50 protein-coding genes and 3 tRNA genes (2 of these 53 running past the window's edge) are annotated in these 57,671 nt (G+C 55.8%); 43 read left to right on the plus strand and 10 right to left on the minus strand.

Annotated features, from left to right (window positions below):
• The 7 genes from relA to SPL01S_RS08095 form a co-directional block, all read left to right on the plus strand.
• Positions 1-1,861, plus strand: partial view of a GTP diphosphokinase gene (gene relA, locus SPL01S_RS08065; protein WP_063198744.1) — the 3' portion only. Its footprint begins 359 nt before the window's first position; only the last 1,861 of its 2,220 coding nucleotides appear in the window; its start codon lies off the left edge, out of view; the stop codon is at positions 1,859-1,861.
• Between the two features lie 126 nt (positions 1,862-1,987).
• Complete coding sequence (gene mazG / locus SPL01S_RS08070; protein ID WP_004950214.1) at positions 1,988-2,782, plus strand: nucleoside triphosphate pyrophosphohydrolase; 795 nt, start codon at positions 1,988-1,990, stop codon at positions 2,780-2,782.
• Positions 2,783-3,160: 378 nt separating this feature from the next.
• Positions 3,161-4,798: a glutamine hydrolyzing CTP synthase gene (gene pyrG / locus SPL01S_RS08075; RefSeq protein ID WP_004950216.1), complete on the plus strand. Its 1,638-nt coding sequence runs from the start codon at positions 3,161-3,163 to the stop codon at positions 4,796-4,798.
• An 81-nt stretch (positions 4,799-4,879) separates the two neighbouring features.
• Complete coding sequence (eno, locus tag SPL01S_RS08080; protein ID WP_004950218.1) at positions 4,880-6,175, plus strand: phosphopyruvate hydratase; 1,296 nt, start codon at positions 4,880-4,882, stop codon at positions 6,173-6,175.
• Between the two features lie 306 nt (positions 6,176-6,481).
• Positions 6,482-7,672 (plus strand): NAD(P)/FAD-dependent oxidoreductase, encoded by a 1,191-nt coding sequence (locus SPL01S_RS08085; RefSeq protein WP_063198746.1) that lies wholly within the window; start codon positions 6,482-6,484, stop codon positions 7,670-7,672.
• A 12-nt stretch (positions 7,673-7,684) separates the two neighbouring features.
• Entirely contained in the window at positions 7,685-8,065 is a 381-nt protein-coding gene (locus SPL01S_RS08090) for a Rossmann-fold NAD(P)-binding domain-containing protein (RefSeq protein WP_063198748.1), read from the plus strand.
• A 36-nt stretch (positions 8,066-8,101) separates the two neighbouring features.
• The gene (locus SPL01S_RS08095) at positions 8,102-9,292 is read left to right on the plus strand and encodes a methionine gamma-lyase (protein ID WP_063198751.1); all 1,191 of its coding nucleotides are present in this window, start codon (positions 8,102-8,104) and stop codon (positions 9,290-9,292) included.
• A gap of 30 nt (positions 9,293-9,322) precedes the next feature.
• On the opposite strand, the gene hutT is transcribed toward SPL01S_RS08095, so the two are convergent.
• The 4 genes from hutT to SPL01S_RS08115 form a co-directional block, all read right to left on the minus strand.
• Positions 9,323-10,714 carry an L-histidine transporter HutT gene (hutT, locus tag SPL01S_RS08100; protein WP_004950226.1) on the minus strand — a complete coding sequence of 464 codons (1,392 nt, stop codon included), beginning with the start codon at positions 10,712-10,714 and terminating at the stop codon, positions 9,323-9,325.
• 161 nt (positions 10,715-10,875) lie between these two features.
• Entirely contained in the window at positions 10,876-12,411 is a 1,536-nt protein-coding gene (gene hutH / locus SPL01S_RS08105; RefSeq protein ID WP_062869655.1) for a histidine ammonia-lyase, read from the minus strand.
• Positions 12,408-14,099, minus strand: a complete 1,692-nt coding sequence (gene hutU, locus SPL01S_RS08110; RefSeq protein WP_004950232.1) for a urocanate hydratase — start codon at positions 14,097-14,099, stop codon at positions 12,408-12,410. The genes hutH and hutU overlap by 4 nt, the downstream gene beginning before the upstream one ends.
• 444 nt (positions 14,100-14,543) lie before the next feature.
• The gene (locus tag SPL01S_RS08115) at positions 14,544-15,881 is read right to left on the minus strand and encodes an MFS transporter (protein WP_063198753.1); all 1,338 of its coding nucleotides are present in this window, start codon (positions 15,879-15,881) and stop codon (positions 14,544-14,546) included.
• A gap of 323 nt (positions 15,882-16,204) precedes the next feature.
• Here SPL01S_RS08115 and queE point away from each other — a divergent pair, with 323 nt between their 5' ends.
• From queE to SPL01S_RS08130, 3 genes are all read left to right on the plus strand, one after another.
• Positions 16,205-16,876, plus strand: a complete 672-nt coding sequence (gene queE, locus SPL01S_RS08120; RefSeq protein ID WP_063198756.1) for a 7-carboxy-7-deazaguanine synthase QueE — start codon at positions 16,205-16,207, stop codon at positions 16,874-16,876.
• A 21-nt stretch (positions 16,877-16,897) separates the two neighbouring features.
• On the plus strand, positions 16,898-17,305 hold the full coding sequence (locus SPL01S_RS08125; RefSeq protein ID WP_063198759.1) for a hypothetical protein: 408 nt from the start codon (positions 16,898-16,900) through the stop codon (positions 17,303-17,305).
• A gap of 95 nt (positions 17,306-17,400) precedes the next feature.
• Entirely contained in the window at positions 17,401-17,592 is a 192-nt protein-coding gene (locus SPL01S_RS08130; RefSeq protein ID WP_147424925.1) for a hypothetical protein, read from the plus strand.
• Between the two features lie 42 nt (positions 17,593-17,634).
• Here the strand turns inward: SPL01S_RS08130 and queD are convergent, their stop codons facing one another.
• Positions 17,635-17,994 carry a 6-carboxytetrahydropterin synthase QueD gene (gene queD / locus SPL01S_RS08135; RefSeq protein WP_004950240.1) on the minus strand — a complete coding sequence of 120 codons (360 nt, stop codon included), beginning with the start codon at positions 17,992-17,994 and terminating at the stop codon, positions 17,635-17,637.
• A 559-nt stretch (positions 17,995-18,553) separates the two neighbouring features.
• Here queD and cysJ point away from each other — a divergent pair.
• The 3 genes from cysJ (at position 18,554) to SPL01S_RS08150 (ending at position 22,872) form a co-directional block, all read left to right on the plus strand.
• On the plus strand, positions 18,554-20,353 hold the full coding sequence (gene cysJ / locus SPL01S_RS08140; RefSeq protein WP_063198764.1) for an NADPH-dependent assimilatory sulfite reductase flavoprotein subunit: 1,800 nt from the start codon (positions 18,554-18,556) through the stop codon (positions 20,351-20,353).
• Positions 20,353-22,068 (plus strand): assimilatory sulfite reductase (NADPH) hemoprotein subunit, encoded by a 1,716-nt coding sequence (gene cysI, locus SPL01S_RS08145; protein WP_013811531.1) that lies wholly within the window; start codon positions 20,353-20,355, stop codon positions 22,066-22,068. The genes cysJ and cysI overlap by 1 nt, the downstream gene beginning before the upstream one ends.
• 69 nt (positions 22,069-22,137) lie before the next feature.
• Entirely contained in the window at positions 22,138-22,872 is a 735-nt protein-coding gene (locus SPL01S_RS08150) for a phosphoadenylyl-sulfate reductase (protein ID WP_063198767.1), read from the plus strand.
• Between the two features lie 62 nt (positions 22,873-22,934).
• Here the strand turns inward: SPL01S_RS08150 and SPL01S_RS08155 are convergent, their stop codons facing one another.
• Positions 22,935-24,005: an aminopeptidase gene (locus SPL01S_RS08155; protein WP_063198820.1), complete on the minus strand. Its 1,071-nt coding sequence runs from the start codon at positions 24,003-24,005 to the stop codon at positions 22,935-22,937.
• A 260-nt stretch (positions 24,006-24,265) separates the two neighbouring features.
• Between SPL01S_RS08155 and cysG the strand changes: the two genes are divergently transcribed.
• The 13 genes from cysG to rpoS all read left to right on the plus strand — a co-directional run bounded on the left by cysG (position 24,266) and on the right by rpoS (position 36,121).
• Positions 24,266-25,696 carry a siroheme synthase CysG gene (cysG, locus tag SPL01S_RS08160; protein WP_063198769.1) on the plus strand — a complete coding sequence of 477 codons (1,431 nt, stop codon included), beginning with the start codon at positions 24,266-24,268 and terminating at the stop codon, positions 25,694-25,696.
• Positions 25,697-25,705: 9 nt separating this feature from the next.
• Entirely contained in the window at positions 25,706-26,614 is a 909-nt protein-coding gene (gene cysD, locus SPL01S_RS08165) for a sulfate adenylyltransferase subunit CysD (RefSeq protein ID WP_004950261.1), read from the plus strand.
• An 11-nt stretch (positions 26,615-26,625) separates the two neighbouring features.
• Positions 26,626-28,071 carry a sulfate adenylyltransferase subunit CysN gene (gene cysN, locus SPL01S_RS08170; RefSeq protein ID WP_062869661.1) on the plus strand — a complete coding sequence of 482 codons (1,446 nt, stop codon included), beginning with the start codon at positions 26,626-26,628 and terminating at the stop codon, positions 28,069-28,071.
• 1 nt (position 28,072) lies between these two features.
• Entirely contained in the window at positions 28,073-28,702 is a 630-nt protein-coding gene (cysC, locus tag SPL01S_RS08175) for an adenylyl-sulfate kinase (RefSeq protein WP_041415890.1), read from the plus strand.
• A gap of 85 nt (positions 28,703-28,787) precedes the next feature.
• Positions 28,788-29,105 (plus strand): DUF3561 family protein, encoded by a 318-nt coding sequence (locus tag SPL01S_RS08180; RefSeq protein WP_063198772.1) that lies wholly within the window; start codon positions 28,788-28,790, stop codon positions 29,103-29,105.
• A gap of 453 nt (positions 29,106-29,558) precedes the next feature.
• Complete coding sequence (gene ftsB / locus SPL01S_RS08185) at positions 29,559-29,879, plus strand: cell division protein FtsB (protein WP_004950270.1); 321 nt, start codon at positions 29,559-29,561, stop codon at positions 29,877-29,879.
• 3 nt (positions 29,880-29,882) lie between these two features.
• The gene (gene ispD, locus SPL01S_RS08190; RefSeq protein WP_062869663.1) at positions 29,883-30,590 is read left to right on the plus strand and encodes a 2-C-methyl-D-erythritol 4-phosphate cytidylyltransferase; all 708 of its coding nucleotides are present in this window, start codon (positions 29,883-29,885) and stop codon (positions 30,588-30,590) included.
• Positions 30,591-30,600: 10 nt separating this feature from the next.
• The gene (gene ispF / locus SPL01S_RS08195) at positions 30,601-31,074 is read left to right on the plus strand and encodes a 2-C-methyl-D-erythritol 2,4-cyclodiphosphate synthase (protein ID WP_004950274.1); all 474 of its coding nucleotides are present in this window, start codon (positions 30,601-30,603) and stop codon (positions 31,072-31,074) included.
• 3 nt (positions 31,075-31,077) lie between these two features.
• Positions 31,078-32,124 (plus strand): tRNA pseudouridine(13) synthase TruD, encoded by a 1,047-nt coding sequence (gene truD, locus SPL01S_RS08200; RefSeq protein ID WP_063198774.1) that lies wholly within the window; start codon positions 31,078-31,080, stop codon positions 32,122-32,124.
• Between the two features lie 250 nt (positions 32,125-32,374).
• Positions 32,375-33,136, plus strand: a complete 762-nt coding sequence (gene surE, locus SPL01S_RS08205; RefSeq protein ID WP_006323649.1) for a 5'/3'-nucleotidase SurE — start codon at positions 32,375-32,377, stop codon at positions 33,134-33,136.
• A complete protein-coding gene (locus SPL01S_RS08210) occupies positions 33,130-33,756 on the plus strand; it encodes a protein-L-isoaspartate(D-aspartate) O-methyltransferase (RefSeq protein WP_006323650.1) in 627 nt (208 codons plus the stop codon). The genes surE and SPL01S_RS08210 overlap by 7 nt, the downstream gene beginning before the upstream one ends.
• Before the next feature lie 325 nt (positions 33,757-34,081).
• Entirely contained in the window at positions 34,082-35,068 is a 987-nt protein-coding gene (gene nlpD, locus SPL01S_RS08215; RefSeq protein WP_062791335.1) for a murein hydrolase activator NlpD, read from the plus strand.
• 54 nt (positions 35,069-35,122) lie between these two features.
• Entirely contained in the window at positions 35,123-36,121 is a 999-nt protein-coding gene (rpoS, locus tag SPL01S_RS08220; protein ID WP_004950287.1) for an RNA polymerase sigma factor RpoS, read from the plus strand.
• Between the two features lie 80 nt (positions 36,122-36,201).
• On the opposite strand, the gene mutS is transcribed toward rpoS, so the two are convergent.
• Complete coding sequence (mutS, locus tag SPL01S_RS08225) at positions 36,202-38,757, minus strand: DNA mismatch repair protein MutS (RefSeq protein WP_063198777.1); 2,556 nt, start codon at positions 38,755-38,757, stop codon at positions 36,202-36,204.
• An 864-nt stretch (positions 38,758-39,621) separates the two neighbouring features.
• Here mutS and SPL01S_RS08230 point away from each other — a divergent pair.
• The 5 genes from SPL01S_RS08230 (at position 39,622) to chbG (ending at position 44,524) form a co-directional block, all read left to right on the plus strand.
• On the plus strand, positions 39,622-39,939 hold the full coding sequence (locus tag SPL01S_RS08230; RefSeq protein ID WP_006317708.1) for a PTS sugar transporter subunit IIB: 318 nt from the start codon (positions 39,622-39,624) through the stop codon (positions 39,937-39,939).
• Positions 39,940-39,950: 11 nt separating this feature from the next.
• On the plus strand, positions 39,951-41,312 hold the full coding sequence (gene chbC, locus SPL01S_RS08235) for a PTS N,N'-diacetylchitobiose transporter subunit IIC (protein WP_013811541.1): 1,362 nt from the start codon (positions 39,951-39,953) through the stop codon (positions 41,310-41,312).
• A gap of 48 nt (positions 41,313-41,360) precedes the next feature.
• Positions 41,361-42,746 carry a 6-phospho-beta-glucosidase GmuD gene (gene gmuD, locus SPL01S_RS08240; protein ID WP_063198779.1) on the plus strand — a complete coding sequence of 462 codons (1,386 nt, stop codon included), beginning with the start codon at positions 41,361-41,363 and terminating at the stop codon, positions 42,744-42,746.
• Entirely contained in the window at positions 42,746-43,609 is an 864-nt protein-coding gene (chbR, locus tag SPL01S_RS08245) for a transcriptional regulator ChbR (protein WP_062869668.1), read from the plus strand. The genes gmuD and chbR overlap by 1 nt, the downstream gene beginning before the upstream one ends.
• Positions 43,610-43,762: 153 nt before the next feature.
• Positions 43,763-44,524 carry a chitin disaccharide deacetylase gene (gene chbG, locus SPL01S_RS08250; protein ID WP_063198781.1) on the plus strand — a complete coding sequence of 254 codons (762 nt, stop codon included), beginning with the start codon at positions 43,763-43,765 and terminating at the stop codon, positions 44,522-44,524.
• 34 nt (positions 44,525-44,558) lie between these two features.
• On the opposite strand, the gene SPL01S_RS08255 is transcribed toward chbG, so the two are convergent.
• The gene (locus SPL01S_RS08255; protein WP_063198784.1) at positions 44,559-45,944 is read right to left on the minus strand and encodes an MFS transporter; all 1,386 of its coding nucleotides are present in this window, start codon (positions 45,942-45,944) and stop codon (positions 44,559-44,561) included.
• A 250-nt stretch (positions 45,945-46,194) separates the two neighbouring features.
• Here SPL01S_RS08255 and pncC point away from each other — a divergent pair, with 250 nt between their 5' ends.
• From pncC to luxS, 12 genes are all read left to right on the plus strand, one after another.
• On the plus strand, positions 46,195-46,683 hold the full coding sequence (pncC, locus tag SPL01S_RS08260; protein WP_063198786.1) for a nicotinamide-nucleotide amidase: 489 nt from the start codon (positions 46,195-46,197) through the stop codon (positions 46,681-46,683).
• 112 nt (positions 46,684-46,795) lie between these two features.
• Positions 46,796-47,860 (plus strand): recombinase RecA, encoded by a 1,065-nt coding sequence (gene recA, locus SPL01S_RS08265; protein ID WP_004950320.1) that lies wholly within the window; start codon positions 46,796-46,798, stop codon positions 47,858-47,860.
• 64 nt (positions 47,861-47,924) lie between these two features.
• Positions 47,925-48,431 (plus strand): recombination regulator RecX, encoded by a 507-nt coding sequence (gene recX, locus SPL01S_RS08270; RefSeq protein WP_004950322.1) that lies wholly within the window; start codon positions 47,925-47,927, stop codon positions 48,429-48,431.
• Between the two features lie 132 nt (positions 48,432-48,563).
• Positions 48,564-51,191, plus strand: a complete 2,628-nt coding sequence (gene alaS / locus SPL01S_RS08275) for an alanine--tRNA ligase (RefSeq protein ID WP_063198788.1) — start codon at positions 48,564-48,566, stop codon at positions 51,189-51,191.
• A gap of 252 nt (positions 51,192-51,443) precedes the next feature.
• Entirely contained in the window at positions 51,444-51,629 is a 186-nt protein-coding gene (csrA, locus tag SPL01S_RS08280) for a carbon storage regulator CsrA (RefSeq protein WP_004950328.1), read from the plus strand.
• 309 nt (positions 51,630-51,938) lie between these two features.
• A tRNA-Ser gene (locus SPL01S_RS08285) sits at positions 51,939-52,031 on the plus strand.
• A gap of 3 nt (positions 52,032-52,034) precedes the next feature.
• Positions 52,035-52,111 (plus strand) — tRNA-Arg (locus tag SPL01S_RS08290).
• Positions 52,112-52,171: 60 nt separating this feature from the next.
• Positions 52,172-52,248: transfer RNA gene (locus tag SPL01S_RS08295), tRNA-Arg, on the plus strand.
• Between the two features lie 176 nt (positions 52,249-52,424).
• Positions 52,425-52,991, plus strand: a complete 567-nt coding sequence (gene yqaB / locus SPL01S_RS08300; RefSeq protein ID WP_063198791.1) for a fructose-1-phosphate/6-phosphogluconate phosphatase — start codon at positions 52,425-52,427, stop codon at positions 52,989-52,991.
• Entirely contained in the window at positions 52,988-53,416 is a 429-nt protein-coding gene (locus SPL01S_RS08305; protein WP_041416753.1) for a YqaA family protein, read from the plus strand. The genes yqaB and SPL01S_RS08305 overlap by 4 nt, the downstream gene beginning before the upstream one ends.
• Before the next feature lie 82 nt (positions 53,417-53,498).
• A complete protein-coding gene (gshA, locus tag SPL01S_RS08310; RefSeq protein WP_013811549.1) occupies positions 53,499-55,061 on the plus strand; it encodes a glutamate--cysteine ligase in 1,563 nt (520 codons plus the stop codon).
• 166 nt (positions 55,062-55,227) lie between these two features.
• Positions 55,228-55,743: an S-ribosylhomocysteine lyase gene (gene luxS, locus SPL01S_RS08315; protein ID WP_004950350.1), complete on the plus strand. Its 516-nt coding sequence runs from the start codon at positions 55,228-55,230 to the stop codon at positions 55,741-55,743.
• 71 nt (positions 55,744-55,814) lie between these two features.
• On the opposite strand, the gene SPL01S_RS08320 is transcribed toward luxS, so the two are convergent.
• Both SPL01S_RS08320 and SPL01S_RS08325 read right to left on the minus strand, forming a co-directional pair.
• On the minus strand, positions 55,815-57,104 hold the full coding sequence (locus tag SPL01S_RS08320; RefSeq protein ID WP_004950356.1) for an HlyC/CorC family transporter: 1,290 nt from the start codon (positions 57,102-57,104) through the stop codon (positions 55,815-55,817).
• Between the two features lie 42 nt (positions 57,105-57,146).
• On the minus strand, positions 57,147-57,671 hold the 3' portion of the coding sequence (locus tag SPL01S_RS08325; RefSeq protein WP_006323686.1) for a cytochrome C assembly family protein. It continues 267 nt past the right edge of the window; the window shows 525 of its 792 coding nt (coding positions 268-792); its start codon lies off the right edge, out of view; it ends in the stop codon at positions 57,147-57,149.

Genomic DNA, 57,671 nt, shown 5'->3' on the forward strand with positions numbered 1-57,671 from the left:
AGCCACCCAGAACGATTCCATGGCCTCCGAACAGGTCGACAACGTGCGCCGCATGCTGTTGGCGATGGTGGAGGATTTCCGCTGCGTGGTGATCAAGCTGGCGGAGCGTATCGCCCACCTGCGTGAAGTGAAGGATGCGCCGGAAGACGAGCGCGTGCTGGCGGCAAAAGAGTGTTCGAATATCTATGCGCCGCTGGCCAACCGCCTCGGCATCGGGCAACTGAAATGGGAACTGGAGGATTTCTGCTTCCGTTACCTGCACCCGGATGAATACAAGCGCATCGCCAAGCTGCTGCACGAACGCCGCATCGATCGCGAACAGTTTATCGACGACTTCGTCGCCTCGCTGCGAAAAGCGATGGGTGACGAGGGCATCAAAGCGGATATCTACGGCCGCCCTAAACATATCTACAGCATCTGGCGCAAAATGCAGAAGAAGGCGCTGGCCTTCGACGAGCTGTTTGACGTGCGCGCGGTGCGCGTGGTGGTCGAGCGTTTGCAGGACTGCTATGCGGCGCTGGGGATTGTGCATACCCACTTCCGCCATCTGCCGGATGAGTTCGACGACTACGTCGCCAACCCGAAACCCAACGGCTATCAGTCTATCCACACCGTGGTGTTGGGCCCGCGCGGCAAAACGCTCGAAATCCAGATCCGTACCCGGCAGATGCATGAAGATGCCGAACTGGGCGTGGCCGCGCACTGGAAATACAAAGAAGGCGCGGTAGCGACGGTACGCTCCGGCTATGAAGAACGCATAGCCTGGCTGCGCAAGCTGATTGCCTGGCAGGAAGAGATGGCGGACTCCGGCGAGATGCTCGACGAGGTTCGCAGCCAGGTGTTCGACGATCGCGTCTACGTGTTTACCCCGAAAGGCGATGTGGTGGATCTGCCGGCCGGCTCCACGCCGCTCGACTTTGCTTATCATATTCACAGCGACGTCGGCCACCGTTGCATCGGCGCCAAGATTGGCGGGCGCATCGTGCCGTTTACCTACCAGTTGCGGATGGGCGATCAGATTGAAATCATCACCCAGAAGCAGCCGAACCCGAGCCGCGACTGGCTGAACCCGAACCTGGGCTATGTCACCACCAGCCGTGGGCGCTCCAAAATCCATAACTGGTTCCGCAAGCAGGATCGCGACAAGAACATCCTTGCCGGCCGCCAGATGCTGGACAGCGAGTTGGAGCACCTCGGCATCAGCCTGAAAGAGGCCGAGAAGCTGCTGATCCCGCGATACAACATGAATTCGCTGGATGAAATACTGGCGGCGATTGGCGGCGGCGATATCCGCCTGAATCAGATGGTGAACTTCCTGCAAGGCAAGTTCAACAAGCCGAGCGCCGAGGAGCAGGATCGCGAAGCGTTGCGCCAATTGGTGCAGCATAAAGCGCCGCCGGCGACCCGCAGCAAGGACAACGGCCGGGTAGTGGTGGAAGGGGTAGGCAACCTGATGCACCACATCGCCCGTTGCTGCCAGCCGATCCCGGGCGACGATATTGTCGGCTTTATCACCCAGGGGCGCGGTATCTCCATCCACCGTGCGGACTGCGATCAGTTGGTGGATTTGCAGTCGCACGCGCCGGAACGCATCGTTGACGCCGTGTGGGGCGAAAGCTATTCCAGCGGTTATTCACTGGTCGTGCGTGTGATGGCCAACGATCGCAGCGGCCTGCTGCGCGACATCACCACCATTCTGGCCAATGAAAAGGTCAACGTGCTGGGCGTGGCCAGCCGGAGCGACACCAAAAAGCAGCTGGCGACCATCGACATGGACATTGAAATCTACAACCAGCAGGTGCTGGCCAAGCTGAATCAGTTGCCGGACGTGATTGACGCCAAGCGCCTGCACGGCAGCTAAATCCCCTGCGTCTTTCGAGCCGTATCGTTGTTGGCTGCAAGCGAACACCGATACGGCTCGAAATCCATTGGCGACTAATCCGGCGGACGCACAAATGCGCTCCCATTCTTTCTCAGAGATCTTTTTATGACCCAATCCACCCCGCTGCAGCGCCTGCTGAACATCATGAAAACGCTGCGCGACCCGCAGAACGGTTGCCCATGGGACCGCAAGCAGACCTTCGCCACTATCGCGCCTTACACGTTGGAAGAAACCTACGAAGTGCTGGACGCCATTGAGCGCCAGGATTACGCCGATCTGCGCGATGAGTTGGGCGATCTGCTGTTCCAGGTGGTGTTTTACGCCCAGATGGGCCAGGAGCAGGGGTTGTTTGACTTCGATGAGGTGTGCAACGCCATCAGCGACAAACTGGAACGCCGCCATCCGCACATCTTCGGTGATGCCGATGCGGCGGATAGCGAAGCGGTAGCGGCCCGCTGGGAGCAGTTGAAGGCCGGCGAACGCGCCGAGAAGGCGCTGCATTCCGCGCTGGACGATATCCCGCAGGCGTTACCGGCGCTGATGAAGGCGCACAAAATCCAGAAGCGTTGCGCCTCGGTCGGTTTCGACTGGCATACCCTGGGGCCGGTATTGGACAAGGTGTACGAAGAGATCGACGAAGTGATGCATGAAGCCAAACAAGCGGTGGTTGATGAACAGAAGCTGGAAGAGGAAATCGGCGATCTGCTGTTCGCTACGGTGAATTTATCGCGCCATCTCGGGCACAAGGCGGAAAACGCGCTGCAGGCGGCCAATCGCAAGTTCGAACGCCGTTTCCGGCAGGTGGAAGAGATTGTCAAACAGCGCGGGCTGCAGATGGAGGAGGCTACGCTGGAGCAGATGGAAGAGGCGTGGCAACAGGTTAAACGTCAGGAAAACTAATCCCGTTCGGCGTTGTCCTAAAGTTGTTCGGCGAGGGTCGTAATGTTGATCGGCGACAAGGTTCGCTCAAGCTGAAACGGTTAAGCTCAGAGCCCTGGTTTGCTGAACGACGAGAGAACGGCAAGAAAATGCCAACAAACTGAAATTTAAGGTGTTTTAGTGCCATGAAACGGCGGTAAAAGAAAATTTTCCATGCTAACTCATTGTTTTAAAAAGACAGTAAGCAAGGTGCCCGCGGATTAAACCCTGATGAACTCCCGGTGGTGACAGAGATGATGGACAGTAAAACGATCGTTTGTAGGTCTGGAGAGGTTCGGGTATACTACTTTCCCGTCTTGGTACTTCCATCGTCTTTAAACCTAAACTCTCAGGTTCAGCATGACAACTAATTATATTTTTGTGACCGGCGGGGTCGTATCCTCTCTGGGTAAAGGCATTGCCGCAGCCTCTCTGGCGGCTATTCTCGAAGCCCGTGGCCTCAACGTTACCATCATGAAACTGGACCCGTACATCAACGTGGATCCGGGCACCATGAGCCCGATTCAGCATGGGGAAGTTTTCGTCACCGAAGACGGGGCAGAAACCGATCTGGATTTGGGTCACTACGAGCGCTTCATCCGCACCAAAATGTCGCGCCGCAACAACTTCACCACGGGTCGCATTTATTCCGACGTTCTGCGTAAAGAACGCCGTGGCGACTACCTGGGCGCCACCGTACAGGTTATCCCGCACATCACCAACGCGATCAAAGAACGCATTCTCGAAGGTGGCGAAGGCCACGACGTGGTGTTGGTTGAAGTGGGCGGTACCGTCGGCGATATCGAATCGCTGCCGTTCCTGGAAGCTATCCGCCAGATGGCGGTAGAAGTGGGCCGTGAGCACACTCTGTACATGCACCTGACGCTGGTGCCGTACCTGGCTGCCGCCGGTGAAGTCAAAACCAAACCTACTCAGCATTCCGTTAAAGAGCTGCTTTCCATCGGTATTCAGCCTGATGTGCTGATTTGCCGTTCCGATCGCACAGTTCCTGCTAACGAACGTGCGAAAATCGCACTTTTCTGCAACGTGCCGGAAAAAGCGGTTATCTCCCTGAAAGACGTTGATTCTATTTATAAAATCCCGGGCCTCTTGAAATCTCAGGGCTTGGATGATTATATTTGTAAACGATTCAGCCTCAACGCACCGGAAGCGAACCTGGCCGAATGGGAACAGGTGATCTCTGAAGAAGCCAATCCGGGCGGCGAAGTGACCATCGGTATGGTCGGCAAATATGTTGAACTGCCGGATGCATATAAGTCGGTGATTGAAGCCTTGAAACACGGCGGTCTGAAAAATCGTCTGACCGTGAACATCAAGCTGATCGACTCGCAGGATGTCGAAACCCGCGGTGTGGAAGTGCTGAAAGGTCTGGATGCGATTCTGATCCCAGGCGGCTTTGGCTACCGTGGCGTAGAAGGCAAGGTGATGACCGCGCGTTACGCGCGCGAAAACAACATCCCTTATCTGGGCATCTGCCTGGGTATGCAGGTGGCGCTGATGGAGTTCGCCCGCAACGTAGCGGGTATGGAGAACGCCAACTCAACCGAGTTTGTGCCAGACTGCAAGTACCCGGTGGTGGCGTTGATCACCGAATGGCGTGACGAAGACGGCAACGTCGAAGTGCGCACTGAAGAAAGCGATTTGGGTGGCACGATGCGTGTCGGTGGCCAGCAATGCCACCTGACAGACAATAGCCTGGTACGCAAGATGTACGGCGAACCGACCATTGTTGAACGTCATCGTCACCGTTATGAAGTCAACAACATGCTGTTGAAGCAGATCGAAGCCGCCGGGCTGCTCGTTGCCGGCCGTTCTGCAGACAACAAGCTGGTTGAGATTATTGAACTGCCGAATCACCCGTGGTTTGTCGCTTGTCAGTTCCACCCGGAATTTACTTCAACGCCGCGTGATGGTCATCCGTTGTTCGCCGGCTTTGTGAAGGCCGCTGGTGAGCACCAGAAGCGCCAGGTGAAATAAAATATTTGGTAAGCGGCGCGCGGTGAGAACCGCGCGTTGTTTGTCTGGAGTTTTAGTTTAACTTGTACTGAGGAAAACCTAATGTCCAAAATCGTTAAAGTCATCGGTCGTGAAATCATCGACTCCCGCGGTAACCCGACTGTTGAAGCCGAAGTGCATCTGGAAGGCGGTTTCGTAGGTCTGGCTGCTGCGCCGTCAGGTGCTTCTACCGGTTCCCGTGAAGCACTGGAACTGCGTGACGGTGACAAGTCTCGTTTCCTGGGTAAAGGCGTACTGAAAGCCGTTGCTGCAGTAAACGGCCCGATTGCTCAGGCAGTACTGGGTAAAGATGCCAAAGACCAGGCTAACATCGACAAGATCATGATCGACCTGGACGGCACTGAAAACAAATCCCAATTCGGTGCAAACGCCATTCTGGCGGTTTCCCTGGCTGCTGCCAAAGCGGCTGCTGCTTCCAAAGGCATGCCGCTGTATGAGCACATCGCTGAACTGAACGGCACCCCAGGCAAATTCTCTATGCCACTGCCTATGATGAACATCATCAACGGCGGCGAGCACGCTGACAACAACGTCGACATTCAGGAATTCATGATTCAGCCGGTTGGCGCGAAGACCCTGAAAGAAGCCGTTCGCATCGGTTCTGAAGTGTTCCATCACCTGGCTAAAGTGCTGAAGGCCAAAGGCCTGAACACCGCTGTAGGCGACGAAGGCGGCTACGCGCCAAACCTGGGTTCTAACGCCGAAGCGCTGGCTGTTATCGCTGAAGCGGTAAAAGCGGCAGGTTACGAGCTGGGCAAAGACGTGACCCTGGCGATGGACTGTGCAGCTTCCGAGTTCTACAAAGACGGTAAATACGTTCTGGCCGGCGAAGGCAACAAAGCCTTCACTTCCGAAGAGTTCACTCACTTCCTGGAAGACCTGACCAAACAGTACCCAATCGTGTCTATCGAAGATGGTCTGGACGAATCTGACTGGGCTGGTTTCGCATACCAGACTAAAGTGCTGGGCGACAAAATCCAGCTGGTGGGCGACGACCTGTTCGTTACCAACACCAAGATCCTGAAAGAAGGTATCGATAAAGGCATCGCTAACTCCATCCTGATCAAATTCAACCAGATCGGTTCTCTGACCGAAACTCTGGCTGCTATCAAGATGGCAAAAGACGCAGGCTACACCGCGGTGATCTCTCACCGTTCAGGTGAAACCGAAGACGCAACCATCGCCGACCTGGCGGTAGGTACTGCGGCTGGCCAGATCAAAACCGGTTCCATGAGCCGTTCTGACCGCGTTGCTAAATACAACCAACTGATCCGTATCGAAGAAGCGCTGGGCGACCGCGCACCGTTCAACGGCCTGAAAGAAGTTAAAGGTCAGTAATAACGGCTTGGTTCGTTGTTGAATAAAAACCCGCTGCGGCGGGTTTTTTTATCGCCATTTTTCAGTATTCATTATTTACGTGAGTAATAGTGTGTTATTTATTGATATTTAATTAATCTTCCAGCAGTGTTTTTAACGCTATAATTTAATTGTAATAACAAAATTCCCATTTATAAATTCCATTTTTAATTGCTTTATATTTTTTAGTTACTAGACTGCCTGTAAGGCAGAGCTATTACCCGCTGTCCTGCCTCTTTGAGTTTCCTAACAGAATCGCTGCTCTATGGGCGGCTGGGTGAGGGCTTGATGCGGAACAGGATTGTGATTGTCGGCGGTGGAACCGGTGGGACGATATTGGCCAATTTACTGGCCACTAAATTACATCGGGAGATAGTGAATAATAAGGTTGAGTTATTAATGATTTCGGATTCTCCGATTCATTATTATAAACCGGCATTTATGTATGTGGCATTTAACGCCTTTTTTAAACAGGAGTTAATGCGCCCACAACAAAGTTTGCTGAGCCCGGAAATTAAGTTTGTTGTGGATAAAGCGGAGCGGTTCGATTTATCTCGGCGGGTGATCCATACCCGTAGCGGCAAACAGTACGCGTACGATTTTCTGGTGTTTGCTACCGGTTGCGTGCCTTGGCCCGAGCGTATCGAGGGGTTGGCACAGGCGGGGGATCACTTCTATCAGTATCAGGCGGCCCGGCAGTTGGCACAAAAGCTGGCGACAATCGAAAAAGGCCGCATTTTTATTACCGTCTCCTTCCCTGAAACGCCCAACGTGCCACATCAATGTGGTATCGCACCGATTGAGACTACGCTGATGCTGGATGATTACCTGCGTCGGCGCGGTGTGCGTAAGGCGATTGAGATTGTTTATACCTATCCCAGCGTTTCACAGCTGCTGCGTAATTGCCTGTTTCTACAGCGCCCTACCGCCGAAGCTTTACCCGCGATTTTCGCGGCGCGAGATATTCGCCATCAACGTGGTTTTACCCTCAACCGGGTGGATACGCAGCGACAGGTGGCTTACTCCGCCGAGGGCGAGGAGCAACCTTTCGATATCCTGATGGCGACGCCGCCCATTCGCGCGGTGGAGGCGGTGCGCAATACCGGGCTGAGCGATATTAAAAATGGAGAAGGCTGGCTGCCGACCGATCACCAGACGCTGCAGGTCTACGGCCAGCAGGGGGTTTATGTGATTGGCGATACCGTGGATCTGCCCGTCAGCAAAGCCGGCGGCTCCTGCCACAATCAGGCGCCGGTGATCGCCGATAACATTGTGGCTGAACTGAGGCTGGGCCAGACCGTCAGCCATTACGACGGCAAGGTGCAGGCAATTGCTCAGATGGGGCTGCACGCCGGTATGCCGCTAGTTTATGACTACCGGCATGATGTGTTGCCGACGCCGCCGACCAAGGTGGGCGGTATGCTGCGCAACGTGTTTAACCGCGGCCTCTACTGGGCGACGGTTCGCGGGCTGATATAGCGAGGGGTACTGATGAACGCACCTGAAAATGAACCCCTGACGGCACTGCTGGAGAAGCTGGCACCGCTGCTGGCCGGTGGGCGGCTCGATAACGTAGTCGATCTGCTGTCGTTGCTGTCAGATGGGGTGGATATCGCAGATAACGCGCTGGTGGAAAAACTGGCCGGTAAATTTGAAGGCGTAGTAGCCGCAGGATGGGAAGGCGGCATGGCGCTGCGAATGGCACACACGGAACTGCAGCTGGATCCGCCGCCTGCCAATTTTCGTTCACTGTATGCCTTATTGCGCCAGCCGGATACCTTGTTGGGCCTGATGTTGGTGCTGCGTACCTTGCAAATCATCGGTGGGCGTATGCGCATGAGCACGCTGCCGCCTGACGCCGCTGATGAATAACGGGAATTGTTTTACTCGATCAGGTAAGGAGTTGTTATGTCTGACACTATCCGACACGCCTTTGCCACACGTGCGATCCACCACGGCTACAATCCTCAGCAATATCTGGGGGCGCTTTGTCCACCGGTCTTTATGAGTTCGACCTTTGCCTTTCCTACGGCAGAATACGGCGGCGCCTGCTTTGCCGGCAGCGAGCCGGGCTATTTTTATTCCCGCATCGCCAACCCGACACTAAATCTGCTGGAACAGCGGATAGCCAATCTGGAGGGCGGGGGGGCGGCGGTGGCGTTTTCTTCCGGCATGGGGGCGATAACCGCCTGTTGCTGGACGCTGCTGGCGCCGGGAGATGAGCTGATCGTCGATGAAACCATTTATGGCTGCACTTTCAGCTATTTTCATCAGGGTCTGGCGCGTTTTGGCGTCAAGGTTACGCACGTCGATCTGACGCAGCCGGAAAAACTGGCCGCAGCCATGGGGCCACGTACCCGCTTGGTGTACTGCGAAACGCCGGCCAACCCCAATATGCGGTTGATCGATATCGCCACAGTGGCGGAGATTACCCACCGGCAGCAGGCGTTGCTGCTGGTGGATAACACGTATTGCACGCCCTATCTGCAACAACCGTTGGCGCTTGGTGCGGACATCGTGGTGCATTCCGCCACCAAATATATCGGGGGCCACGGAGATTTGCTGGCCGGGTTGGTGGTGACCACTCAGGATCTGGCGCAAACTATCCGGCTGGTGGGTCTGAAGGATATGAACGGGGCGGTGCTGTCGGCGCAGGATGCGGCGTTGTTGTTGCGCGGCTTGAAGACCTTGCCGTTGCGCATGGAGCGCCACTGCGATAACGCTCAACGGCTGGCGGAAATGCTGTCTCAGCATCCTGCGGTAGAGCAGGTGTATTATCCGGGGCTGGAGACTTTCCCGCAGTATCCTTTGGCTCGGCGGCAGATGACGCGTCCTGGCGGCATGATCGCTTTTGAACTCAAGGGCGGTATGGCGGCGGGCATTCGTTTCCTCAATGCCTTGCAGTTAATCTTGCGTGCCGTCAGCCTGGGGGATTGCGAAACGCTGGCGCAGCATCCGGCGAGCATGACCCATTCCGCTTACAGCGCGGAAGAGCGTCAGCGGCATCATATCAGCGATGGATTGATTCGCTTGTCGGCGGGCCTGGAAGACATAGAGGATTTGTGCGGCGATATCGAACAGGCGCTGGCGCAGGTGTGATAAAAAACCCGCCTGTGGCGGGTTTAAGCGTTAATACTGAGGCGAGCTTGTGACGGGGGAACCCCCACCTTTTTTACGCACCCACAACCAGTATGCCAGGGTAAGGAAAGCCACCCACACCAACCCGACGTACAGGGCGATACGGCTATCCTCGAAGTAACCGAGCAGGCCGATGACGAACAGCATAAATACCGTCGCCAGCGCCGGTGCTATCGGCCACCACGGAACCGGGAAACTCAGTTTGCTGACCTCCTGCGGCGTCAGCGTACGGCGCATGGCTGCCTGCGACAGCAGGATCATCAGCCACACCCAGACGGTCGCGAAGGTGGCGATGGAGGCGATGATCATAAAGACCTGTTTGGGTATCAGGTAGTTAAGTACCACACCCAACAGCAGGGCGACAGACATTACCAGCACCGTCATCCAGGGCACGCCGTTGGCGGTCAGTTTGGAGAAGCTTTTCGGTGCCTGACCATCCTGCGCCATGCCGTACATCATGCGGCCTGCACCGAAGATGTCGCTGTTGATGGCGGAAATGGCGGCGGTGATCACCACCACGTTCAACACGTTGGCGGCGGAGCTGATGCCCAGATTGCTGAAGATCTCCACAAACGGGCTGCCGTTCTGGCCGATGCTGTTCCACGGATAGATGGCCATCAACACCAGCAGCGTCAGCACATAGAACAGCAGGATACGCACCGGCACCGCATTGATCGCTTTCGGCAGCACCTTCGCCGGGTCTTTCGCCTCGCTGGCGGTGATACCGATGATCTCGATGCCACCGAAGGCGAACATCACGACCGCCAGCGAGGCGATCACGCCGCCGATGCCGTTAGGCATAAAGCCGCCGTGCTGCCACAGATTGCTAAAGCCGGTGGCGTGCTGGGTCTGGCCGAAACCAAACAGCATCACCGCCGCGCCGCCGACGATCATCGCCACGATAGCCGCGACCTTGATCAGCGACAGCCAGAACTCCATTTCGCCGAACACTTTCACGCTGCACAGGTTGAGCGCGCCGATAAACATGATAATGCTGAGCACCCACACCCACTGGGCGACGTCCGGGAACCACAGCCCCATATAGATGCCGAAGGCGGTAACGTCCGCCAGGGCGACGATCACCATTTCGAAGGTATAGGTCCAGCCGGTGAGGAAACCGGCCAGCGGGCCAAGATAGTGGCTGGCGTAGTGGCCGAACGAACCGGATACCGGTTGATGCACCGCCATTTCACCCAGCGCGCGCATGACCATAAATACCGCCGCGCCACCGACCAGGTAAGCCAGCAGCACGGCTGGGCCGGCCAGTTGGATCGCCCCGGCGGAGCCGTAGAACAAGCCGGTACCTATGGCAGAACCGAGCGCCATAAAGCGGATATGCCGCGCGTTTAATCCGCGTCTGAGTTGTGTTGTTTCATTACGCATGTTGCTTCCCGTTGAGTTTTTATTGCCGAACAGGCACGCGCTATCCGCACCGAGTGGAAAGCACCCGGCGGGACAGAACAAACTGCGTGGTATAACCCTTATTTACTCGAAGTCGCCGCGTTGTTAGCGGCAACGCCAACTACTTTGGGTAGAGGTTTTATTTATGCCTGGCTAGGCAGCAGCGCTGCTGGCATCAGCGATGTCAGGTGACCGGCCGCCAACAGCAGGCTGGCGGCTTCAATGTCGGGGGCGAAGAAACGATCCTTGTCGTAGTAGCTGACGTGTTCACGCAGCGTGCGGCGCGCCTGCTCCAGGGCTTCCGACGTTTTCAGGCCCTTGCGCAGATCCAGCCCCTGACAGGCGGCCAGCCACTCGACGGCTAAAATGCCGCGCACGTTATCCGCCATTTCCCACAGGCGGCGGCCTGCGGCCGGTGCCATGGAGACATGGTCTTCCTGATTGGCGGAGGTCGGGATGCTATCGACGCTGGCCGGGTGGGCCAGTGCCTTGTTCTCGCTGGTCAGCGCCGCGGCGGTCACCTGGGCGATCATAAAGCCCGAGTTCACCCCACCGTTGTCCACCAGGAATGGCGGCAACTGCGACATGTGTTTATCCATCATCAGCGAGATGCGGCGTTCGGACAGCGAGCCGATTTCGGCAAACGCCAGCGCCAGGTTATCGGCGGCCATGGCGACCGGCTCGGCGTGGAAGTTGCCCCCGGACAGCACGTCACCCTCTTCGGCGAACACCAGCGGGTTGTCGGATACGGCGTTGGCTTCGATCTCCAGCACTTCGCTGGCCTGACGGATCTGCGTCAGGCAGGCGCCCATGACTTGCGGCTGGCAGCGCAGGGAGTAAGGATCCTGCACTTTCTCGCAGTTGCGATGCGAATCGGACACTTCGCTGCGTTCGCCGAGCAAGTGGCGGTAGGCGGCAGCGGCGTCGATCTGGCCACGTTGGCCGCGCACCGCATGGATACGCGGGTCAAACGGGCTGCGCGACCCCAGAGCGGCTTCCACCGTCAGGCTACCGGTGACCGTCGCCGCAGCGTACAGGTCTTCCGCGTCAAACAGGCCGCGTAGGGCAAAGGCGGCGGAAACCTGCGTACCGTTCAGTAGCGCCAGGCCTTCTTTGGCGGCCAGCGTCAGCGGTTTCAGGCCCGCTTTGGCCAGCGCCTCGGTGGCCGGTAGCCATTCGCCCTGATAGCGGGCCTTGCCTTCACCCAGCAGCACCAGGCTCATGTGCGCCAGCGGCGCCAGGTCACCGGAGGCGCCAACGGAGCCTTTCAGTGGAATGTGCGGATAAACTTCTGCATTCACCAGTGCCATCAGCGCCTGGATCACTTCCAGACGGATGCCGGAAAAGCCGCGCGACAGGCTGTTGATTTTCAGCACCATAATCAGGCGCACCAGGCTGTCGTCGGTCGGGGCGCCAACGCCGGCGGCGTGGGACAGCACGATCGAACGCTGCAGGTTTTCCAGATCTTCACGGGCGATGCGGGTGGAGGCCAGCAGGCCAAAACCGGTGTTGATGCCATAGGTGGTGCGGTTTTCTTCAACGATGCGCTCTACGCAGGCAACGCTTTGCTGAATGGCGGCATAGGCGCTGTCGTCAAGCTGAAGGTTGACCGGGTGCTGATAAACTTCACGCAGTTGCGCCAGCGTCAGTTGGCCAGGGCGAATAGTCAGCGCTTTCATGCTTTGTCTCCTTGAGTGGCGGCGACCATCGGCAGGTTCAGACCTTGCTCGCGGGCGCATTCGATGGCGATGTCGTAACCGGCATCGGCATGACGCATTACGCCGGTGGCTGGATCGTTATGCAAGACGCGGGCGATGCGCTCGGCGGCTTCATCGGTGCCGTCACAAACGATGACCATGCCGGAATGCTGCGAGAAGCCCATGCCGACCCCCCCACCGTGGTGCAGAGAAACCCAGGTCGCGCCGCTGGCGGTATTCAGCAGGGCGTTGAGCAGCGGCCAGTCGGATACGGCGTCTGAACCGTCTTTCATCGATTCGGTTTCGCGGTTCGGGCTTGAGACCGAGCCGGAGTCCAGGTGGTCGCGGCCAATCACGATCGGTGCGGACAGCTCGCCGCTGCGTACCATCTCGTTGAACGCCAGACCCAGCTTGGCGCGCTGGCCCAGACCGACCCAGCAGATGCGCGCCGGCAGCCCCTGGAAGCTGATACGCTCGCGCGCCATATCCAGCCAGTGGTGCAGATGCTCGTCGTCCGGGATCAGCTCTTTAACTTTAGCGTCGGTTTTGTAGATGTCCTGCGGATCGCCGGACAGCGCAGCCCAGCGGAACGGGCCGACGCCGCGGCAGAACAGCGGGCGAATATAGGCCGGTACGAAGCCCGGGAAGTCGAAGGCGTTGCTGACGCCCATTTCTTTCGCCATCTGGCGGATGTTGTTGCCGTAGTCGAAGGTGGGCACGCCCATCTTCTGGAAGGCCAGCATGGCTTCCACGTGTTCGGCCATTGACTGCTTGGCGGCGATGACCACCTGAGCGGGTTCGGTCTGCGCACGCTGGCGGTATTCTTCCCAGCTCCAGCCCTTCGGCAGGTAGCCGTTCAACGGGTCATGGGCGCTGGTCTGGTCGGTGACCATGTCAGGACGCACGCCGCGGCGTACCAGTTCCGGCAGGATATCCGCTGCGTTGCCGCACAGGGCGATAGAGATGGCTTTGCCTTCGGCGGTGTATTTCTTGAGACGCGCCAGCGCGTCGTCCAGATCGGTCGCCTGTTCATCGACGTAGCGGGTTTTCAGACGGAAATCGATGCGGCTCTGCTGGCATTCGATGTTCAGCGAGCTGGCACCGGCCAACGTGGCGGCCAAGGGTTGTGCGCCGCCCATGCCACCCAGACCGGCGGTCAGCACCCAGCGGCCTTTCAGGCTGCCGTCGTAATGCTGACGGCCAGCTTCCACGAAGGTCTCGTAAGTGCCCTGGACGATGCCTTGGCTGCCGATGTAGATCCAGCTGCCGGCGGTCATTTGGCCGTACATGGCCAGGCCTTTGGCATCCAGTTCGTTAAAGTGTTCCCAGGTAGCCCAGTGTGGCACCAGGTTGGAGTTGGCGATCAGCACGCGCGGTGCGTTGCTGTGGGTTTTGAATACGCCGACCGGCTTGCCGGATTGCACCAGCAACGTTTCGTCGTCTTCCAGTGTTTTCAGAGTGGCGACAATTTTGTCGTAGCAGTCCCAGTCACGCGCGGCGCGGCCAATGCCGCCGTACACCACCAGTTCATGCGGGTTTTCCGCTACTTCAGGATCGAGGTTGTTCATCAGCATGCGCAGCGGCGCTTCGGTCAGCCAGCTTTTTGCATTTAATTGTGTGCCGCGTGGCGCGCGTACATCGACATGGCGAACTTTGTTATTTGCAGTCACAGCATTTTCCTCAAACAGTATCGGTGCAGATTCCATGACGCGGTGGGGTGAATCACCACGGCATAACAATGCGTAGGGTTTATTAACATATACTTGTATGTACAAGCATATGCAACACTGACCAGTGGATGCCGTAAATGGCATAAGAGAAAGTTATTTTTGTTTATTATCAATAATATGATGTTGTTTGTGGGGCTGAGATCATTAGGTTGGGGCAGAAGAATAGTGAGCTATTCAACAAAAATGAATTAAAAATGGGTCATTTTTGAGCGTCAAATCACAATAATTTTACATACCCATTACAAGTTAGCGGTGGCGATAAAAAAATCATATCGCCGACAGCAAAACGCCCGCCGACCCATTTGCCGGGAGCAAGCTGGAACGACGTCCAGTCGGCCTAAAGGATTGGACACATCCATGTGCCCCATCATGGCGGGGGTTGCCTTATGCCGTCGGTTGCAGCGCCGCTCTTCGGGTCATTTTGAATACCGTCGCGATGGCGGCGATCAGCGCCGGCACGCACAGGAACATCAGGATGCTTTGCACTTCCCAGTGCATGGCCAGCAGTTGCGCGCCCATCATGGTGCCCGCCACGCCGCCAAAGCGGCCGATGCCCTGCATCCAGGCAATACCGGTGGCGCGGCTGTGGGTGGGGTAAAAGGTGGCGGCCAACGTTTGCAGGCCCGACTGCGCGCCGTTCATGGTGATCCCCATCAGGAAGATAAAGGTGCCCAGCAACACGATGTGGCTGTCCTCGGTCGCCATCGCCACAATCAACAGGGCGGTGACCACAAAGCCGCTTGATACCACCTTATGGGCGTTCCAGCGGTCCATCAGCCAGCCGGCCGCCAGAATGCCGAGGGTGCCGCCGAAGGTGAACAGCGAGGTCAGAATGGCCGACTGTTCAAGCTGATAACCCAACCCCTGCATCAGGATCGGCATCCAGCTAAGCAGCACGTAATAAATCACCAGCCCCATGAAGTAGGTTAGCCACAGCATCAACGTGCCGGCCAGATAAGGACGGGTAAACAGCAGGCCGACGCTGGTTTTTGATTGCGCCAGCTTCTCTTCATACAGATAGAAACGCGTGACGTTATCAATATTCTGGCTGACAAAACGCTGGGCTATGCGTCTGATTTTCATCGCGTCCTTGCCGCGGTTCACCATGTATTTCACCGATTCCGGCAGGAACAGGATCAACAATATCGTCAGGATCAACGGGGCAAGCGCCCCCAACAACAGCACGCTGTGCCAGCCGTAGGCCGGGATCAGCCACGATGAGATAGCGCCGCCACCGGCCGCACCCAGCGGGAACCCGCAGTACATGGTGTTAATCGCCATTGAACGGCAGCGCTGCGGCGCATATTCGGAAATCAGCGTGATGGCGTTCGGCATCGCCGCACCCAAGCCCAGCCCGGTCAGAAAACGCCACAGCGTCAGGCTGTTGAGCGAACCGGCATAGGCGGTGGCCAGGCTGGACAGGCCGAAGAACAGGCACGAAAACACCAGCACCCGCTTGCGGCCGATGCGATCGGAGATCGGTCCGGCCACCAGTGCACCGAGTGACAGCCCCAGCAGCGCGGCGCTCAGTACCGGGCCGAGATCCTGTCTCACAATTCCCCAATCTTTGGCGACCGAAGGGGCGATATAGCCCATTGCCGCAGTGTCAAAGCCATCAATGGCAAGGATCAGAAATCCCAAAATGATCAAAGTCCAATGGAACAGCGAGAATTTGCTGTCGTCGATGGCTTGCTGAATATTCAACTCGGTGGAATGAGCCATGGCACCCTCTAAACGCAGATGTGATGTTGGTGGATGCACTGCCGGAACCGATGTCCGGCTTGTGCTTGCCTGTATATACATCTGCGTCGCGGCAATTCATGTCAAATATATTTGTCCGATTTGTTATCTGGATGTTGTTTTTGCGCCGCAGGATGCATCGCCAATGCGGCCGTTGACGTAGATAAACGTAATAAATGAAGCAGATAGGCGGTGGGATAGGCTGAACCGCGGGCAGAAGATAAAATTTAATACAATTTAGCCGGTTTGGTTGCCGGGCCGTAATCTGAGATAATCGCTTTTTCCCTATCCTGATTGAGAAACCGATGCAGTACCCGATTAATGAAATGTTCCAAACCTTGCAAGGCGAAGGCTTTTTTACCGGTGTTCCGGCCATTTTTATCCGCCTGCAGGGCTGCCCGGTAGGATGCAGCTGGTGCGATACCAAACATACCTGGGAAAAGGAAGCCAATCGGGAAGTGGATATGCAGCGGATCCTGGTAAAAACCGAAGAGAGCGACGCCTGGGGCAGCGCCAGCGCGGAGCAACTGCTTGCGGTTATCCGTCAGCAGGGCTATACCGCGCGTCACGTGGTGATCACCGGCGGCGAGCCGTGCATTTACGATCTGACTCCGCTGACCCAACTGCTGGAAGACAACGGCTATGGTTGCCAGATTGAAACCAGCGGTACCCATGAGGTCCGGTGCTCGGCGAAAACCTGGGTGACGGTTTCCCCCAAGGTGAATATGCGCGGCGGCATGAAGGTGTTGGATCAGGCTTTGCAGCGTGCAGACGAGGTGAAGCATCCGGTTGGACGCGAGCGTGATATTGAAGCGCTGGATGCGCTGCTGGCGACGCTGCACGATGAAAAACCGCGGATTATCGCGTTGCAGCCAATCAGTCAAAAGGAAGAGGCGACTCGCCTGTGCATTGAAACCTGCATTGCGCGCAACTGGCGCTTGTCGATGCAGACGCATAAGTATTTGAATATTGAATAAAAAGTTAACCAAGGACGGTTGATGTTGAACAGACAAATTGCTTGGGAAGAGCCTTTTAATGACAGTTATGGACCGGGATTTATTACCAGAATGTTTGTTGTTTCCGGTAGGGTCTATGCGGTGGGTTTTGAGGTGATTTACAGCGATCAACAGTTGATAAATAAAGGTATTCGCATCAACGCGGATATACCTGATTTCCGCTTCCCTGATACGGGAATGTGGGCAGTGGCATTTGATCGGGTTGAAACCGTCGAAGCATGGGGCGGTTATAACCATGTTAGTTTACCCGGACTATCGGCAGGTAAGGTACTGCTTAATGTTGCCAGGTCAATTATTGAGCATGACTATGTATCAAATGCAGGCGCTTATATATTCACGGCAGCAGTAGACAGAGAGCATGAGAGATGTGGATCTCGTCAATATTTATAATGGTTTCTTAGGGTTAGGGTATAAACGAACGAAGCCATTAATCGCGCTGCCTAATATGAAATGCTATGGCAACCTGGGTGAAGGAGGGAGAGGATATGTCGTCACTACAGAAAGTTACTGATGCTCGGACCATGGAGCGGCTGTCTTTAGACTTAGGTTCCAAACTTCACGCCGCAGCCAGTGACATTATGAAGAAGAAACTGCAGACGGGTGAATACCAAGTGGTTAATGGTCGAATTGTTCAAGTTGGCCGGAAGACTAGCAAAAAACTCGTTGCTAAGGTTTGAACCAGTACATTTTGTAGAAGGGCGCTATACAGCGCCCTTTCTTCAACCTTTATAGACGCATCCCGCGCTGCAGGTTTCTTTCACCATGACCGCACTCAGTTCCGGCAACTGGGGTTTAAGCTGTTGCCAGATCCAGGCGGCAAGCACTTCGCTGGTGGGATTTTCCAATCCTGGAATATCGTTCAGATAATGGTGATCCAGGCGCTCCCAAATCGGGGAGAACACGGCTTTAAGCTCGGCGAAATCCATCACCCATCCGGTGTGTGCATCCACTTCACCGGTCACTTCCAGACGCACCATAAACGAATGCCCATGCAGACGGCCGCATTTATGGCCCTCCGGCACATGCGGCAAACGGTGTGCGGCTTCAAACTGAAAATCTTTAAACAGCGTGGTTGCCATTATTACGGCCTCATTGACTCAAAAACCGCCGCATAGTACCGGAAAGCGCGCCTGCTTGCCATTTATACTGCTTTAGTCTGGCCGCGCGCCGTTAAACCGGCGTTAGCACTTTTTTTGTTTGGTCCGTGCCGCACCTATCGGATGGGGTAATCAGCGGTAAATGCGATTCATTCAAAAATCGCCAAAAAAACCGGTTTATTTTCAAAAGGATAAAAAACGCGCTTTAGCGTTTTAACCGTTATCCCTTACCAGAAAAACCGCTTAGTCATTTTGGTTATTATTTATTGCTATCCCTTATTTAATCGTTGCTATTGTGCTCGGTAACCTTACAAACTCACCTGATCTTTTCAGGACCCCAGACTGAACGAAAAGACAGCGACTGACATTGGCGAGCGCCTGGCTGGATAGGTGCCATACCCGTTGCCTTTCAAACTGCAGCGTTGTTACCTGCACTCGCTCACCCTAGTGACTTACCTAAGTAAGCGCCTGGAGTGAGCGAGTTGGCCGCCCGGCTGCAGCTTGAAATTCATAGGCTATAAGTAAGGAAATAAGTACTGCGATGACGACTCAGGCTCCTCCAACATCTTTGCTCCCGCTGACGCCCGAACAGCTGGCGCGCCTGCAAGCGGCGATTGGTGAATATTCACCGACGCAACTGGCGTGGCTGTCAGGCTATTTCTGGGGAATGGTTAACCAACAACCTGGAGCCGTAGCCGTTGCGCCGGCTGCATCCGCTGCCGCCAGCATTACGATAATTTCTGCTTCCCAGACCGGCAATGCGCGCCGCCTGGCGGAGCAGCTGCGTGACGATCTGCTGGCCGCCAAGCTGAGCGTCACTCTGGTGAACGCCGGCGACTACAAATTCAAGCAGATTGCCCAGGAACGTTTGCTGGTGATCGTCGCCTCCACGCAGGGGGAGGGCGAGCCGGCGGAAGAGGCGGTTGCGCTGCATAAATTCCTGTTCTCGAAGAAAGCCCCCAAACTCAACGAGACCGCATTTGCGGTATTCGGGCTGGGGGACACTTCCTACGAGAATTTCTGTCAGTCCGGTAAAGACTTCGACGGCAAGCTGGCCGAGTTGGGTGCCGAGCGTCTGGTAGAACGCATTGACGCCGATGTGGAGTATCAGGAGCTGGCCACGGCCTGGCGCAAGCAGGTAGTGGAGGTGCTGAAAGCGCGTGCGCCGGCGGAAAACGCCGCACCGGGCGTGCTGGCCAGTGGCGCTGTTGACCTGCTCGACAGCAGCCCGTACAGCAAAGAACAGCCGCTGACTGCACAACTGGCAGTGAAGCAAAAAATTACCGGCCGCGGCTCCGATAAAGACGTGCGGCACATCGAGATCGATCTCGGCGATTCCGGCCTGCGCTACAAACCGGGCGATGCACTGGGCGTATGGTTCGATAACGATCCTGCATTGGTGGACGAACTGGTTCAGTTGCTGTGGCTGAAGGGTGATGAGCCAGTGGAAGTGGAGGGCAAGACCCTGCCGCTGGCTGAAGCGTTGCGCAGCCACTTCGAGCTGACGCAAAACACCACGCCGATTGTCGATAAATATGCCGCGCTGTCGCGTGACGAGAAATTGATTGGCCTGTTGGCGGATAAAGCCGCGTTGCAGCATTACGCGCACAATACGCCGATCGTCGACATGGTGCGCCAGGCCCCGGCGGATCTCAGCGCCGAGCAGTTGATTGGCCTGCTGCGCCCGCTGACGCCGCGTCTGTATTCCATCGCCTCCTCGCAGGCTGAGACCGAAAACGAAGTGCACGTCACCGTTGGCGTCGTACGTTACGACATCGACGGCCGCGCCCGCGCCGGCGGCGCTTCCAGCTTCCTGGCCGATCGCCTGGAAGAGGACGGCGACGTACGGGTTTTCATTGAGCATAACGACAACTTCCGCCTGCCGGCCAACCCGGAAACCCCGGTGATCATGATCGGTCCCGGCACCGGCATTGCCCCGTTCCGCGCCTTTATGCAACAGCGTGACGTTGAGGGTGCGAGCGGCAAGAACTGGTTGTTCTTCGGCAATCCGCATTTTACCGAAGATTTCCTGTATCAGGTTGAATGGCAGCGCTATGTCAAAGACGGCCTGTTGACCCGCATTGATTTGGCCTGGTCGCGTGACCAGCAACATAAAGTTTACGTACAAGACAAACTGCGCGAACAGGGCGCTGAAGTGTGGCGCTGGATTCAGGAAGGCGCGCACATTTACGTCTGTGGCGATGCGAACCGCATGGCGAAAGACGTGGAAAACACATTACTGGAACTGGTGGCCGAGCACGGTGGCATGGATACCGAGCTGGCGGATGAATTTTTAAGTGAGCTGCGCCTTGAGCGCCGTTATCAGCGAGATGTTTACTGATGAGTGATAAACACCCGGGGCCTCTGGTGGTTGAAGGCAAACTGGCCGATGCCGAGCGTTTGAAGAAAGAAAGCAACTTCCTGCGCGGCACTATCGCCGAAGATTTGAAGGACGGCCTGACCGGCGGTTTCAACGGCGATAACTTCTTGCTGATCCGTTTCCACGGCATGTACCAGCAGGACGACCGCGATATCCGCGCCGAGCGCGCCGAGCAGAAGCTGGAGCCGCGTCATGCGATGATGCTGCGCTGCCGTCTTCCGGGGGGCATTATTTCCCCGCAGCAATGGCTGGGCATCGATAAGTTCGCGCAGGAAAGCACGCTGTACGGCAGCATTCGCATTACCAACCGTCAGACTTTCCAGTTCCACGGCATTGTGAAGGGCAACGTCAAGCCGGTGCATCAATTACTGAACCGTCTGGGGTTGGACGCGCTGGCTACCGCCAACGACGTGAACCGCAACGTGCTCTGCACCTCGAACCCGGTGGAGTCCGAGCTGCATCAGGAAGCCTACGAATGGGCGAAGAAGATCTCCGAGCATCTGCTGCCGCGTACCCGCGCTTATGCGGAAGTGTGGTTGGATCAGGAAAAAGTGGCGACCACCGACGAAGAGCCGATCCTCGGCGCCACCTATCTGCCGCGTAAATTTAAAACTACGGTGGTGATCCCGCCGCAGAATGACGTCGATCTGCACGCCAATGACATGAACTTTGTGGCGATCGCCAAGAACGGCAAGCTGGTGGGCTTTAACCTGCTGGTGGGTGGCGGCTTGTCGATTGAACACGGCAACAAAAAGACCTATGCGCGCCAGGCCAGCGAGTTCGGTTACATTCCGCTGGAACACACGCTGGCGGTAGCCGAAGCGGTGGTGACCACCCAGCGCGACTGGGGTAATCGTACCGATCGCAAGAATGCCAAAACCAAATACACGCTGGAACGCGTCGGTGTGGATACCTTCCGCGCCGAAGTGGAAAAACGCGCCGGCATTACCTTTGAACCGATCCGCCCGTACGAATTCACCGGGCGCGGCGATCGTATCGGTTGGGTAAAAGGCATTGATAATCAATGGCACCTGACGCTGTTTATTGAAAACGGCCGCCTGCTGGATTATCCGGGGCGCCCGTTGAAAACCGGCGTTGCCGAGATCGCCCGGATCCACAAGGGGGATTTCCGCCTGACTGCCAATCAGAACCTGATCGTCGCCGGCGTGCCGGAAAGCGAGAAGGCGAAGATCGAAGCCCTGGCGCGCGATCATGGTCTGATCGACGACGGGATCAGCGAGCAGCGTAAAAACTCGATGGCCTGCGTGTCTTATCCTACCTGCCCGCTGGCGATGGCGGAGGCCGAGCGCTTCCTGCCGGAGTTCGTCACCAAGGTGGAAGGGATCATGCACCAGCATGGCGTGGGTGATGAGCACATCGTGTTGCGTATCACCGGCTGCCCGAACGGCTGCGGCCGTGCGTTGCTGGCGGAACTGGGCCTGGTGGGCAAGGCGGTAGGTCGCTATAACCTGCATTTGGGCGGTAACCGTGAAGGCACGCGCATTCCACGCATGTACCGTGAAAATATTAACGAAGAAGAAATTCTCAAGGAGATCGACCAACTGGTTGGCCGCTGGGCGAAAGAGCGCACTGTGGGCGAAGGTTTTGGCGATTTCACCATCCGCGCGGGCATTGTCAGACCGGTTGTGGATCCGGCGCAGGATTTCTGGGACTGACGCCGTTTGGCCCCTCTTTGGAGGGGCCAAGTGAGCGCGGTAGAGTTCAAGAATCAGGAGGCAGGCAATATGGCTGAATTCGATCTGGCGGCGCTGAATGCGTTGCCCAAGTCCGGACAGGCGTTGAAGCTGGGGGCCGTCAACGGCCAACTGGAAACCCTTTCCGCCGAGCAACGCGTGGAATGGGCATTGGAACATCTGCCCGGCGAGTTTGTGCTTTCTTCAAGCTTTGGCATTCAGGCGGCGGTGTGTCTGCATCTGGTCACCCGGATCAAGCCGGATATCCCGGTGATCCTCACCGACACCGGCTATCTGTTCCCTGAAACCTATCAGTTTATCGATCAACTGGTCGACAAGCTGAAGCTGAATCTGCAGGTGTTCCGTGCCGAGCAGTCGCCTGCCTGGCAGGAGGCGCGCTATGGCAAACTGTGGGAACAGGGCGTAGAAGGTATCGAGAAATACAACCAGATCAACAAGGTTGAACCGATGAATCGCGCACTGGAGACTCTGGGCGGGCAGACCTGGTTCGCCGGCCTGCGCCGTGAGCAATCCGGCAGCCGCGCCAACTTGCCTGTGCTGGCGGTGCAGCGTGGCGTATTCAAAATCCTGCCGATTATCGATTGGGATAACCGCAAGATTTATCAGTGCCTCACCGACCACGGCCTGAGTTATCACCCGTTATGGGAGCAAGGCTATCTGTCGGTCGGGGATACCCATACCACGCAAAAATGGGAGCCGGGCATGAGCGAAGAAGAAACCCGCTTCTTCGGCCTCAAGCGTGAGTGCGGCCTGCACGAAGGCTAAGTTTGCAGTTACCCGCTCAAGGCCCGGCAACATTTGTCGGGCCTTGTTATTTCAGTTGGACATTACTTTTTCTGCGCTTTAACCGGATGTGCCTGCGCCAGCTCCTTGATTAGCGGCAGCAGGATCTGCACGCTCTCGCGGCTGCGCTTGTCGATCCTGCCCGGCAGATAACGTTCCAGGTACTGCAGGTTGTCGTACTGCGGGCGATGCCAGGTCATGCCTTGCGGGAAATGGGGGCTGACGGCGCGTTGCTGGTAGCCGTCTTTATCACCCAGAGACCAGTTGGTGGCTTCGACCGAAAGCACCGGCATACCTGCGTTATCAAACACCTCTTGATCGGAACAACAACCGGTACCTTTCGGCCGTTGTTTGCTGCCAGGGTTAATGGCGGCGGCGATGCCGTAACGGTGGGCGATATCCAGGGCGCGATCGCGGCTCCGCTTAGCCATCTTCGGCGGCGTATTGCGACCGGCGTTGAAGTACAGACGATCGCCGGTTACCAGGCTGTCGAGGTTAATCACCAGTACGGTGTTGCGTTTTTCTTCCGCGCTCATGCGCTGCAGGTAGTTCTGTGCGCCCAGCGAACCGATCTCCTCGGCGCTGGTGGCAACAAAGCGCAGGCCGTAAGCGGTGGGGATGTTCTTCAGGCGTTCCGCCAACTCCAGCATTACGCCGACGCCTGAGGCGTTGTCATCGACGCCCTGCAGCGTCAACCCGCCAAGGTTATTGTCCAGATCGGTATCGCTTTGCGGGGTGTAAGTATCAAAATGCGCCACGATCAGGATCTGCTGCGGACTGCTGCCATTTTTGGCGGCGATCACCGAGCTGGCGGTGACGTTATTCCAGTTCTTTTTACCGTCTTTGCTGGTGTAGAGATAGCGGGTGTTGAAGCTGCGGATATCGCTCTGATAGCCCATCTTGCCGAATTGTTGTTTGAGGTAGTCTGCCGTGAGCAATTCTGCCGGGCTGCCCGCCATGCGGCCGGGGAAATAGGTGGCGATATGGCGAATCTGGTCGGCGGCGAATTTGCCCATGGGGGCTTCTTTCACTGCCGGGAGAGCGGCCGAAACGCTGAAAACGCCGCTGAGCGCTGCTGCCAGCAGGCCGGTCTTCAGGTAAACGCGGGAGAACATACCGAAAAATCCTTCTTTGATATCGGCGATACCGATGATTTTTTGCGGTGTCCAGTATGAGACGACGCGCGGCATTACACAATTTCTTCGGCTCCTAATTTTGGTGCCGGCGCGCAAACTTTCACCCTGCTTATCACCGCCTGAGCCATGCAATGCGGCCTATATTCCATAAAGGAACTATTAATTCCTTTTCGTCATTTCAGAGGCTAAATCTCAGCCCGTATAGTCACACTATCTTCCCGCATTACGAAAAGGCTGTTGTGGACTATCTACCTATATTTGCCGACCTGAAACAACGCCCGGTGTTGGTCGTTGGCGGCGGCGAAGTGGCTGCGCGCAAAGTTGATCTTCTCCTGCGCGCCGGGGCTGAAATACGGATAGTTGCGCAGTCGCTCTCACCGGAACTTGAACATCAGCGTCAGCAGGGGCATATCCGCTGGCTGGGGCAGGCTTTCGCCGCGCAACAGCTGGATGACGTTTTCCTGGTGATTGCCGCAACCGACGACAGCGTGCTGAATGCCCAGGTGTTTAGCGAGGCGGATAAACGCCGGGTGCTGGCTAATGTGGTCGACGATCAGCCGCGCTGTTCGTTTATTTTCCCGTCGATTATCGATCGCTCACCCTTGGTGGTGGCCGTTTCTTCCAGCGGCCAGGCGCCGGTATTGGCGCGCATGCTGCGCGAAAAGCTCGAAGCGCTGCTGCCTGCCAGTCTGGGGCAGATGGCGGAGGTGGCCGGGCGCTGGCGCGGCCAGGTGAAGCAACGGCTGAGTTCGATCGGCGAACGTCGTCGCTTTTGGGAGAAAACCTTCGGCGGTCGCTTCTCCACGCTGGTGGCCAATGGCCAGCAGGCGCAGGCGGAGCAGCAGTTGGAGCAGGATTTGCAGCAGTTTGCACTGGCGCGCGAAGGCACCCAGGGTGAAATTGCGCTGGTGGGCGCAGGCCCCGGCGACGTGGGGTTGCTGACCCTGCGCGGGCTGCAGGTGATGCAGCAGGCCGATGTGGTGCTGTATGACCATTTGGTTAGCGATGAAATCCTGGATTTGGTGCGTCGCGACGCCGAACGCATCTGCGTGGGCAAACGTGCCGGCGCACACTCGGTGATTCAGGAAGAAACCAACCGTCTGCTGGTGGAGCTGGCGCAACAGGGCAAACGCGTGGTGCGGTTGAAGGGGGGAGATCCCTTTATCTTTGGCCGCGGTGGCGAAGAGCTGCAAGTGGCTGCAGCCGCAGGCATTCCATTCCAGGTTGTGCCAGGCGTAACTGCAGCGGCCGGGGCGACGGCTTATGCCGGCATTCCGCTGACGCACCGTGACCACGCGCAGAGCGTGACCTTTATTACCGGCCACTGTCGTCCAGACGGCGACGGGCTGGATTGGGCCGATCTGGCGCGTGCGCGACAGACTCTGGCTATCTACATGGGCACCATGAAGGCGGCGGATATCAGCCAGCGTCTGATTGCCCACGGCCGCGAGGCCAGCACGCCGGTCGCGGTGATCAGCCGCGGCACGCGTGCGGACCAACAGGTGCAGATCGGTACCTTGCAACAACTCGAACAATTGGCTCAACAGGCACCGTTACCGGCGCTGCTGGTGATCGGCGAAGTGGTGGAACTGCATCATCAAATCGCCTGGTTTGGGCATCAACCGCAGACGGAAGGGGTATCACGCCCAGCCGTCGTGAATTTGGCTTAAGGATCTGTTATGGACGAAAAACGACTCACTCATTTGCGGCAATTGGAGGCGGAGAGTATCCATATCATCCGTGAAGTCGCCGCTGAATTCGGCAACCCGGTGATGCTCTATTCCATCGGCAAAGACTCTTCCGTGATGCTGCACCTGGCGCGTAAGGCGTTCTACCCAGGCACGTTGCCTTTCCCGCTGCTGCATGTGGATACCGGCTGGAAATTCCGCGAAATGTACGAATTCCGTGATCGCACCGCGAAAGAATACGGCTTTGAACTGCTGATACACAAAAACCCGGAAGGCGTGGCGATGGGCATCAACCCGTTCGTGCACGGCAGCGCCAAGCACACCGATATCATGAAAACCGAAGGTCTGAAGCAGGCGCTTAACAAGTACGGCTTCGACGCCGCCTTTGGTGGGGCGCGCCGTGACGAAGAGAAATCGCGCGCCAAAGAGCGCATCTATTCCTTCCGCGACCGCTTCCACCGCTGGGATCCGAAAAACCAGCGCCCGGAGCTGTGGCACAACTATAACGGCCAGATCAACAAGGGCGAGAGCATTCGCGTGTTCCCGCTGTCGAACTGGACTGAGCTGGATATCTGGCAATACATCTTCCTGGAAAAAATCGACATCGTGCCGCTGTATTTGGCGGCACCGCGTCCGGTGGTAGAGCGTGACGGCATGTTGCTGATGGTGGACGACGATCGTATCGATCTGCAGCCGGGCGAAGAGATCAGCCAGCGTATGGTGCGCTTCCGCACCCTGGGCTGCTGGCCGCTGACCGGCGCGGTGGAATCGGAGGCGGAAACGCTGCCGGAGATCATCGAAGAGATGTTGGTATCTACCACCAGTGAGCGCCAGGGACGGATGATCGACCGCGATCAGTCCGGCTCGATGGAGCTGAAGAAGCGTCAAGGGTATTTCTAAGGAGCCGCCGGATGAAGACTATAGTTTCGCAAAACCAGGCAATTGCCCAGCAAATCGCTGACCAGGGCGGAGTAGAAGCCTATCTGCACGCGCAGCAACATAAAAGCCTGTTACGGTTCCTGACCTGCGGCAGCGTCGATGACGGTAAAAGCACCCTGATCGGCCGCTTGCTGCACGATACCCGCCAGATCTACGAAGATCAGTTGTCAACGCTGCACAGTGACAGCAAGCGCATCGGCACTCAGGGTGAGAAACTCGATCTGGCGCTGCTGGTGGACGGCCTGCAGGCCGAGCGCGAGCAAGGCATCACCATCGACGTGGCTTATCGCTATTTCTCGACCGAAAAACGCAAATTTATCATCGCCGATACCCCGGGACATGAGCAGTACACCCGCAATATGGCGACCGGCGCTTCGACCTGCGATCTGGCGATCCTGCTGATCGACGCCCGCAAAGGGGTGTTGGATCAAACCCGCAGACACAGCTTTATCGCTACACTGCTGGGGATTCGTCACCTGGTGGTGGCGGTTAACAAAATGGATCTGGTGGACTATAAAGAGTCGGTGTTCGAGCAGTTCAAGCAGGACTATCTGACCTTTGCGCAGCAGTTGCCGAACGATCTGGACATCAAATTTGTGCCACTGTCGGCACTCGACGGCGACAACGTCGCGACCGAAAGCGTGCATATGCCTTGGTACAGCGGCCCTACGCTGCTGCAGGTATTGGAAACCGTGGATGTGATCAGCGAGCGGGAAGCGCAGCCGCTACGCTTCCCGGTGCAATACGTCAACCGACCGAATCTGGATTTCCGCGGCTACGCGGGCACGCTGTCGGCCGGTGTGGTGCGTGTGGGCCAACGTGTGAAGGTACTGCCTTCCGGCGTGGAATCCACCGTAGCGCGCATCGTCACCTTTGATGGCGACTTGCAGGAGGCGGTGCCGGGTGAAGCCATTACGCTGGTGCTGAAAGATGAAGTGGACATCAGCCGCGGCGATCTGCTGGTCGATGCCGGGGAAACCCTGCAGGCGGCGCAAAGCGCGTTGGTCGACGTGGTGTGGATGGCTGAGAAGCCGCTGCTGCCGGGCCAGAGCTATGACATCAAAGTCGCGGGCAAAAAGACCCGAGCGCGTGTGGAAGGCATTCGCCACCAGGTAGAAATCAACTCGCTGGCGCAGCATCAGGCGGATACCCTGCCGTTGAACGGCATCGGTTTGGTGGAACTGACCTTTGACGAGCCGCTGGTGCTGGACAGCTATCAGCGCAACCATGATACCGGCGGGCTGATCTTTATCGATCGTTTGAGCAACGTTACGGTCGGCGCCGGCTTGATCCGCGAAACCTTGCAAGGTGCGCAGGCGCTGGCGGGGGACCATAGCGCGTTCGAGCTGGAACTGAACGCCCTGGTACGCAAGCACTTCCCGCATTGGGGTGCGCGCGACCTGCTTGGGGGCAAATAACGTGACCGAGGATCAACAACGGCCCACCGGGCCGGATGATGACAACGTGGTCTGGCATCCGCATGCGGTAGCGCGTGCGGATCGCGAAGCCCGCAACGGCCATAAGGGTGTGGTGCTGTGGTTTACCGGGCTGTCCGGCTCGGGAAAATCTACCGTTGCCGGCGCGCTGGAACAGGCTCTGCATGCGCTTGGCGTCAGCACCTATCTGTTGGACGGCGATAACGTGCGTCACGGCTTGTGCCGCGATCTGGGTTTCTCCGATGACGATCGGCGTGAGAATATTCGCCGCGTGGGCGAGGTGGCGAAGCTGATGGTGGATGCCGGGTTGGTGGTGCTGACCGCGTTTATTTCACCGCATCGCGCCGAACGGCAAATGGTGCGTGAACTGCTCGATAGCGATCGTTTTATCGAGGTGTTTGTCGATACCCCGTTGGCGATTTGCGAAGCGCGCGATCCTAAGGGATTGTACAAAAAAGCACGTGCCGGCGAGCTGCGTAATTTCACCGGGATCGACTCGGTTTACGAGGCGCCGCAGCAGCCTGATATTCACCTTGATGGCCAACAATTGGTAACAAATTTGATTGCGCAATTGTTAGACGTGTTGCGTGGTCGGGCTATTATCAAACCCTGAATTCAAAAAAGCGTGTGGCGTTTTTGCGCCATACGCTTTTTACGCTAAGCCCGCCGCAGAGCGCGCCGAATAACCAGGGATTACTATGCAAAATGTCTCGCCTGTCTTGATCGACTCTACGCTTGAAAAAGAGGAACCCTCGTATTCTTTCCTGGGCGGCGTCTGCGGCTTTATTTTCTACTGGCTGGCGTTCGCTGTGCCGTTTCTGGTTTACGGTTCCAACACCCTGTTCTTTCTGCTCTACACCTGGCCGTTCTTCCTGGCTCTGATGCCGGCTTCGGTGCTGATTGGCATCACGCTCAGCATGTTGCTGCGCGACAGGCTGCTGCTGACGTTGCTACTGACCGGCGTGATCGTGCTGTGCCTGTTCTGGCTGGTATTCAGTTTCCTGACCGGCTGGTGAGCTGCCGGGCGCCAAACCAGCGTGCCCGAAGCATTGCAAAGCGGTGCTGAAGGTTACAAAACTTTGCTTAACACGCCTGAATGCGCGGTTGGGGCGGGTGGGTGAACATCTGCTGCGGCAACCTTTCCTCTTAATCACGCCCCGAACGGTGAATTTAGCCCCATCGGCGCTAAAATGCTGTTTTCCGGCATTGCCACCGGCGCAAACAGAGTAAAACTGCCACCCCATTTTTCTTGCTGCATCACCTCCAAAAGCATAACAGGAGAAAAAACCGTGCGGTCGATAGGTTTTTTCTGAGATGAAATGGGCTTTTTTTACCGCTTTCAGCGCGAATTTAGGTTATAAACTCAGTAAATTCTCATCCTTACTCTGAATTTGGCGGTGAATGCCGCTCTCAGTGTGGAGTCCAACGAAAAGTTGTGGGATGATTGGTCGGTTTTTCAGGGGGCGGAGATGGGAAAACTTACGCTGCTATTGCTGGCATTGCTCGGATGGTTACAGTATTCACTGTGGCTGGGTAAAAATGGTGTTCACGATTACGTGCGGGTCAATGAAGATGTTGCGCTCCAACAGGGCAGCAATGCTAAATTGAAAGCGCGTAACGATCAGTTGTTTGCCGAAATCGACGATTTGAACGGTGGTCAGGAAGCGATCGAAGAGCGTGCGCGCAATGAACTGAGCATGATTAAGCCCGGTGAAACCTTCTATCGTCTGGTTCCTGATCAATCAAGACGCAACGCGGCGTCCTCCTCGCAAAATAACGTACAAAAGTAACGAATGAATCACTCTGCAGGCACCTTTCCCTCGGTGATTGCCGTCCTGCCCGCTGCCGGTATCGGCAGCCGCATGCAGGCGGATTGCCCGAAACAGTATTTGACCATCGGTAAGCAAACCATTCTCGAACATGCGATCCACGCGCTGCTGCGTCATCCGCGCATTCCGCAGGTGATTGTGGCGATCGGTCCTGAGGATCGGCAGTTTTGCCAGTTACCTATTGCCCAGGATCCTCGAGTACGGGTGACCGTTGGCGGCCGGCAGCGCGCCGATTCGGTAATGGCCGGGTTGCAACTGGCGGGCGAGGCCGATTGGGTGCTGGTGCATGACGCCGCACGCCCCTGCTTGCATGCAGAAGATCTCGATCGTCTGCTGGCGATCACCGAACACAGCAACGTTGGCGGCATTCTGGCGGCAATGGTGCGCGACACCATGAAGCGTGCGGAGCCCGGCCACGCAGCTATCTCCCATACCGTTGAACGTCAGGACCTGTGGCATGCGCTTACGCCGCAACTCTTCCCGCTGCAATTGCTCAAGCTTTGTTTGCAGCGCGCGCTGGACGACGGGGCGACGGTCACCGATGAAGCCTCTGCGCTGGAGCATTGCGGTTATCACCCGCTGCTGATTGCTGGGCGCTCGGACAATATTAAAGTGACGCGGCCGGAGGATTTGGCACTGGCGGCGTTCTATTTAACCCAGTTAGACGATTAAGGAGCGCATCATGCGTATCGGTCACGGTTTTGACGTACATAAATTTGGTGGCGAAGGGCCGCTGGTGATCGGTGGTGTTCGCATCCCTTATGAAAAAGGTTTGCTGGCCCATTCGGACGGTGACGTAGCCCTGCATGCGGCGACGGATGCCCTGCTGGGGGCGGCGGCGCTTGGGGATATCGGTAAACTGTTTCCGGACACCGATCCGGCCTTCAAAGGCGCCGACAGCCGCGAGCTGCTGCGTGAAGCCTGGAAACGCATCCGCGCCAAAGGTTATCGTCTGGGGAACCTGGATATCACTATTATTGCCCAGGCGCCCAAAATGGCGCCGCATATTCCGCAGATGCGCATTTTCCTGGCGGAAGACCTGCAGTGCCATATGGACGACGTTAACGTGAAAGCCACAACCACCGAACAGCTTGGTTTTACCGGGCGTGGCGAGGGCATTGCCTGCGAAGCGGTTGCCTTGTTGATCAAGGAATAACGCATGGATATGGCTAATTTGACCTGGCTGCACGGCCAGCCGCAAAGTACAGGCGTGCTGAAAGCCAGCCCGGAAGATTTCGTGGTGGTGGAAGATCTGGGCTTTGCGCCGGACGGAGAAGGCGAACATGTGCTGGTGAACATCCGCAAGAACGGATGTAACACCCAGTTTGTCGCCGATTATCTGGCGCGTTTCGCCGGCATTCACGCCCGTTCGGTCAGCTACGCCGGCCTGAAAGATCGCCATGCGGTGACCGAACAATGGTTCTGCCTGCATCTGCCGGGCAAAGAAACGCCTGATTTCAGCCAGTTCTCGCTGGAGGGCTGCGAAGTGCTGGCCAGTGCCCGCCATCTGCGAAAAATGCGCATCGGTACGCTGAAAGGCAATGCTTTTACTCTGGTGCTGCGTCAGATCTCCGATCGTCAGGATGTGGAACAGCGCCTGCAGGCCATTGCGGCGGGTGGCGTGCCGAACTATTTCGGCAGCCAGCGTTTTGGTCGCGGTGGTAATAACCTGGTCATGGCGCGCCGCTGGGCGAATGATGAGATCCGGGTTAAAGAACGCAGCAAGCGCAGTTTTTATCTTTCCGCCAGCCGCAGCGCGCTGTTTAACCTGATCGCCAGCCGACGCTTGGCCAATCAACAGCACCGCACGGTGCTGGAAGGGGATGCGCTGCAACTTACCGGCCGCGGCAGTTGGTTTGTCGCCAAACCGGACGAACTGGCTGAGTTGCAGCAGCGGCTGGATGCCGGTGAACTGTTGATTACCGCACCGTTGCCGGGCGACGGCGAACCGGGCACCGCCGGGGAAGCGCTGAACGTTGAACAGCAATGTTTGGCGGAACAGCCGGAGCTGATGGCGTTGTTAAAGCGGGAACGCGTTGATCCGGCTCGTCGCGCGCTGTTGTTGCAGCCGCAAAAGATGCAGTGGAATTGGTGGGACGATGCCACCGTTGAATTGCGCTTTTGGCTGCCGGCCGGCAGTTTTGCCACCAGCGTGGTGCGCGAAATCATGCGGCAAGAGAGCAGTGACGCGGACATTAGCGAGTAATAAAGAAAACCTGCAGAGGCAGGTTTTTTTTCGTCTGGCGAAGGGTGACCGTGAAACTTGGGGGGTTTTGACCTGCCAGTGGCTGGGCGGTCAAAATTCGTCTTTCCCCTTGGTTACTGGACACGCCGGGGGGAGTAAACATAATATCTGCTGGTTAAGTACCGCCTTTTGGGCGGCTATTGCGAGTATTTAAATGCCAGGCTGCGTGAAACGCTGCGTGGGTGAGAGAGATAAAAGAAGACAACCTCTTATGCGGATATTGCTGAGTAATGACGACGGTGTTACCGCCCCTGGTATCCAGGTGCTGGCGGCGGCGCTACGAGAATTCGCTGAGGTGCAGGTTGTGGCGCCCGATCGTAACCGCAGCGGCTCTTCGAATGCGCTGACGCTGGAATCACCGCTGCGTACCCTGACGTTGCCCAATGGTGACATTGCAGTGCAGCAGGGAACGCCGACCGACTGCGTGTATCTGGGCGTGAATGCCTTGATGCAGCCTGCGCCGGACATCGTGGTTTCCGGTATCAACGCCGGCCCCAATCTTGGCGATGACGTTATTTATTCCGGCACCGTAGCGGCCGCCATGGAAGGGCGCCATTTGGGCTTGCCCGCGTTGGCCGTGTCGTTGAATGGCCATCAGCATTACGCTACTGCAGCTGCTATCACCTGCCGCGTGCTGCGCGCTTTACAGCGTGAACCGTTGCGAACAGGAAAAATTCTGAATATTAACGTACCGGATTTACCGCTGGACCAGATCAAAGGCATTCGCGTGACCCGCTGCGGCAGCCGTCACCCGGCCGACAAAGTGTTCTGCCAGCAAGATCCGCGTGGGCAAAACCTCTATTGGATTGGGCCGCCGGGTGATAAGTTTGATGCCGGGCCAGACACGGATTTCGCCGCGGTGGAGCAAGGGTATGTGGCGATTACGCCATTGCAGGTGGATTTAACCGCCTATGCGGCCCAGGACGTGGTAAAAACGTGGTTAACCAAAGCAGGGGTTGGCGGGGAATGGTGAACAAGCGTATGCAAACATTGCTGACGCAACTGCGTCAACAGGGGATCCAGGAAGAACGGTTGCTGCAAGCGATAGAGGCGGTACCGCGTGAACGCTTTGTTGACGAAGCGCTTGAACACAAAGCCTATGAAAATACTGCGCTGCCTATCGGCTCAGGCCAAACCATTTCCCAACCTTATATGGTTGCGCGAATGACCGAATTGTTGAATCTGACGCCAACGTCGAGAGTCCTGGAGATCGGTACAGGCTCCGGCTATCAAACCGCTATTCTGGCGCATCTGGTGCAACATGTCTGTTCCGTCGAACGTATCAAAGGGCTGCAATGGCAGGCCAAGCGCCGTTTGAAACAGCTCGATCTTCACAACGTGTCCACGCGTCATGGCGACGGCTGGCAGGGGTGGGCATCGCGCGGCCCGTTTGATGCCATTATCGTGACTGCCGCGCCGCCGGAGATCCCACCGGCGCTGATGGAGCAACTGGACGACGGCGGCATTCTGGTGTTGCCGGTGGGCGAACAGACCCAAACTCTCAAGCGTATTCAACGTCAGGGTAATGATTTTGTCATCGATACCGTCGAAGCGGTGCGTTTTGTGCCGCTGGTGAAGGGTGAGCTGGCCTAAGGATTGTCTGAATTTTAGGCGTAAAACGAAATCTGTTGCACTTTCATCACGCCTGGTTAAGGTTTTAACGTTTCAATAAAGTTAATTTTCAATACAATTGCCTTTCTGCGTAGTTGTCTTATGGTGCGGCATCGCTAATGTGGTTAGCATTGGCGCGCTGTTTTGAGGCTCCGGCAGGAGATTTCCTGGCATTCAGGGATCGGCCGCGGGCACCTTTCATCGCAGAAACTGAGAGAGTGGTAAAAGCTCAGCTACGATGTAAAGGGTATTTTGGATATATCGCTGATATTGCTGTCATGGGGGAAGCATGAGCACGGGAAGCCCAATGATTACTTTACGCCGGGTTGCGGTGTGTACGATGGTGAGTTTGTGGTTGGCGGGTTGTACGAATGATGCATCGACATCAGCCCCTATCAGTAGTGTGGGCGGTGGCGGAGCCGCTGCATCCGGCAACGCCGGAGCAAACGCCAGCCCTGAAGGGCGTATCGTTTACAACCGCAGTTACAATTCAATCCCCAAAGGGAGCTACAGCGGTAATACCTACACGGTAAAACGAGGCGATACGCTATTTTACATCGCGTGGATCACCGGGAACGATTTCCGTGACCTGGCGCAACGTAATAATATTCCTGAGCCATACAGTTTGAATGTGGGTCAAAGCATTCAGCTTGGTAATGGTTCTGCGAACGGAAACGGTGGCATGCTGGCGGCGACAGACGCAACCCGCGGCGGTGTTCCGAAGCCGCCTTCCACTACGCAGATACAAACTGCAACGGTTGATTCTCCATCAACTAACGCGTATTCTGATAATTCGGGTAAACAGAATGTAGGTAAAATGTTACCTGCAGCGGGTGCAGTAGCGGCAACCACCGCAGCAGCACCTGTTACCGCACCGGTCGTTGCTCCACCAGTGAGCAGCACCGTCAGTAACAGCTCGCCAGTGAGTAGCTGGAGATGGCCAACTGACGGTAAGATTATTGATAACTTTTCCTCATCAGAAGGTGGGAATAAAGGTGTCGATATCGCCGGCTCCCGTGGGCAGCCTATCTTCGCTACCGCCGATGGTCGCGTAGTGTACGCAGGCAACGCTTTACGGGGTTACGGTAATCTGATCATCATCAAACACAATGATGATTACCTGAGCGCCTACGCTCACAACGACACAATGCTGGTCCGGGAACAACAAGAAGTGAAGGCGGGTCAAAAAATAGCCACCATGGGTAGCACCGGAACCAGTTCAGTACGTTTGCATTTTGAAATTCGTTACAAGGGGAAATCCGTAAACCCGCTGCGTTTTCTTCCGCAGCGATAGATTGGGCAGAATACGCTGATATTCTGCTCGCGGTATCACGGGTAGGAGCAGCATATGAACCAAAATACGCTGAAAGTTAACGAGTTACAGGATGATGCGGATTTCGACGAGAACGCAACGGAAGCGGAGTCATTCGACGAAAAAGCACTGGTCGAAGAAGAGGCCAGTGAGAGTGATTTAGCGGAAGAAGAGTTGCTGTCTCAAGGCGTTACCCAACGCGTATTGGATGCGACGCAGCTCTATCTGGGTGAAATCGGTTATTCTCCGCTGCTTACCGCAGAGGAAGAGGTTTATTTCGCGCGGCGTGCACTGCGCGGTGATGTGCCGTCCCGCCGCCGAATGATCGAAAGCAACCTGCGGCTGGTGGTGAAAATCGCCCGTCGCTACAGTAATCGCGGCCTGGCGCTGCTGGATCTGATTGAAGAGGGCAACCTCGGCCTGATCCGTGCAGTGGAAAAGTTTGACCCGGAACGCGGTTTCCGTTTCTCAACTTACGCAACCTGGTGGATCCGTCAGACGATTGAACGGGCGATAATGAACCAAACCCGAACCATTCGTTTGCCTATCCATATCGTTAAAGAACTGAATGTCTATCTGCGCACGGCGCGCGAGCTTTCTCATAAACTGGATCATGAACCGAGCGCTGAAGAGATTGCCGAGCAACTCGACAAGCCGGTCGATGACGTCAGCCGTATGCTGCGTCTGAACGAACGTATCACTTCCGTCGATACGCCGTTGGGCGGTGATTCAGAGAAAGCGCTGCTGGACATTCTGGCTGACGAGAAAGACAACGGTCCGGAAGACACCACGCAAGACGATGACATGAAACAGAGCATCGTTAAGTGGCTGTTCGAACTGAACGCCAAGCAGCGTGAAGTGCTGGCTCGTCGTTTCGGCCTGTTGGGCTACGAAGCGGCGACGCTCGAAGATGTGGGCCGTGAAATTGGCCTGACTCGCGAACGCGTTCGCCAGATCCAGGTTGAAGGTTTGCGTCGCCTGCGTGAAATTCTGCAGTTGCAGGGCCTGAGCATTGAGGCGCTGTTCCGCGAATAACGTCGGCAGTTGAATCGCATCAAAATAAAAACGGTGAGCATTATGCTCACCGTTTTTTTATGCCCGTAGCGCCGGCGGATTTACACCATCTTCTTCAGGCGGTAAAGCCACTCCAGCGCCTGGCGCGGCGACAGAGAGTCCGGGTCCAGCGCCTCTAGCGCTTCCACCGCCGGCGAGGTTTCTTCATTCAGCAGCGTCATCTGTGTGGCGTCAACGGTACCGGAGGCGGTATGGCTGGAGATGGCCTCCAGCTCACGCAGCTTCTGGCGTGCGCGTTTGATCACCTCGCGCGGCACACCGGCCAGCGCCGCAACCGCCAGACCATAGCTTTTACTTGCCGCGCCGTCCTGCACGCTATGCATGAAGGCGATGGTGTCGCCATGTTCCAGTGCATCCAGGTGAACGTTAACCACACCTTCCATTTTCTCCGGCAGGGTCGTCAGTTCGAAGTAATGGGTGGCGAACAACGTCATGGCCTTAATGCGGCTGGCCAGGTTTTCTGCGCAAGCCCAGGCCAGGGAGAGGCCGTCGTAGGTCGACGTGCCGCGACCGATTTCATCCATCAATACCAGGCTGTGCTCGGTGGCGTTATGCAGAATATTGGCCGTCTCGGTCATCTCCACCATAAAGGTAGAGCGGCCGGAGGCCAGATCGTCCGCGGCGCCAACGCGGGTAAAGATACGGTCCACCGGGCCGATAACGGCTTTGGCTGCCGGCACGTAGCTGCCGATGTGCGCCATCAGAACGATCAGCGCCGTTTGACGCATATAGGTGCTTTTACCGCCCATGTTGGGGCCGGTAATGATCAGCATTCGACGCTGAGGCGACAGCGACAGCGGGTTGGCGATAAACGGCTCGCTCAGCACCTGCTCCACCACCGGGTGTCGGCCTTCGGTAATGCGCACGCCCGGCTGCTCGCTCATGGTCGGGCAGGTATAGTTCAGCGTTTCCGCACGCTCCGTCAGGTTAGCCAGTACGTCCAGTTCAGCCAGCGCAGCGGCGCTTTGCTGCAATTCCCCGAGGTGCGGCAGCAGCAAATCGAACAGTTCGTCATACAGGCCTTTCTCGATCGCCAGCGCTTTGCCTTTGGAGGTCAGGACCTTGTCTTCATACTCTTTCAGTTCAGGAATAATATAGCGTTCGGCGTTTTTCAGCGTCTGGCGGCGCACGTAGTGGATAGGTACCAGGTGGCTTTGTCCGCGGCTGACCTGGATGTAATAGCCGTGCACGCCGTTGAACCCCACCTTCAGCGTGTCCAGCCCCAGCTTTTCGCGTTCGCGGATCTCCAGCCGGTCGAGATAGTCGCTGGCGCCGTCGGCCAATGCGCGCCACTCATCCAGCTCGCTGTTGTAACCGGGGGCGATGACGCCGCCGTCGCGCACCAGCACAGGCGGGGCTTCAACCACCGCTCGTTCCAGCAGATCCTGCAGTTCATTAAACTGGCCGACTTGCGACAACAGATGTTGCACATGCGGAGTTTCCACACCCTGGAGCAGAGCGTGAATATCCGGCAATTGCTGGAATGCATGGCGCATGCGTGCCAAATCGCGCGGACGGGCAGTACGCAACGCCAGACGCGCCAGTATGCGTTCCAGATCGCCCACCTGCCGCAGCGAAGGCTGCAGATCGGCATACAGATCCTGCAGCGCGCCAATCGCCTGCTGGCGGTTGTTCAGCACCTTGATGTCGCGGGTCGGCATATGCAGCCAACGCTTGAGCATACGGCTGCCCATCGCCGTTGCGGTGCAATCGAGAATGGCAGCCAGCGTATTTTCGCTGCCACCAGACAGGCTCTGGGTCAGTTCAAGGTTACGCCGCGTTGCGGCATCCATGATGATGCCGTCCTGCTGACGCTCCATGGTGATGCCACGGATATGCGGCAATGCCGTGCGCTGAGTATCTTTGACGTACTGCAACAGACAGCCGGCGGCGCGTAATGCCTGATGGGCCTGTTCCACGCCAAAACCTGTGAGATCGCGGGTGCCAAATTGCAGGTTAAGCTGCTGGCGTGCGGTTTCGGGTTCAAACTCCCACAATGGACGACGGCGCAGGCCGTGGCGCTTCTCGATAAGCGCCATGTGTTCAAAGGTTTCCGGATAAAGCAGCTCGGCAGGATTGGTGCGCTGCAACTCGGCCGCCATGGTTTCAATGTCTTCCGGTTCGGCGACGCGAAAACGGCCTGAGCTGATGTCCAGCGTGGCGTAGCCGAAACCGCGCGCATCCTGCCAGATCGCCGCCAACAGGTTATCCTGGCGTTCCTGCAGCAGAGCCTCGTCGGTAATGGTGCCGGGCGTGACGATACGCACGACTTTGCGCTCGACCGGGCCTTTGCTGGTCGCCGGATCGCCGATTTGTTCGCAAATGGCGACGGACTCGCCGAGCTGAACCAGCTTGGCAAGGTAGTTTTCGATCGCGTGGTGCGGCACGCCGGCCATTGGGATTGGCTCACCCGCCGAAGCGCCGCGTTTGGTCAGCGAAATATCCAGCAGTTGAGAAGCGCGTTTGGCGTCATCGTAGAACAACTCATAGAAATCGCCCATGCGGTAGAACAGCAGAATTTCGGGATGCTGCGCTTTAAGGCGCAGGTACTGCTGCATCATCGGCGTGTGTGAATCGAGTTTATCGGTGCTGGTCATAACGTTACCGTTTCCAATCCATTGAATTTAAAGTTAATTGTGATTTTCATTGTCATCATTAGGTATCACGCCGTTTCACAAAAAATCACTAAATCTGTGGGTTGCGAGCAAAATAGACGATAGCTCATGTAAATCAATCAGTTGGTCTAAAACGGAGCTTATATGACAGGCAAACAGGCTGGCAAATTTTTGTCGCCCGGGTCATCAAGATGATGAGGCTTGCGTGTTACTTGAAGCGCTACGAATAGAGGACCTTTTTCCACCGCTATACTAGCCCAGTGGGCAATCCGCTGTCACAGGTAAAAATTGGAAGCTTTGCGCAAAGTTGGCTTGCAATGAAAGGATGAAGTTGCAGATCAATCTGCCGGTCGGCACCAAAGTTCCATGATTTTTCCCTTCGCTGTTTTACTTTCCCCTTTCCGTTGGCGCATGCCTGTTCGCTACAGATTTTCGGATGCTCCCTGTACCGCGCCATAATCAACTATGAACTATTTTATACTGTTACCTTGAAGGCTATAAGACAAAGCCGCCGATAAGGCATATATATAGCATGTGTATTTACAACTTATTGTTTATAGATAATATTTAATGGTTCCCTTCGTTTTTATTTCGTCATGTGTATTTATTTGTTAAGCCGATCACATAATTTTTTTGCCCGAAATGTGAAGAGGGTCAAGCTGTCAGGTCAAGGAGAGACGGTTATGTAGAGCGGTGAATTACTTATCCGCGCCCGCGGCTCCGTATACTGTTCGCAACCAGGGCAACATTCATGGAGTCTTCACAAGGAAAGTGCGTAGGGCAATCGTCATTGCATCTGGCATACAAATGACATGTGGCTTTTTTGATTATCTCAAGGTGCTTGGTATGGAAAAGAAAAAAATCTATCTGTTCTGTTCTGCCGGTATGTCCACCTCTCTGCTGGTTTCAAAAATGAAAGCGCAAGCGGAGAAGTACGAGGTGCCGGTGATCATTGCCGCTTATCCCGAAGCTCTGGCTGCGGAGAAAGGCGCTGAGGCAGATGTGATCCTGCTGGGGCCACAAATTGCCTACACGCTTGCCGAAGTGCAGAAACAGTTGCCGCATAAGCCGGTCGAAGTGATCGACTCCGTTTTGTACGGCAAACTCGATGGCCTTGGGGTGCTGAAGGCGGCGGTTGCCACAATAAAAAAAGCTAACCAATAAGGGGCGTTGCCGTGAATACGTTAATTGCCTCGTTGGAAAAGGTCATTTTGCCCTTTGCCGTGAAAATTGGTAAGCAACCCCATGTTAATGCCATCAAAAACGGGTTTATCCGGTTAATGCCGCTGACGCTGACCGGTGCGATGTTCGTTCTGATCAACAACGTGTTTCTCAGCTTCGGTGAGGGATCGTTCTTCTTCTCCCTGGGAGTGCGGTTGGATGCATCCACCATTGAAACGCTGAATGGCCTGAAAAGCATCGGTGGCAGCGTGTATAACGGCACCCTGGGGATCATGTCCCTGATGACGCCCTTTTTTATCAGTATGGCGTTAGCTGAGGAAAGAAAGGTTGATCCGCTGGCAGCCGCGTTGTTGGCCGTTGCGGCCTTCATGACCGTAACGCCGTTCAGCGTGGGTGAAGCCTACGCCGTGGGGGCGAACTGGCTGGGGGGCGCCAACATCATTTCCGGTATGGTGATCGGCCTGGTGGTGGCGGAGATGTTTGCCTTTGTGGTGCGCCGCAATTGGGTGATCAGCCTGCCGGACAGTGTACCTTCTTCGGTATCACGCTCTTTCTCCGCGTTGATCCCCGGCTTTATTATCCTGTCGATTATGGGCGTGCTGGCTTACTGCCTGACGCTGTGGGGCACCAACTTCCACCAAATCATTATGGACAGCATCTCGGCTCCGCTGGCGAAAATGGGCAGCGTGGTGGGGTGGGTGTATGTGATGTTCTCCTCGCTGCTGTGGTTCTTTGGGGTGCATGGCTCGATGGCGCTGGCGGCGTTGGACAGCGGCATCATGACGCCATTCGCGCTGGAGAACGTGGAGCTTTACAACAAGTACGGTTCCGTCGAGGCGGCGGTTGCTGCGGGCAAAGAGTTCCATATGTGGGCGAAACCCTTTGTGGACTCTTACATTTACCTTGGCGGGACCGGTTCGACGCTGGGGCTGATTATCGCCATCTTTATCGCCTCACGCCGTGAAGACTATCGTCAGGTTGCCAAGCTGGCTACCCCGTCGGGCATCTTCCAGATCAATGAACCTATCCTGTTTGGTCTGCCGGTGATTATGAACCCGGTGATGTTCATTCCGTTCATCCTGGTTCAACCGGTATTGACGATTATCACCACGGTGGCCTATTACACCGGGATGATCCCGCCCATCACCAACATTGCGCCCTGGACGATGCCGGTCGGGTTGGGAGCGTTTTTCAACACCAACGGCAGCATCGTCGCCATGTTGCTGAGTTTCTTCAACCTGGGCGTTGCGACCTTGATTTACCTGCCGTTCGTAATGATTTCCAACAAGGCGCAAAGCCAGATCGATCAGGCGACCGAGAGCGAAGAAGATATCGCCAAGGCGCTGAAATTCTAACTGTCGGAATGGGGCAGCGTCTGCTGCCCCGGTTTTAGGGGCGTTTGAATGAAATATCACTTTGCTGACGATTTCTGGTGGGGAAGCGCCACGTCTGCGCCGCAGTCGGAAGGGGCCTCTGCGCGGGATGGCAAAAGCCGGAACATCTTCGATTACTGGCATGAAACCGCCCCCGAACGTTTTCATCATCAGGTGGGTCCCTCCGAGGCGTCTACGTTTTATGACAATTTCCGCGACGATATCCTGCTGTTAAAAACGCTCGGGCATAACACCTTCAGAACGTCCATCTCCTGGTCCCGGCTGATACCTGATGGTGATGGCGAAGTGAACCCCAAAGCGGTCGCCTTCTATAATGCGCTGATTGATAGCCTGTTAGCGCAGGGCATCACGCCATTTATCAATCTCTACCATTTCGATATGCCGCTGTGCATGCAGCAGAAAGGCGGCTGGGAAAGCAGGGCTGTGGTCGAAGCCTATGCTCGCTACGCCAAAACTTGCTTCACTCTGTTCGGCGACAGAGTCACCCACTGGTTCACGTTCAATGAGCCGATTGTGCCGGTTGAGGCGGGCTATCTGAACGACCTGCATTATCCGTGCGTGGTCGATTTCAAAAGGGCCGTCGTGGTGGCTTATCACAGCGTTCTGGCGCACGCCAAAGCGGTGAGTCATTTCAGGGCACTGGGTAACGAGGGCACGATAGGCATTATTTTGAACCTGAGCCCGACCTATCCCCGCTCGACCCGCCAGGAAGACCTCCTGGCGGCCAACTATGCGGATCTGTTGCTGAACAAGAGCTTCCTCGATCCAGTAACAAAAGGGCGTTATCCGCAAGAATTGGTGGATTTGCTGAAAGCCAACGGGCTGCAACCACAGACCAAGCCTGAGGATGCACAGCTGATTGCCGACGGGGTTGTGGATATCCTGGGCGTCAATTATTACCAGCCTCGCAGGGTTAAAGCGAAAGAAGGTTTTCGGACCACCGATAGGGTGACGATGCCGGAAGATCTGTTCAGCTACTATGAGATGCCGGGCCGGAAGATTAACCCGCACCGGGGCTGGGAGATCTACGAAAAAGGGCTGTATGACATTCTGATGGACCTGAAAGAAAACTACGGCAATATTCCCTGCTATATTTCAGAAAATGGCATGGGCGTAGAGGGGGAGGAAGCCTTTATCGGCGCTTCCGGCCGGGTGGAGGATGACTATCGCATTGACTTTATACGCGATCATCTCAAATGGTTGCATCAGGCGCTGGCAGAGGGGTCTCAGTGCAAAGGGTATCACTTATGGACCTTTATTGACTGTTGGTCCTGGCTCAATGCCTATAAGAATCGCTACGGACTAGTCAGGCTGGATAGGGAAAACCAACGGCGCACGCTTAAAAAGAGCGGCTACTGGTTTGCCGAAACGGCCAGACAAAACGGTTTCGACTAATGGGAGCGTATGCGGTGACTGATAATCAGGTTTCGCTGAATGCGAACGACGTTAAGCTGATTCGGGAGCAGGATTTTTTTAACTGCAAAGACTTTCATCTGTTTATCTATAACAAGGTGGAGAGCGCGACCGGGCTGCATCAGCATGACTACTATGAGTTCACCATTGTCCTGAGCGGTAAATGCTATCAGGAGATCAACGGCAAGCGGGTGCTGTTGGAGCGGGGAGACTTTGTTTTTATCCCTATCGGCTCACGTCACCAAAGCTTTTACGAGTTTGGCGCCGCGAAAATTTTCAACGTGGCGGTCGGCAAGGTCTTCTTTGAGGAGCATTACCTGCAGCTTTTACCGCGCTGTTTTGTCGCCTCGCAGGCCTATAGCCTCAAGAACGAGTTTTTGGCCTATATCGAGTCGGTGGTCGGCTCACCGCAGTTTCGCGAAGATGACTTTGCCGAGTTCCTGGAAACGCTGACTTTTTATATCGTCAGCCGTATCCGTCATTACAAGGAAGAGTGCGGCGAAGGCGATGACATTCCCCAATGGCTGAGGAACACGCTGGCGGGCATGCATGATAAAGCGATGTTTGGCGAAAAGGCGCTACTGAATATGGTTGAGCTGTCGGGGAAAACGCAGGAATACCTGACCCGGGCGATGCGGCGTTACTACCATAAAACGCCGATGCAGGTGATTAATGAAATCCGCATCAATTTCGCCAAAACGCAGCTTGAGGTGACGAACTATTCCGTGTCGGATATTGCCTTCGATTCAGGCTACGGTGACGTGAGCCTGTTTATTAAAAACTTTAAAAGACTCACCGAAGTCACCCCAGGTAATTACCGAAAAAAGTTCTACGGCCCTATTTAGGGCCGCTCCCGATAAGCATTAACGCCGATATTCCGAATACCTTTCAGGCCACTCATAGCCTGATGAAATAAGTTTCTTTGTAGACGTGAAGGGGACCTGCCGTACCAGACGGACGGCTTCCCCTTGCCAAAAATTTGTTAAATGGATGCCAAAATGGAAAAGTTACTGATAGTGAACGCCGACGATTTTGGCCTGAGCAAGGGCCAGAACTACGGCATTATCGAGGCGTTTCACTATGGGGTAGTCTCTTCAACTACCGCCATGGTGAATGGCGAGGATGTACACCACGCGGCGCAGTTAAACAGGATTTTTCCTGGGCTGCAGGTGGGGCTGCACTTTGTGTTGACTCATGGGCGCCCCTTGACCGCCATGCCGTCATTGGTCAATGAGCGGGGGGAATTGGGTAAGTGGCTGTGGGAAAGGGCCGAGTCTGCAATGTTGGATTTGGACGAAATCTACAATGAGCTGGTGGGGCAGTACGACAAGTTTACGGCCGTTTTCGGTAAAGCGCCGACTCATATCGACAGCCACCATCATGCGCACATGCTGCCGCAGATCTATCCGTTGGTGGAAGCCTTCGCTCAGTCCAAATCCATTCCGCTGCGTATTGACCGCCAGGCAGTGGATCGACAAGGCATTCCGTTGCGTTGTGATCGCAGCACCGAGTGGTTTGATTCGGGTTTTTATGGCGAGGCTATATCCGAAGCCCTGTTTTTGCAGGTGCTTGACCGGGCCGACGAACGTGGCGTCGGCTCAGTAGAGTTGATGTGCCACCCGGCATTCCTGGATAAGACCCTGTTGGAGAGCAAATACTGCTATCCGCGGCTTGCGGAGGTGGAGGTATTGACCGCGTCAGGCATTAAAAACGCGATTGCGGAGCGCGGTTACCGCCTGGGATCCTTCCTGGATCTGTGATACGCGGATACCGGCTCCAAGAAGGGGCCGATGATTAAAGCATCGAGTGGGCCTTTTTCAACCCCGTATCTTCATCGGGGTCTGCGCCCTGCGGGATGGGCTCCTCCGCTGCCGGTGTTTCGCTGGGTTGATCATCTACCGGATCCGGTGCGGCCTCCGGAGGCGGCATGGTATCGTGGATGATCTGCTCATCGAAGGTTGGGTTCAGTGCCGGGGAAAGCGGCGAACTGGTCAGACTGTCCGGCAGGGGAATATGCGGTAACGGCGCATCCTGCACAAACTGCGATTCGTCTTCTTTTACCGTACGGCTAAAGGCCACCAACAGCACGCCGCAAAGCGAGAAGAACGCATACAGAATGTTGCCGCCCAGGGGCTGAATCAGCGCACCGACCGCCAGTGGCCCGATGCTGGTGCCGACGCCGAATGCCATCAGCAAACAGGCTGCCAACGATACGCGTCGCTCAGGTTCGATCAGATCGTTCGCCAATGCCACGACCAGTGGATACAGCGTGAATTGCAGCATGCTGACGATAAACCCCACCACCAGCAGCACCGGAAAATCAATGTGTGGCACCAGAGCCAGCGGCAGCGCCGCCACGATCAGTAAAATGGCATTGATGCGCATCAACAGCGTACGGTTATAGTGATCTGACAGCCAACTGAGCGGGAACTGCGCCACCAGCCCGGCAAAGATGGAGATCGCCATAAACAGGCCGGTTTGTTGGGTAGTTAGCGCCTGCATGCTGGCGTAGACCGGCGCCAGCCCATAGAAAGAGCCGACGACCATGCCGATCACCAGCGTGGTCGCCAGTACCTTGGGAATGGCGCCGATAAAATAGCGCAGTTCCATTGGCGCCGGTGACATATGACGCGCATTGGTGCGGGTGGTGAGGGCGATTGGCACCAGACAGAGTGCAAAACACAGTGCGATCACCAACAAAGTGGTGATGCCGAGATTGGTCTGCAGCATCAGAACCACCTGGCCCAGCGACATGCCCAGGTAGGTGGCCGCCATGTAGAAACCGAAAACCCTACCGCGCTGATTGGATTCCGATTGGTCGTTCAGCCAACTCTCCAGCACCATAAACTGGCACATCATGCACAGGCCGATAATCAGGCGCAGCACCACCCAGGCCGGAATGTATTCCGTCAGGCCGTGCCCCAGCACTGCGGCGGTAATGATGCCGGCGCAGGAGACGTAAGCGCGGATATGGCCGACGCGGGCAATCAGGAAATGACCGACTTTACCGCCGATCACCAGGCCGATGTAGTTGGCGGCGATAATCGCGCCGATCAGCGCGCCGGTGACGTGGATTGAGGTTAAGCGCAGGGAGATGTAAGTGGTGAGCAACCCTGAACCCAGCAACATCAGCAGGGTGGTGGTATACAACGGAAAGAAGACGCCTAACGTTTTTTTCACTCTATCATCCTAATCTTTTGTCCTGGTTTGCCTGGGGCCAGCCATGCCGGCAGCATAGACAGCCCTGTGAGATCCCTCATCTGGAAACGCCTCTCGTAACCCGCGCGTTACATTTGATACTAGCAGTTTGACCCACGGCTTAACACTGCCTCTCCTGCGAAGCACTGCGCATTTATGTCATCGCGCCGTCGGCCAGGTATTGATAAGTGCTACTATCGGGCGCATATACCTGATTCGCTATGGAGGGATTATGAGTGAAAATCAGCTGCGGGAACTCAGCATTGCCGTAGGGGAAAAACTGAAGGCCAAAGGTCTGTGGATCACCTGTGCGGAATCCTGTACCGGCGGCGGCATCGCCAAAGCCATTACTGACATTGCCGGCAGCTCCGCCTACTTCGATCGTGGGTTCGTCACCTACAGCAACGCGGCGAAACACGAGTTGCTGGGCGTGGCTGAAGCGACTCTTGCCGCTCACGGTGCCGTGAGCGAGGAAGTGGTTCGCGAGATGGCGCAGGGGGCATTACACGCGGCGCAGGCCAGCCTGGCGCTGTCGGTCAGCGGCATTGCCGGCCCGGACGGCGGCAGTGTGGAAAAACCGGTGGGTACCGTATGGTTTGGTTTCGCCGAACGCTCTGGGCAGGTGTTGGCGCACAAGATGCAATTTGCCGGCGATCGTGATGCAGTGCGGCTTCAGGCGACGATCTTCGCGCTGCAAACCGCACTTGACGAATTTTTGTAAAATTAGGCTTGATACTGTATGACCATACAGTATAATTAGCGACATTTCCTGCACAACATACATTCCGTGGCAGTGTGGGGTAACACCGGCATTGCGAAACGAAGGAGCAAAAATGGCTATTGATGAGAACAAGCAAAAGGCGTTAGCTGCGGCACTGGGCCAGATTGAGAAACAGTTCGGCAAAGGCTCCATCATGCGTCTGGGTGAAGACCGTTCTATGGATGTAGAAACGATCTCCACCGGCTCACTGTCACTCGATATCGCACTGGGTGCGGGCGGCCTGCCAATGGGCCGTATCGTTGAAATTTATGGCCCGGAATCCTCCGGTAAAACCACTCTGACGCTGCAGGTTATCGCTGCCGCACAGCGCGAAGGCAAAACTTGCGCATTTATCGATGCCGAGCACGCGCTGGACCCGATTTATGCCAAAAAACTGGGCGTCGATATCGACAACCTGCTGTGTTCCCAGCCGGACACCGGTGAGCAGGCTCTGGAAATTTGTGATGCCTTGACCCGTTCTGGTGCGGTTGACGTGATCATCGTTGACTCCGTAGCGGCGTTGACGCCAAAAGCGGAAATTGAAGGTGAAATCGGTGACTCACACATGGGCCTTGCGGCACGTATGATGAGCCAGGCGATGCGTAAGCTGGCCGGTAACCTGAAAAACGCCAACACGCTGCTGATCTTCATCAACCAGATCCGTATGAAAATCGGTGTCATGTTCGGTAACCCGGAAACCACCACCGGCGGTAACGCACTGAAATTCTATGCCTCCGTTCGTCTGGATATCCGCCGTATCGGTGCGGTTAAAGAAGGCGATGAAGTGGTGGGCAGTGAAACCCGCGTTAAAGTGGTGAAAAACAAAATCGCTGCGCCATTCAAGCAGGCTGAGTTCCAAATTCTGTACGGTGAAGGCATCAACAGCCGCGGTGAACTGGTCGATCTGGGCGTTAAGCACAAGATGATCGAGAAAGCCGGCGCCTGGTATAGTTACAACGGCGATAAAATCGGTCAGGGCAAGGCGAATGCCTGCAACTTCCTGAAAGAAAACCCGGCTGTTGCCGCTGAGTTGGACAAAAAACTGCGCGATCTGCTGTTGCACAGCAACGGTGAACTGGTTACTGCTACCAATGAAAGCTTCGATGATGGCGAAGCTGAAACCAGCGAAGAGTTTTAATCGCTGTTGAGGCTGGTGCGTGCCGTTTAGGCCGCACCAGCGTCGATTAAATCAGGCTTGAATAATGAATGATTTGCTGAGCCGCGCAATGCGCCTGCTGTCGCAACGCGATCATAGTGAAGCTGAACTGCGCCGCAAACTTGCGGCGCAGCCATTTATGGCGAAAGCCAGATTCGGCTCCAAGACCCCCAGCCCCTCTGCGCCTCCTCCTGAAGAACCCGTAGATCCCGCCGTTATCGAACAGGTTATTGCCTATTGTTACCAGCACAACTGGCTGGACGATCAACGCTTTGCCCGCAGTTATATCGGCAGTCGCAGCCGTAAAGGCTACGGCGCGCAGCGCATTCGCTCGGAATTGATGCAAAAGGGCGTGGATAAAGAGCTGACTCAGACTGCGCTGGCAGACTGTGATATCGACTGGTGTGAACAAGCCAAACTGGTGGCGCAGCGTAAATTTGGCGACGAGCTGCCAACGGACTGGAAAGAGAAAGCCAAAGTGCAGCGTTATCTGCTCTATCGGGGCTTCTTTCAGGAAGAAATTCAGTCAATTTACCGTGATTTTGCGCAATGAGCGCACACGGGGTTTTACTTCCCTCTGAAGAAAATTTATCTTATCCCCACTTTTTGTTCGTGAGCCAGATGCCATCGTCAGGATGCCGCGCTCTTGCTCACGTGTCGTTATTCTAGCCTTTCCGGGAAAATTATGAGCAAGAGCACCGCTGAGATCCGTCAAGCGTTTCTCGATTTCTTTCATAGTAAAGGCCACCAGGTTGTAGCGAGCAGCTCCCTGGTACCTAACAATGATCCGACATTGTTGTTTACCAATGCCGGCATGAACCAATTTAAAGATGTTTTCCTGGGGCTGGACAAGCGTGCCTATTCCCGCGCCACTACCTCACAGCGTTGCGTGCGTGCGGGCGGTAAGCATAACGATCTGGAGAACGTCGGTTATACCGCGCGTCACCATACGTTCTTTGAAATGCTGGGCAACTTCAGCTTCGGCGACTATTTCAAACACGATGCCATCAGCTACGCATGGGAACTGTTGACCGGCGAAAACTGGTTTAACCTGCCGAAAGAAAGGCTGTGGGTGACCGTCTATGAAACCGATGACGAAGCCTTCGATATCTGGCAGAAGCAGATTGGCGTACCGGCGGAACGCATTATCCGTATCGGCGACAACAAGGGGGCGGCCTTCGCGTCCGACAACTTCTGGCAAATGGGCGATACCGGCCCATGTGGCCCGTGCACCGAGATCTTCTACGATCACGGTGATCACATCTGGGGTGGCCCGCCAGGCAGCGCGGAAGAGGATGGCGATCGTTACATCGAGATCTGGAACATCGTTTTCATGCAGTTCAACCGTCAATCTGACGGCACTATGTTGCCTCTGCCAAAACCTTCGGTAGATACCGGTATGGGCCTGGAGCGCATTGCCGCGGTGCTGCAGCATGTGAACTCCAACTATGAAATCGATCTGTTCAGCAAGCTGATTACCGCTGTGGCGGAAGTGACCGGCGCGGTTGATTTGGATAACAAATCCCTGCGTGTTATCGCCGACCATATCCGTTCCTGTGCCTTCCTGGTGTCAGACGGCGTAATGCCGTCAAGCGAAGGCCGCGGCTACGTGCTGCGTCGCATCATCCGTCGCGCTATCCGCCATGGCAACATGCTGGGCGCGAAAGAGAGCTTCTTCTATAAACTGGTTGCGCCGCTGATCGAAGTCATGGGTCCGGCAGCCGACGAATTGAAGCGTCAGCAATCGCTGGTTGAGAAAGTGTTGAAAACCGAAGAAGACCAGTTTGCCCGTACGTTGGAGCGTGGTCTGGCGTTGTTGGATGAAGAGCTGGCCAATCTGCAGGGCGATACCCTGGATGGAGAAGCCGCCTTCCGCCTGTATGACACTTACGGTTTCCCGGTCGATTTAACCGCAGACGTGTGCCGTGAGCGCGGTTTGAAAGTGGATGAAGCCGGCTTCGAACAAGCTATGGAAGCGCAGCGCCGCCGTGCGCGCGAGTCCAGCGGCTTCTGTGCCGACTACAACAGCATGATCCGCGTTGATGGCGCCAGTCAGTTCAGCGGGTATGACCACGAAGAACAGCAGGCTACAGTGACGGCGTTGTTCCGCGATGGCCAGCCGGTGGATGAGATCCACGCGGGCGAAGAGGCTGTTGTCGTACTGGATGAAACGCCATTCTACGGTGAGTCAGGTGGTCAGGTTGGTGACAAAGGCGTGCTGAAAGCCGCCGGCGCGGACTTTGTGGTTAGCGATACGCAGAAATACGGCCAGGCTATCGGGCATCAGGGCAAGTTGTCCCATGGCGTGCTGAAGGTGAAGGATCGCGTCGATGCGCAGATTGATATCGCCCGCCGTAACCGTATTCGTTTGAACCACTCGGCTACCCACCTGCTGCATGCCGCATTGCGTCAGACGCTGGGTGAGCACGTGGCGCAGAAAGGCTCGCTGGTTAACGATAAATATCTGCGTTTTGATTTCTCGCATTTTGAAGCGATGAAACCGGAACAAATCCGCGTTGTGGAAGATTTGGTTAACCAGCAGGTGCGTCGTAACCTGCCGGTGCAAACCGAAGTGATGGCGCTGGACGATGCCAAAGAGAAGGGCGCGATGGCGCTGTTTGGCGAGAAGTACGACGACAGCGTACGTGTACTGACCATGGGTGACTTCTCTACCGAACTGTGTGGCGGTACTCACGCCAGCCGTACCGGTGATATTGGCCTGTTCCGCATTCTGACCGAATCAGGTACCGCAGCGGGTATTCGCCGTATTGAAGCCGTAACCGGCGAGGGCGCGATTGCGACCCTTCATCAGCAAAACGATCTGTTACAGGACGTTGCGCAGTTGGTGAAAGGTGACAATAGCAACCTGACGGACAAGGTGCGTGCGGTGCTGGATCGTACTCGCGCACTGGAGAAAGAGTTGCAGCAGTTGAAAGATCAGCAGGCTGCGCAGGAAAGCGCTTCGTTGTCCAGCCAGGCGAAAAAAGTCAATGGCGTGCAGCTGTTGGTCAGCCAGCTTGATAGCGTTGAGGCGAAAATGCTGCGGACCATGGTTGACGATCTTAAAAATCAGCTGGGTTCCGCAATTATCGTGCTGGCCACTACGGCTGACGATAAGGTTAGCCTGATTGCCGGCGTGACCAAAGATTTGACCGACCGGGTGAAAGCCGGCGAGTTGATCGGTCACGTAGCGCAGCAGGTTGGCGGCAAAGGGGGTGGGCGCCCCGACATGGCGCAGGCCGGGGGTACCGATGTCAGTGCCCTGCCTGCGGCCTTAAACAGCGTAGAGGCCTGGGTGGCTTCGAAACTGTGAATATAAATAAATAGCACTTATAAACGCCATAACTCATTGCTGATTATGGCGTTTTTAGCCTGTGCTAACACAATTTAGTTACAATTCCGGGAACAAAGTTTTTCAGGTCGGCTAAACTTATTATTATCTGAGGTGAGACCAAGCCTGCTTACACTTATTGTGGGTTAGATGGCTTACGTTTTCGCAGCATATGATGGATAATGACGGGGAAACTGAGAGACCCGACTCTTTTAATCTTTCAAGGAGCAAAGAATGTTAATTCTGACTCGTCGAGTTGGTGAAACCCTCATGATTGGCGATGAGGTCACTGTCACAGTGTTAGGGGTCAAGGGCAACCAGGTTCGTATTGGTGTGAATGCCCCTAAAGAGGTGTCAGTGCACCGCGAAGAAATCTATCAGCGCATTCAGGCAGAGAAGTCTCAACAGACGACCTTCTGATTTCGAAGCAGCGTCTCGTTGCTTGGCGAGACGCTACTGAGCTTTTTTGTGCCCATTATTATCCTTTCCCGCTTTCTTCTTCTCATTTCCCGATTGCAGCCATTCGCTTTGTTTGCGGTTTTACCCTGGTTGCCTGTTGATAAAACACTCCTTTTGCCGTGAAATTGCCCATGTTGAGCGTGAATTGCTCAAACGCACGTGAGTTGGGAAAAATTGTTTGACTTAAAAGTCGGAGAAAGTAATATGTGCGCCACGCAGTGCCGATGAGCTTCTCTAAAGCAAGTTAGGCACAATTCGAAAGAAGCGTATGGTGAGGTGGCCGAGAGGCTGAAGGCGCTCCCCTGCTAAGGGAGTATGCGGTCAAAAGCTGCATCCGGGGTTCGAATCCCCGCCTCACCGCCATTTGCATCCATAGCTCAGCTGGATAGAGTACTCGGCTACGAACCGAGCGGTCGGAGGTTCGAATCCTCCTGGATGCACCATATTTTGCAGTATGGTGGGGTAGTAAAACGTACCATACGGTATCAAAAAAGAATTCCTGTGCATCCATAGCTCAGCTGGATAGAGTACTCGGCTACGAACCGAGCGGTCGGAGGTTCGAATCCTCCTGGATGCACCATCTAAGAAAAACCCGCTTTGGCGGGTTTTTCGCTTTTCCGGCTTTGGCAAAATACTTTCAGCACTTCTCTTCTCACCGGACTTTTCCCAGAGCACATTCCGCCATTACGCGATCAGCGACAACCTTCCGGCTTTACGCTAAAGTAGTTTTCTTTCCTCAACGATCATGGAGTAACGATGTACGACCGCTATCAGGGTCTGATCTTCGACATGGACGGCACTATCCTTGATACCGAGCCGACGCACCGTAAAGCGTGGCACGAGGTGTTGGCCCGTTACGGTATGACGTTTGATGAAGCGGCTATGGTGGCGCTGAACGGTTCTCCGAGCTGGCACATTGCCCAGTCGATTATTACCCGCCATCAGGCCGATCTCGATCCCCATCAACTGGCTGCGGAGAAAACCCGTGCGGTGGAAACTATGCTGCTGGATACCGTGCGCCCATTGCCGCTGATTGAGGTAGTCAAAGCCTATCACGGCCGTCGTCCAATGGCGGTTGGCACCGGCAGCGAACACCGTATGGCGGAGTCTTTGCTACGCCATTTGGGCCTGTTCCACTGTTTTGATGCGATCGTGGGTGCCGATGACGTACTGCGGCACAAGCCCGAACCCGATACTTTCCTGCGTTGCGCCGAGCTGATGGGTGTGCCGCCGGAAAAATGCGTGGTGTTTGAAGACGCAGATTTCGGTATTCAGGCGGCGAAAAGCGCCAATATGGCTGTCGTAGACGTTCGCACGCTTTGAGTAGTACGCTGGCGGTTATGTCGTTATTCGGCAGCAGCTTCCTCAGTGCGACGCTGCTGCCGGGAAATTCAGAGATTGTTTTGGTTGCCTTGCTGACCAACAGCCGTGCCTCACCGGAATTACTGGTGTTGGCCGCGACGTTGGGGAATACGCTCGGTGGGTTGACCAATGTCATTATAGGACGCTTGTTGCCGGCGTTGAAACCGCAGCGGGGGCTGGAGACGGCGCTCGGGTGGATGAAACGCTTTGGCCCGGCTGCGCTGTTGCTCAGTTGGGTGCCGGTAGTGGGCGATTTGTTGTGCGTGTTGGCAGGTTGGCTGCGCATGCCCTGGGGCCCTGTAGCGCTGTTTCTGTGTATCGGAAAGGCGCTGCGTTACATCATTTTGACTATGATAACGTTACAGGGAATGGCCTGGTGGCATTAACGAAGTGAATATAACTCAATATTCACTCGGGTGCAGATTCAGTATGCTTACGAGTTATTGTTTTTAGAAGCGGGAGGTCAATTTGATCCCGGACGTATCACAGGCGCTTTCTTGGTTGGAAGCCCATCCCCATGCATTAAAAGGTATTCGTCGCGGCATTGAGCGTGAAACGCTGCGTGTCACTGCGGACGGAAAACTGGCGACAACCGGACATCCGGAAAAGTTGGGGGCGGCATTAACGCACCATTGGATTACTACAGACTTTGCCGAGGCGCTGTTAGAGTTTATTACGCCGGTTGACGATAACCTCGACCATCTGTTGACGTTCCTGCGTGATATCCATCGTCACGTGGCGCGTAATCTGGGTGATGAACGCATGTGGCCGCTCAGCATGCCGTGCTTTATTGAAGCCGAGCAAGACATTGAGCTGGCGCAGTTCGGTTCGTCGAATATTGGCCGCATGAAAACGCTGTACCGTGAAGGATTGAAAAATCGCTACGGTGCGTTGATGCAGACCATTTCCGGCGTGCATTACAATTTCTCGCTGCCGCTGGAGTTCTGGCAGGCATGGGCCGGCGTAAAAGACGCAGAAAGCGGTAAAGAGCAGATTTCGGCGGGCTACTTCCGCTTGATCCGCAATTACTACCGTTTTGGCTGGGTGATCCCGTATTTGTTCGGCGCGTCGCCGGCGATCTGTTCCTCGTTCCTGAAAGGGCGTGAAACCGCATTGCCGTTCGAGCGTACTGAACAGGGGATGTGCTATCTGCCGTATGCCACTTCGCTGCGATTGAGCGACCTGGGCTACACCAATAAATCTCAGAGCAATCTGGGCATTACCTTCAACGATCTGCAAAGTTATGTCGCCGGTCTGAAGCGGGCGATTGTCACGCCTTCTGAAGAGTTCGCCGAATTGGGTGTAAAGGACGGCGATCGTTACCTGCAATTGAACAGTAACGTGCTGCAGATTGAAAATGAACTGTATGCGCCGATCCGGCCGAAGCGCGTGACCAAAAGCGGTGAGACGCCGTCAGATGCGCTGCTGCGCGGCGGTATCGAATATATCGAAGTTCGTTCGCTGGACATCAACCCGTTCTCGCCAATCGGCGTGGATGCGGTGCAGGCGCGCTTCCTGGACCTGTTCCTGGTGTGGTGTGTGCTGGCCGATGCGCCAGAGATGAACAGTGATGAATTGCTGTGCACGCGCAAAAACTGGAATCGGGTGATCCTCGAAGGACGCAAGCCTGGCCAAACCATCGGTATGGGCTGTGATGACAGCCGTGAACCGCTGGAGAAAGTCGGTAAGGCGTTGTTTGACGATCTGCGACGCGTGGCGGAGGTGCTGGATAGCGAAGCCGGCGATCGCCAGTATCAGCAAGTTTGCGATGAACTGGTTGCGGCGTTTGACGATCCGGAGCTGACGTTCTCTGCTCGAATCCTGAAAGCGATGAAGGAAGAGGGAACAGGCCGTGTGGGCTTGCAATTGGCAGAGCAGTACCGTCAGATGCTGATGGAAGAGCCGTTGGAAATTCTGACCGAAGCCGATCTGGCGAAGGAACAGGAAGCCTCATGGCAGCGTCAACGCAACATAGAAGCCAGCGATACGCTAAGCTTTGAAGAGTTCCTGAAGCAACACGGCGGGGGCTGAAAAAGAAAAAGGCCACATCAATGTGGCCAAATATGCATCTCTGATGACAGGGATGATGATAACAAATGCGCGTCTTTCACATACTCAGACTCGCTGGGTTGGAAAAGGTTTCCTGGTTAGTTAAAAAAGTTTCGAAATAAATACTCTTTCACGAGGAGGTAACGAAATGCCACTGCTGGATAGCTTCACCGTAGACCATACCCGCATGGCAGCCCCGGCTGTCCGCGTCGCGAAAACCATGAAAACTCCTCATGGCGATACCATCACCGTGTTCGATCTGCGCTTCTGTCGGCCGAACCTGGAAGTGATGCCAGAACGCGGCATTCATACGCTGGAACACCTGTTTGCCGGCTTTATGCGCGATCATCTGAACGGCCAGGGCGTTGAGATTATCGATATCTCCCCGATGGGATGCCGCACCGGTTTCTACATGAGTCTGATCGGCGTGCCGGAAGAGCAGCGCGTTGCCGATGCGTGGAAAGCGGCGATGTCCGACGTGCTGAAAGTGACTGACCAGCGCAAAATTCCTGAGCTGAATGAGTTCCAGTGCGGGACTTATCACATGCACTCTTTGGAAGAGGCGCAGGAAATCGCCAAGCACATTCTTGATCACGACGTGGTAGTGAACCACAACGAAGAGCTGGCGCTGCCGAAAGAAAAGCTGCAGGAACTGCATATCTAGTTCACAGCCGCAGGCTACGGCGATAAAAAAAAGACGCGAGGTTCGCGTCTTTTCTCTTTCTGGTGGGTAAGTCAGCGCTGTTGAACGCTGGATTGCAGCGACTTTATCGGTGTGACCCGCACCTGTTTTATCATATTGTCTTGCACGTCGAGGATATCGACGTCGTAGTGACTTACGCGCACACGGGTACCGATCTCGGGGATCTCTTCCAACTCTTCCAGCAGCATGCCGTTAATGGTGCGAGCTTCGGTGGCCGGCAGTGTCCAGTTGAACGCCTTGTTTAACTCGCGCACGTTGGCAGTACCGTCTATCAGTACGGAGCCGTCGCTCTGCGGATTAACTTCCTCCGCCAGCGTGGGTGACATGGAGGTCGTGAAATCGCCTACGATCTCCTCCAGAATATCTTCCACCGTTACCAGCCCCTGAATATCACCGTACTCGTCCACCACGATGCCGACTTTCTCTTTATTCCGCTGGAATTTGACCAGTTGGACATTGAGCGGCGTACCTTCAGGCACGTAGTAAATTTCGTCAGCGGCGCGCAGCAAATTCTCTTTGTTAAACTCTTTCTTCTCGGTCATCAGCCGGTAAGCTTCACGCACCCGCAGCATACCGATGGCGTCATCCAGCGAGCTGCGATACAGCACGATGCGGCCGTGCGGCGAGTGGGTAAGCTGGCGCATGATCGACTTCCAGTCGTCGTTGACGTCGATACCGACGATTTCGTTGCGCGGTACCATGATGTCATCGACCGTCACCTTTTCCAGGTCCAGTACCGAGATCAGCATGTCTTGATTGCGGCGGGAAATCTGCGAGTGGGATTCATTGACGATGGTGCGCAGCTCGTCCTTGCTCACCGCATCGCTGACGCGCACGTTGGTGCGAATGCCGAACACGCGCAATATCAGCGTGGTGATGCCATTGAGCAGCCACACTAGCGGGAACATCACCTTCTGCAGAGGTGCCAGTAAAAAGCTGCTGGGGAAGGCGATACGTTCCGGGTACAGCGCCGCGAAGGTTTTTGGCAGCACTTCGGCGAACAACAGCACGGCGAACGTCAATACGCCGGTAGCGATGGCTACGCCGAGGTCGCCATACAGGCGCATGCCGACGATGGTCCCCAGTGCCGACGCGAGAATGTTTACCAGATTATTGCCGATCAACACCAGGCCAATCAGGCGATCCGGTTTTTGCAGCAATTTCTCGACCCGGCGGGCAGAGCGGCTACCCTGCTTGGCGAGATGACGGAGACGATAGCGGTTGAGCGTCATCATGCCGGTTTCGGATGCTGAGAAGTAAGCGGAGACCACAATCATGATCACCAGAATAATGATCAGGGTCCCTGTCGAAACGTGCTCCAACGCGGTATTCCTTATATAAGGGAAAAGAGGGCCTGAGGCGGCTTAGCGCACCATGACTTGTTGAATCAGACGGCTGCCGAAGTAGGCCAGCGTCAGCAAGAAAGCGCCGGCAAAGCTGAACCAAACGACGCGGCGTCCGCGCCAACCTTCATGATAATGGCCCCACAGCAGAACGATGTACACAAACCAGGCCATAATGGACAGCACGGCTTTATGAACGTTCTCTTTACTGAACAGGTTATCCATATAAAGCAGACCGGTGCACAGTGTGAGCGTGAGCAGCACTACGCCGATCTGGGTGATGTGGAACATTTTGCGTTCGATACTCATCAGCGGCGGCATGTCGGCACTGAAGGACAGCTTTTTGTTTTTTAGCAGGTAGTCCAACCAGGCAAGCTGCAGCGCATACAGTGCGGCAATAATCAGCGTAGCGTAAGAGAACAGCGCCAGACCTATATGCACCATCAGCTCCGGGCTGGCTTCCAGATGGGTGATGAACTCGCCCGGCATAAAGCTGGCGAAGGCCAGATTGATCATCGCGAAGCTATAAACGATGGGCAGCAAGAA

This window comes from Serratia plymuthica NBRC 102599 (assembly GCF_001590925.1).
Classification (GTDB): domain Bacteria; phylum Pseudomonadota; class Gammaproteobacteria; order Enterobacterales; family Enterobacteriaceae; genus Serratia; species Serratia plymuthica.

What these genes read in the sequence shown, in the direction of transcription:
- SPL01S_RS08130 (WP_147424925.1), top strand. Translation starts at nt 17,401, where the DNA reads ATGTCGTCACTACAGAAAGTTACTGATGCTCGGACCATGGAGCGGCTG.
- cysJ (WP_063198764.1), top strand. Translation starts at nt 18,554, where the DNA reads ATGACGACTCAGGCTCCTCCAACATCTTTGCTCCCGCTGACGCCCGAA.
- truD (WP_063198774.1), top strand. Translation starts at nt 31,078, where the DNA reads ATGGATATGGCTAATTTGACCTGGCTGCACGGCCAGCCGCAAAGTACA.
- recA (WP_004950320.1), top strand. Translation starts at nt 46,796, where the DNA reads ATGGCTATTGATGAGAACAAGCAAAAGGCGTTAGCTGCGGCACTGGGC.
- chbR (WP_062869668.1), top strand. Translation starts at nt 42,746, where the DNA reads ATGGGAGCGTATGCGGTGACTGATAATCAGGTTTCGCTGAATGCGAAC.
- hutH (WP_062869655.1), bottom strand. Translation starts at nt 12,411, where the DNA reads ATGAAAGCGCTGACTATTCGCCCTGGCCAACTGACGCTGGCGCAACTG.
- gmuD (WP_063198779.1), top strand. Translation starts at nt 41,361, where the DNA reads ATGAAATATCACTTTGCTGACGATTTCTGGTGGGGAAGCGCCACGTCT.
- pncC (WP_063198786.1), top strand. Translation starts at nt 46,195, where the DNA reads ATGAGTGAAAATCAGCTGCGGGAACTCAGCATTGCCGTAGGGGAAAAA.
- SPL01S_RS08085 (WP_063198746.1), top strand. Translation starts at nt 6,482, where the DNA reads ATGCGGAACAGGATTGTGATTGTCGGCGGTGGAACCGGTGGGACGATA.
- SPL01S_RS08155 (WP_063198820.1), bottom strand. Translation starts at nt 24,005, where the DNA reads ATGTTCTCCCGCGTTTACCTGAAGACCGGCCTGCTGGCAGCAGCGCTC.
- SPL01S_RS08115 (WP_063198753.1), bottom strand. Translation starts at nt 15,881, where the DNA reads ATGGCTCATTCCACCGAGTTGAATATTCAGCAAGCCATCGACGACAGC.
- luxS (WP_004950350.1), top strand. Translation starts at nt 55,228, where the DNA reads ATGCCACTGCTGGATAGCTTCACCGTAGACCATACCCGCATGGCAGCC.
- pyrG (WP_004950216.1), top strand. Translation starts at nt 3,161, where the DNA reads ATGACAACTAATTATATTTTTGTGACCGGCGGGGTCGTATCCTCTCTG.
- SPL01S_RS08230 (WP_006317708.1), top strand. Translation starts at nt 39,622, where the DNA reads ATGGAAAAGAAAAAAATCTATCTGTTCTGTTCTGCCGGTATGTCCACC.
- chbG (WP_063198781.1), top strand. Translation starts at nt 43,763, where the DNA reads ATGGAAAAGTTACTGATAGTGAACGCCGACGATTTTGGCCTGAGCAAG.
- queE (WP_063198756.1), top strand. Translation starts at nt 16,205, where the DNA reads ATGCAGTACCCGATTAATGAAATGTTCCAAACCTTGCAAGGCGAAGGC.
- ispD (WP_062869663.1), top strand. Translation starts at nt 29,883, where the DNA reads ATGAATCACTCTGCAGGCACCTTTCCCTCGGTGATTGCCGTCCTGCCC.
- SPL01S_RS08125 (WP_063198759.1), top strand. Translation starts at nt 16,898, where the DNA reads ATGTTGAACAGACAAATTGCTTGGGAAGAGCCTTTTAATGACAGTTAT.
- ftsB (WP_004950270.1), top strand. Translation starts at nt 29,559, where the DNA reads ATGGGAAAACTTACGCTGCTATTGCTGGCATTGCTCGGATGGTTACAG.
- SPL01S_RS08150 (WP_063198767.1), top strand. Translation starts at nt 22,138, where the DNA reads ATGGCTGAATTCGATCTGGCGGCGCTGAATGCGTTGCCCAAGTCCGGA.
- SPL01S_RS08210 (WP_006323650.1), top strand. Translation starts at nt 33,130, where the DNA reads ATGGTGAACAAGCGTATGCAAACATTGCTGACGCAACTGCGTCAACAG.
- ispF (WP_004950274.1), top strand. Translation starts at nt 30,601, where the DNA reads ATGCGTATCGGTCACGGTTTTGACGTACATAAATTTGGTGGCGAAGGG.
- mutS (WP_063198777.1), bottom strand. Translation starts at nt 38,757, where the DNA reads ATGACCAGCACCGATAAACTCGATTCACACACGCCGATGATGCAGCAG.
- cysI (WP_013811531.1), top strand. Translation starts at nt 20,353, where the DNA reads ATGAGTGATAAACACCCGGGGCCTCTGGTGGTTGAAGGCAAACTGGCC.
- hutT (WP_004950226.1), bottom strand. Translation starts at nt 10,714, where the DNA reads ATGCGTAATGAAACAACACAACTCAGACGCGGATTAAACGCGCGGCAT.
- eno (WP_004950218.1), top strand. Translation starts at nt 4,880, where the DNA reads ATGTCCAAAATCGTTAAAGTCATCGGTCGTGAAATCATCGACTCCCGC.
- alaS (WP_063198788.1), top strand. Translation starts at nt 48,564, where the DNA reads ATGAGCAAGAGCACCGCTGAGATCCGTCAAGCGTTTCTCGATTTCTTT.
- cysD (WP_004950261.1), top strand. Translation starts at nt 25,706, where the DNA reads ATGGACGAAAAACGACTCACTCATTTGCGGCAATTGGAGGCGGAGAGT.
- mazG (WP_004950214.1), top strand. Translation starts at nt 1,988, where the DNA reads ATGACCCAATCCACCCCGCTGCAGCGCCTGCTGAACATCATGAAAACG.
- cysN (WP_062869661.1), top strand. Translation starts at nt 26,626, where the DNA reads ATGAAGACTATAGTTTCGCAAAACCAGGCAATTGCCCAGCAAATCGCT.
- surE (WP_006323649.1), top strand. Translation starts at nt 32,375, where the DNA reads ATGCGGATATTGCTGAGTAATGACGACGGTGTTACCGCCCCTGGTATC.
- nlpD (WP_062791335.1), top strand. Translation starts at nt 34,082, where the DNA reads ATGATTACTTTACGCCGGGTTGCGGTGTGTACGATGGTGAGTTTGTGG.
- rpoS (WP_004950287.1), top strand. Translation starts at nt 35,123, where the DNA reads ATGAACCAAAATACGCTGAAAGTTAACGAGTTACAGGATGATGCGGAT.
- recX (WP_004950322.1), top strand. Translation starts at nt 47,925, where the DNA reads ATGAATGATTTGCTGAGCCGCGCAATGCGCCTGCTGTCGCAACGCGAT.
- yqaB (WP_063198791.1), top strand. Translation starts at nt 52,425, where the DNA reads ATGTACGACCGCTATCAGGGTCTGATCTTCGACATGGACGGCACTATC.
- queD (WP_004950240.1), bottom strand. Translation starts at nt 17,994, where the DNA reads ATGGCAACCACGCTGTTTAAAGATTTTCAGTTTGAAGCCGCACACCGT.
- SPL01S_RS08095 (WP_063198751.1), top strand. Translation starts at nt 8,102, where the DNA reads ATGTCTGACACTATCCGACACGCCTTTGCCACACGTGCGATCCACCAC.
- SPL01S_RS08180 (WP_063198772.1), top strand. Translation starts at nt 28,788, where the DNA reads ATGCAAAATGTCTCGCCTGTCTTGATCGACTCTACGCTTGAAAAAGAG.
- SPL01S_RS08090 (WP_063198748.1), top strand. Translation starts at nt 7,685, where the DNA reads ATGAACGCACCTGAAAATGAACCCCTGACGGCACTGCTGGAGAAGCTG.
- csrA (WP_004950328.1), top strand. Translation starts at nt 51,444, where the DNA reads ATGTTAATTCTGACTCGTCGAGTTGGTGAAACCCTCATGATTGGCGAT.